We start from the raw sequence: 57,044 nt of genomic DNA on the forward strand, positions 1-57,044 counted from the left end.
ATGTAGAACACGAACCCCAGCGCGACGCCGCCGAGCGACACCAGCCCCGCACGGCGGCCCTGGCAGATCGAGCGGGAGATCAGGTAAAGCATGTTCGGGCCGGGCGTCAGGGCCATGCCGAGCGATACGAGTCCGAAAGCAATCAGGGTGGGCAAGGCCGGCACGGCAGTCTCCTTCGGGGCGATGAAGTCGGGGCGAGTGTCCAGCAATGTATTGCATGTCGGTGTCTGTCGGCATGAATAAACTGCAAGTCACGCATGAGCGCGCTTCACCCCGTCATCGCGTCGTTCCGCCGGCCCGCTACTTGCCCTTTTTCGCGCGTGCCTGCATCGCCTTTTCCGCCTTCGCGCGTTGCGCGTCGACCAGTTTCACGAATGCGTCGGCGACCGCGTTGCCGCTCGCGTTCCACGCCAGTCGCACGGAACGATGCAGCCTGGGCGACAACGCCAGCACCCGGCCGCCGAACCGGGTATAGGTGAGCGTGATGCGCGGGACGATCGACACGCCCATTCCCGCCTCCGCCATCGACAGAATGGTCCGCATCTCGACCACGTTGAACGCGGCGCGAAGCGATGCACCGTTGCGCGCGAAGTAATCCGCGATGACCGGCCCGCACCCCGCCTTCGAAAAAATGAACGGCATCGTCGCCAACCGTTTCGCCGACACGCTCTCGCGGCCGTCGAACATGCCGTCCGCCGCCACCGCGACGAAATCCTCGTCGAGCAACGGCAGGTTGTTCGCGAAAGTCTTCGTGCCGGCGACCACGCCGATGTCGGCGGTGCCGTCGTCGAGCCACCCTTCGACTTCCGCGTCCGTGCCTTCGAGCAGCACGGCCGTCACGCCCTCATGCGCCGCCTTCAACGCTTCGAGCGCGGGTACGACGAACGCGAGCGAGACGCTCGGCAGCGACGCCACCACCAGCCGACCCTCGAGCTTGCCGCGCGCCAGGCCGAACTGCTGGCGCAGCGTCTGCGCTTCCCGGACGACGTTCTGCACGTACGGCCACAGGCGTTCGCCGGCAGCGGTCAGGACGACCGGCTGGCGGTCGCGCAACAGCAGCTTGACCTCGGTGATGTCCTCCAGTTCGGTCAACGCGTGGCTGATCGCGGATTGACTGCGGCTGAGCCGATCGGCCGCGGCCGTCAGCGAGCCGAGTTCGACCACGGCAGCCAGGGCCTGCAACTGCGCAAGCGTCATCTCGCCTCCTTGTTGGGTGCATGTATTTTTCACATGATAGAGCGACGCATCATGAATTGGATTGAACCGGTGTCATGCGCTTCGATGGCGCGCCATCGCGTGACCTCGCCCGATGCCCCGCGCCGCGCTCGGGCAAGATTCAGCCTCGAATCATGTCGAACGCCGTCGCCGGACACGCGCAGGATCGCGCCGGCGCCCGCGCCCGTCCAAGCCCCGTCCGTTGCGCCTTCAGCTCCGATCGCCAAGACGCGTTAGACTGTCCCGATGGAACAATGCCGTTATTGCCAGAGAATCCGCGATGAATGGGATTGCCACGGGGACGAATGCCGCCGGGCAATCGCGAAGGCACTGCGCCGGCAGCGCGCGGGCCTGCCGATGGTGCCCGATCGCATCCGCAACGAGCTGCCGTCCGGCGCGCCCACCCAGCAGGTGATCGCGGTCCTGTCGCGCCAGCGCCTGCGGGCGCGCCGCGGCAACGAGGAACGCCGCGAGCGCAAGGAAATCGACGACGCCGACGGCGTCTGATCCGCCAACGCCCCCCGCCAGCCGCCCCACCTGCCGATGCCCCGCCACCGGGCGTTCGCCCGTGCGCGATGTCTCGCCGCCCGTCCGCCGTCAGTTTGCAATTCCCGCAACGCGGAACGGGGACGGATCGAACTCATGTTGGAATTGTTGCCTCACCGACAATGATCTTTCGCTGGAATCCACGTTTACCCTGAATCCAGCGACGCCTACGATGTAATCAATCGCTTACGACATGGTGTCGCCGGCGAACCCAATAGAACATCGGAGGTCATCATGAAATCGCTCGTTTCCGCAGTCGTCGCCGCTGTCGCCCTGTCCGCTTCGTTCGGCGCCTTCGCCCAAAGCACCGTGACCCGCGCCCAGGTGCGCAACGAACTCGTCCAGCTCGAGAACGCCGGCTACAAGCCGAGCCAGTCGAGCCCGTACTACCCGGCCGACATCCAGGCCGCGCAAGCGCGCGCACACGCTGCCGACAACAGCGGCTACGGCGCGCAGCCGGCCCCGGTCGTCCAGGGCGGCGCACCGGCGGTCAAGGTGCGCAACGCGCGCGACTCGGTCTACTTCGGCCACTAAGTCGGCCGCCGCGCGCATCGCGCGCGGTCCGCCCGGATCCAGCGAGCCCGTCCCGTGACGGGCTCGCCGCGTTTTTGCCGCGCGCCGGGCCGGCCTGCCGTCAGCGGCTGCCCTCCGCCGCCACGCGGCCGCCGTCGTCGGTGGCGATACCGCCGCCGAGCAGTTCCTGGTAACGCACGCACGCGCACTGCGCGGACGCCTTCGCCGCGTACATCGCCGCGTCGGCCTTGACCAGCAGTTCCTCGGCCGACGCGCCATCCGCCGGATATTCACTCACGCCGATGCTCGCGCCCACGGCCAGGTGCCGGTCGCCGAATTCCAGTTCCTCGGCCATCACGATCTGGATACGCGACGCGATATCGCCGATCACCGCGGGCGATCGCACGTCCGAAATCAGCACGATGAATTCGTCGCCGCCGAGCCGCGCGGCCATGTCGCCGCTGCGCAGCGCGAGGCTCAGCCGTTTCGCGACCGCGACGAGCGTGCGATCGCCGGCCGCGTGCCCGTGCTGGTCGTTGATCTGCTTGAAGCGATCGAGATCGACGAACATCACCGCCAGCCCCTCGCGCACCGCGGCCGCATGCCGGATCGCGGCATCGAGATGCTCCATGAACAACAGGCGGTTCGGCAAGCCGGTCAGCGGGTCGTGACCGGCGAGATGCGCGAGCTCCAGCTGCTTCGCGCGCAGCATCGCGACCTGCGTACGGATCTCGACGCGCATGCTGTCGAAACAGCGCGCCAGCACGCCGATCTCGTCGGCCCGCGCGACCGGCAACCGTTCGGCGGCCGGATCGTCGAACACGTGGGTCGCCGCGCGCGCGAGCATCTGCAACGGCCGCGTGATCGCGCTCGCAAACAGGATCGCGAGTATCACCGCCGCCACGCTCATCAAGAGCACCATCCGGATGATCCGCTCGCCGAGCATCCCGGCCGGCGCCAGCACGTCCGTGAGCGGACGCGCCATGCCGAGCACCACGAAGCGGTTGCCCTCGTTGTTGCCGAACGGCGTGCGCACGAACGCGAACATCTGGCCCGGTGCGGCGTCGGGCTGCGTGAGACCGTTGAGCGCCACGTTCGTGCGCGCCCCGACGAACAGCAGCCGCGTGTCGGGGAAACTGTCCTGCATCAGCACGCGGTGCCCGCGATCGAAGCCGAAGATCTGCGACGGATCGGGGTGCACGAGGAAATCGCCCCATTTGTTCGCGAGATACACCACGTAGTCTGGCGGCAGATCGCGTTCGAGCCGGTCGAACATGCGCGTCAGCTCGACGTCGACGACCAGCGCGCCGACGACCCGGCCGCCTTCGTCGACCACCGGCGTGCCCACGCGCAGGATCGGCAGCCCTTCGGCCGCATGCGAGCCGGTCTCGTGATTGATCGCGATCGGCGACAGGTAGATATGACCGGGCGCCGTCGCAAGCGTATCGAATACGTAAGGAAACTGCCCTTTTTCCTGGAATGCACTCTCCGGCAACACGACGATGCCATGCGCGTCGCGATCGACGCGGATCCGCTCGAGCCCGAAATCCCCGCGCGCGATCAGCCGGATCTGCAGGTACTCGGGGTGGTTCTTCATGAAGCTGTAATACACCTGTTCGAGCCGCGTGCGCGGCGCGCGATCGGCGCCTTCCCCGCTCGCGACGGACGCGGACGCCGGCAATTGCGCGAGCACGAGCACATCGTCGGCCACGTCGGACAGCGCGGTCGTGAAGCGCTGTCCGAGCAAGTGCGTCGACATCAGCAGGCTGTGCTGCGCTTCCTGCACGAGCATCGTCCGGTTCGCGCGGTAGGTGTAGTAGCCGGTCGTGCCGGACGCGATCACGCCGATGCATGCGAACAGCATCGACAGCTTCCACGTGAGCCCGAGCCTGATCATTTTTCGAACCGCTCCGGCCGGTCGCCCGACACGATGCGGCTCCATAGCGACTCACGCCGCGCGATGTCCTCGACCGGCTGGATCCAGACGAGGTGCTGGTGGCCGGCCTCGAGACCGGGTGGCGGTTGGAGCGTATTCGCGAGCCCCTGGCGTTCGGTCAGCAGCACGCCGATCGCCGGTTCGAGCATGTAGTTGATCCACGCGAACGCCAGTTCGCGATGCTCCGCGCCGCGCGTGACGCCCCAGCAGTCGAGCCACGCGAGCGCGCCTTCGTCCGGAATCACGTAGCCGACATCCGCACCGGCGCGACGCAGCTGTTCGACCTGCTGCGTGCCATAGTTGCCGAACATCAGCGCCGCGCGATGCTGGACGAACAGCGTGGTCGCCTCGTCCGGAAGCGTGTAATACGTGAGCAGGTTGCGCCGCAGTTCGACCAGCTTGTGCGCGACGGCAAGCGTTTGCGCGGGCGACAGGCGAAACGGGTCGGGATAGCCGAGCGCGAGCGCGGTGAACGAAAAATTATGCGGCGCGCTGTTGAAGTCGAGCACCTTGCCGCGGTAACGCGGATTCCAGAGTTCCAGCATCGAGCGCGGCGCGACCGGCACCTGCTTGCGATCGTAGATCAGTCCCATCGACGAATACGTGAACGGAATCGCATAGGTCGAGCCGTTGCGCACGAGTCCGCCGATCGTCGCGAGCTGCTGGAAATTCGGCAGTTGCCGCCGGCGGTTGGGGATCTGCGACAGGTCGATCGGCGTGAGCAGGCCGTCGCTCGCATAGCGCTGGATCTCGGCCGTGTTGGCCGCAAGCACGTCGTACGGCGGCGGCGACGCGCTGTGCATCCGTGTCCACAACGCTTCGTCGGAATCGACGAAGGTTACTTCGACGTGCACATGAAAGTGCGTCTCAAATGCATTGACGACATCGTTGTCCGCGTAGCCGGGCCACGCAAGGACACGCAGCACGTTGTCGCCGACGGTCTCGGGGGAAGCGGCGCAGGCAGGCAGGCCCTGCCAGCCCAGCGTCAGGACGACAAGCCACCGGCACGCGGCGCGGCGCGCACGGCGCGCGCCGATTCCCCTGATCAATCGGTCCTCGTCCGAATTCCCCGTATGCATTCGACTGTCCTTTTTTCGAGTCGATGCTTGATCGTGCAACAAGACCACAAAAAATTTCGCCGCGCAATTGGAACAAGCCGCACGCGCATTGCATCCGCCCATTCGGAGCGCGTCATCCATGTACGCGTTCGATTGCATGTCGCCGCACGCGCGCGAACCCGGCCACGCGAACGGAGAATCATCAGGTGAAAGGCAAGACTCGACGCGTGCCGGCTCCGCTTGCAGCCACGGCGCCACGCGGCATGTACTGCGTATGCGTTCGGAGCGTTCAGTGCATTCGATGCATTCGGCGACGCGCGTCATCCGTCGCGCCGTGTCGTCACCTCCGCCTGCATGTGCGTCGCGCCGTCGCATGCGCATCCACGCCACGCAGGCGTAAACGCCGCGATCACGCGCGACGGATGCGCACGCATCGGCATCGCCACGACAGCGCGACCGGCCGCGGCCGTCGCGCTTTCCTTTTCGTGCCGCTCGTCGGACAATGACGCGCGCCCGCCGGCGCGGCGCCGCATCGGCCCCGCGCGAGCGGCACCAAGCATGCTCCGCCCGCGCCGATGAAACGCTACGAAACCCTCGCCCAGACGATCGCCGACGAAATCCGCAACGGCAACCTCGCGGTCGGCACGCGCCTGCCGTCGCTGCGGCAGATCATCGCGCAGCATGGCGTGAGCCAGTCGACGGTGTTTCGCGCGTACTACCTGCTCGAACAGTGGGGGCTGATCCGCGCACGCGAGCGTTCCGGCTATTACGTCGCGCCGGGCGCGGGCCCGGCGGCGAACCCGCCCGCGAAACGCCGCGCGAGCCGTGCCGGCGCCACGCGCAAGGTCGACATCAGCGACCTCGTGTTCTCGGTGCTCGACGCCGCGACGCAGCCCGGCATCGTGCCGCTCGGCTCCGCATTTCCCGCGCCGCAGCTGTTTCCGCTGCCGCGCCTCGCGAAATCGCTCGCGCAGGCGACGCGGCTCGTCAGCCCGTGGAGCACGGTCGTCGACCTGCCGCCCGGCAGCGAGGCGCTGCGCCAGCAGATCGCGCGGCGCTATCTGGCAACCGGTGTCGCGCAGCCCGTCGACGAGATCGTCGTCACCAACGGCGCGCTCGAAGCGCTGAACCTGTGCCTGATGGCCGTCACGCGGCCCGGCGACGTCGTCGCGGTCGAGTCTCCCGGTTTCTATGCGGCGCTGCAGGCGATCGAGCGGCTCGACCTGCGCGCGGTCGAGATTCCCGTCGATCCACGCACGGGCCTCGATCTCGATGCGCTCGCGAACGCGCTGGACCGGCACGACATCCGCGCGTGCTGGTTCATGACCAATTTCCAGAATCCGACCGGCGTCACGCTGTCGCTCGACAAGAAGCGCGCGCTCGTCGAGCTGCTGGCCGCACGCGAGGTGCCGCTGATCGAGGACGACGTTTACGGCGAGCTGCATTTCGGCCCCGACTACCCGCTGCCCGCGCGCGCATTCGACCGGCACGGCCTCGTGATGCATTGCAGTTCGTTCTCGAAGACGCTCGCGCCCGGCTACCGGATCGGCTGGGCCGCCGCCGGCCGGTTCGCGGAGAAGGTGCAGCGGCTCAAGCTGATGACCACGCTGTCGGCGAGCATTCCCGCGCAGGCCGGCATCGCGAACTATCTGGAGCACGGCGGCTACGACCGTCACCTGCGCAAGCTGCGCGGCACCCTGCAGGCGCAGCTCGCGCGCATGGACGACGCGCTGCGGCGCTGTCTGCCGCCCGGCGTCGAGTGGGTGCGGCCGGACGGCGGTTATTTCCTGTGGCTGTCGTTTCCCGACGCGATCGACGCGATGGAACTGCACCGCCAGGCGATCGCGCGCGGCATCAGCTTCGCACCGGGGCCGCTGTTCTCGGCCGCGCACGGCTTCGAGCGCTGCGTGCGCGTGAACTTCGGCCATCCGTGGAGCCGCGACATCGAGCGCGCGATCCGCGTGCTCGGCGAGCTGGTCGCCGGGCCGGCGGTACGCAAGTCGGGCTGATCGCGCCTCGTGCGCACGCTGCGCGCGGCCCGCATCACGTCCATGCAGCGAAGCCGCGCGCGGGTTACATTGCTGGTCCCGCCGCTCCTTCACGATTGCCCATGAGCCAACTGCCCTGCCTCGATCACGACGCGTTGCTGAAACTGGCAGCCGAAGCGGCACACGTTACGCAGCCGTGCACGTGCACGAGAACCTCGCTCGCCGGCTGGACGACCCTGCCGCTGTCGCTGCAGGACACGCAACTGACCGAAGTGGCCACGCTTGCGCCGCCCGGCGAGACCGAGCCGACCTACGACGAATATCATCCGGCCGGCACGCGCTATGCGTCGGACGACGCGCCGATCGCACCGCGCCACTTTCCGTACAACCGCTGCAACGTCAGCCGCTGCGTATCATGCGGCCGGCTCTATCTGCGCTATCAGGAAGGCGGCGGCTACTTCATCGACCAGCGCATCCGCGCGCTCGATCCGGCGTTGATCGTCGACGCGCCGGCGCAAACCTGAACCCGACGCGGGGCATGCGCACCGCATGCCCCGGCACACACCGGCGCGCTCCGCCGATCTGCTGCGCCCTTTCCGCTCCGATCTGCTAAGCCGTTTCCGCTCCGATCTGCTGCGCCGATTCCGTTCCGATCTGCTGCTTGTCCCGCCGCCCCGCGTTCCCTACGCTGTCCCTGTTGCCCGACACCCGTGGCAACATCCCCTCCCGAGCGGCGCGCGCCCTTGCGCCGCCGCTCCTCTCGCGTATCACGTCATGTACCGATATACCGATTTCGACCGGGCGCTCGTGCACAGCCGCGCCGCCCAGTTCCGCGACCAGCTCGAACGCTGGCAGCACGGCACGCTGAGCGAGGATGCGTTCCGGCCGTTGCGCCTGCAGAACGGCTGGTACGTGCAGCGCCATGCGCCGATGCTGCGCGTGGCCGTGCCGTACGGCGAACTGTCGAGCACGCAGCTGCGCGTGCTCGCCCGCATCGCACGCGACTACGACGTGCCCGACGACGCCACCTACCGCGCCGCCTGCGACGCGCAGGCGCAGCTCGGCACGCTGCGCCTGCCGACCCGCAACGCGCACTTCACGACCCGCACCAACGTGCAGTTCAACTGGATTCCGCTCGCGAAGGCGGCCGACGTGATGGACCTGCTCGCGACCGTCGACATGCACGGGATCCAGACGAGCGGCAATTGCATCCGCAACATTTCGTGCGACGAGCGCGCGGGCGTCGCGCCGGACGAGATCGCCGATCCGCGCCCGTTCGCCGAGGTGATGCGCCAGTGGACGACACTGCATCCGGAATTCGCGTTCCTGCCGCGCAAGTTCAAGATCGCGATCACCGGCGCGGCCGAGGACCGTGCGGCGACCGACTGGCACGACGTCGGGCTGAAGCTCGTGCGCAACGACGCGGGCGAACTCGGCTTTCGCGTGAGCGCCGGCGGCGGCATGGGCCGCACGCCGCTGATCGCGACGCTGCTGCGCGCGTTCCTGCCGTGGCAGCAGGTGATGAACTACATCGAGGCGATCGTCCGCGTGTACAACCGCTACGGGCGGCGCGACAACAAGTACAAGGCGCGCATCAAGATCCTCGTGAAGAGCGAGGGGCAGCGCTATATCGACGACGTCGAGGAAGAATTCCGCCAGATCGTCGAGCATGACGGCGGCCCGCACACGATCCCGCAGGCCGAGTTCGACCGCATCGCGGCATCGTTCGTGCCGCCGCGCCTCGCGCCCCGCACGCTCGACCTGCAGGACGTCGAAGCGCGCACGGCCGCGCACGCCAGCCGCCATCCGGCCTTCGCGCGCTGGCTCGCGCGCAATGTCGCAGCACATCGCGACCCGGCGCTGCGCATCGTCACGTTGTCGTTCAAGCGCCGCCTGCAGGCGCCCGGCGACGCGTCGCCCGAACAGCTCGACGCACTCGCCGAACTCGCCGAGCGCTTCTCGGCCGGCGAGGCACGCGTCACGCATACGCAGAACGTGGTGCTGCCGTGGGTGCACGTCGACGACCTGTTCCTGCTGTGGGAGCATGCGCGCTCGATCGGTCTTGCCAGCGCAAACGTCGGACTCCTGACCGACATGATCGCGTGCCCGGGCGGCGATTTCTGCGCGCTCGCGAACGCGCGCTCGATCCCGATCGCCGATGCGATCGCCGAGCGGTTCCAGGATCTCGACATGCTGCACGACGTCGGCGACATCGACCTGCACATCAGCGGCTGCATCAACTCCTGCGGCCATCATCACAGCGGGCACATCGGCATCCTCGGCGTCGACAAGGACGGCGCCGAGTGGTACCAGGTGACGCTCGGCGGGTCGGACGGCTCGAGCGCGAGCGGCCCCGCGCGGCCGGGCAAGGTGATCGGCCCGTCGTTCTCGGCCGACGAGATCGTCGATGTCGTCGACGCGCTCGTGAATGTCTATCTCGACGCGCGGCTCGACGCCGACGGCCGCAGCGAACGATTCATCGACACGGTGCGCCGCATCGGCGCCGAGCCCTTCAAGGCCGCGGCCAACGACGCCCGTCACCAGGCGGAGCACGCATGATCCCGACCGACCAAAGCTCGAACGCACGCATCCGCCTGCTGACGCCGGCCGAACACGCCGACGATACGAACGCGCCGGACACCGCGACCCGCACGATCCTGACGATCGGCAACGACGAGGAGCTGCAGCCGCTCGCCGCACGCATCGCGCAGGCCGAGCGCATCGACCTGCACTTCCCGTCCTTCACCGACGGGCGCGCATACAGCCAGGCGTATCTGCTGCGCAAGCGCTTCGGCTTCGCCGGCGACCTGCGGGCGACCGGCGACGTGCTGGTCGATCAGTTGCTGTTGATGGAGCGCACCGGGTTTTCGAGCGCGGTGCTCGGCGCCGATGCCGATCTGGCCGCCGCGCGCCGGCAGCTCGACCGGTTTCCCGGCTTCTATCAGCGCGACGCGAGAACGGCGGCGCCGCGGCAGGAAGCGGCGCCGCAAGTCGAGACGCAGGCCGGGAAATGAAAACGGGCGGCCTGCAGGCTGCCCGTCCGATGAACCACAAGCGCCGCGCCCGCCGCACTGCGGGCGTCGGCGTTCAGCGCGCCGCCACCGGCTTGCCGAACGCGCCGAGGATCTTCTTCTCGAGCGCGATGTAGTCGTGGCCGAAGTGGTGGTCGCCGCCCGTCTTGATCACGTCGGCACCGCTATTCGCGAGCGCCGGACACATCGTGTCCTTCTCTTCCGCGCCGTAGAAACACTGCACAAGCTGCGGCGGCACCTTCGCGATTTCCGGCGCGACCTTCATCGCCTTGTCGCTCGCCGGCATCCCGAGCCAGCCCGTCACGCGGATCTGGAAATCCGCCGCCGGCGCGAAGCCGAGCAGCGACATCACCGCCACCTTGTCACGCAGGTCGGCCGGCAGCCGGTTGTACGCGAACGGCATCACGTCCGCGCCGAACGAGTAGCCGACCAGCGCCACGCGGTTCGCATGCCAGCGCGCCATGTAGGTGCGCATCACGCGCGCCAGGTCGCGGCTCACCTGTGCAGGCGGCTTCTCGCTCCAGAAGTAGCGCAGGCTGTCGATGCCGACCACCGCCACGCCGTCGCGCTGCAGCGCCTCGGCGATCGTCTTGTCGAGATCGCGCCAGCCGCCGTCGCCCGAGATCACGATCGCGAGGCGGTCGCTGCCGCCCTTGGCCGGCAGCTCGACGAGCGGCAGGTCCGACACGTCGAGTTCGTCGGTGCTGCTGGTGTCGTGCAGGTGCGACGTGACGAGCGACACGAGCGTCGCGGTGTCGCCGGCCGCGGCCGTTTCGACGAAACCCGGCATCGCGCGGCGCACGATCGTCGGATCGGGCGGGCACGGCTTGAAGCGCGCATCGAGCTTCGCCGCCGGCGCGACCGACGCGACACCGGCGATCGTGTTCTCCGGCGCCATCGACAGGATCTGCTTCGCGATCGCGCCGCCCTGGCCCACGCCCGCGACGATCGGCGTGTAGTAACGCGCCGATTGCGCGAGGCGTTCGAGCTGGTGGCTGACCGCTTCGGCGTCGCCGTCGAGGTGGTGACAGGTTTCCTGCTTCGCGGCGAGGTTCGCCGCATAACGCTCCGAATCCACCCCGACCGTCATCGCGCCCGCTTTCGCGAGGGCGTCGGCCGCCTGCTGGTCGGCGGCGCCCCAGCCCCGCCCGCGCGAGAACAGCACGACGAAGCCGCGCAGCGGGCCGCCCGGCTTCGTCACGGTCACGGGGCCGTAGCGGCCGCCCGACACGGTTTCCGGTTGCGCCGCGGCCTGCGCCGCGAACGCCGCGCCGGCCAGCATCATTCCCGCGCAGGCGGCTGCCGCCCGCGCGATACCCTTCTTCAACATCATGAACGCCGACCTCCAGCCAGCAGGGACAGATCCGCGAGCGTGACGAACACGCCGACCGAGCCCGAGGCCGCGAGATAGCGCGGCTCCCAGTGCGGCTCGAACTTGCTCTTGAATGCACGCAAGCCGCGGAAGTTGTAGAAGCGGCCGCCGAAGCGCCAGACCATCAGCCCGAACCGGTGCCACGGCGACGGCATCTTCGCCGCCCCCATCCCCGAGAACGGCGCGATGCCCAGGCTCAGCTTGCGGAAGCCCGCTTCCTTCAGATGCAGCGCGAGCTGCGTAAACAGATACTCCATCGCATACGGCGACGCGTCCGGCAGATGACGCATCACGCCGACCGTCGCCTCGGTGTTGAGGTCGGTCGTCATGAACGTGACGAACGCGATCGGCTTGTCGGCCTGGCGCACGAGCATCACCGATTGCGTCGCGAGATAGCCGTCGTGGAACGCGGCCACCGAGAAGCTCTTCTCGCGCGCGTCGCGGCTGTCGAGCCAGCCGTCGGAGATGTCGCGCAGCGACGGCAGCGCGGCCGGCACGTCGCGCGGCGCGATCACCTCGACCGTCAGCGCGTCCTTGTCGCCGCGACGCAGCGCATAGCGCAGGTGCGACCGGTTCGAACCCTTCAGGTCGAAGCGGTCGAGCGCGATATGCGCTTCCTCGCCGAGCTTCATCAGCGTGAGCCCTGCGTCGAGATACAGCGGCAGCGCGTTCGCGCGCACCTGGTAGAACGCCGCGCGGCCGCTGTGCGCGTGCGCCAGCGCGATGAACTTGCCGATCAGCGCCGGCCATTCCTCGCGCGGGCCGACCGGATCGTGCAGCGCGGCCCACGTGCGGCCGTTCTTCGCATACATCAGGAACGCGCGGCGCGATTCGGAGAACAGGAACGACTTGTCGCCCATCAGCGCGAGGCCCGCATCGCTGCACTCCTGCGCGCGGATGATCTGCTCCGCGTCGATCAGGTCCTGCTCGGCGGGCTTCACGAAACGCCCGGGCGCCGGCCGCAGCAGTTGCCACAGCGCGAACATCGCGACGAACACGCCGGCCGCCAGCGTCGCGCGCAGCGCCCGCGGCGCGCGCTCGTCGAACGCGAAATGCGACCACAGATCGCGCGTGTAAGGCACGTCGCGGAACGCGAAGCACAGCACCCACACGGCGAGCACGAGCACCATCGTCACCGACACGAACCAGCTCACCGTGAAGCGCTCGGCGAGCAGCGACGAATGCCGGTTGAAGCGGCGGCGGCTGACGAGCAGCAGCACCAGCAGCGTGCCGAGCACGCCGGCCTCGACGAACGCGAGGCCCTTGGCCAGCGACAGCGCGAGGCTCGCGAGCGTCAGCGCGAAAGTCATCCACCATGCACCGTCGAGCCGGCGCAGCAGCCCGCGCGCGACGAACAGCAACGCGACGCCCAGCACGCTGCAGATCACCTGCGAGCCTTCGAGCACCCACAGCGGCACGATGTTGCGCAGGATCGCGATCCGGTGCCAGAACGCGGGCGTCGCGCTCGAGATCACCAGCATCCCGCCGACCGCGAAGGTCACGAGGCTCAGGAACAGCGGCGCCAGCTGCGACACGCGCGCGGCCTGCCGCGTCACGAGCCGGCGGCGCAGCGCGCGGCCTTCGAACCCGGCCAGCAGGCCGGCCGACAGCACGAGCGGCACGCCGAAGTAGATCGCGCGATAGGCGATCAGCGCGGCGACCATCGCGTGCGCCGGCACTTCGCGGCCCAGCGTGAAGACCATCGCGGCCTCGAACACGCCGATCCCGCCCGGCGTATGGCCGATCATCCCCAGCAGCAGCGCGGCCGCGTACACGGTGATGAAAGTCGGCAAGCCGACTGGAGCGGACGGCAACAGCACCCACAGCGTCAGGCCCGCGGCCACGACGTCGAGCACCGCATAGACGACCTGGGCGACGAGGTCGCGCCGCGCCGGCACGTCGAACGCGAGCCATTTGAAGCGCGTGACGACCGGGCGCGCGGCGTTGCCGCACAGCATCGTCATGACGCCCAGCACCACGAGCAGCGCGGCGCCGCTCCACGTGAGCACGCCGGGTGCGACATGCAGCATCGCGGCGAGCGTCTGCGGCACGCAGACCATGCCGACCGCCGTCATCAGCACCAGTGCGAGCGCGAGCGTGCCGCTGGTGAAGACGGTCATCCGGCCGATCTGCGCGGGCGTGACGCCCGACACGCCGTACACGCGCGCGCGCACGGCGCCGCCCGTCAGCGCGCCGAAGCCGGTCGCATTGCCGAGCGCGGAGCCGGCGATCGCGCCGATCCACAGCGCGGCGCGCGGCACTTTCGCGGCGACGTAGCGCAGGCCGACCGCATCGCGGGCGACGAGCGCGAGATAGCTGAGGGCCGTCGCGGCCAGCGACGCGCCCCACTCGCCCGCGGACAGGTGGCGCAGTTGGCGGATCACCGACCGGTAGTCGACGGATTCGGACAGGTGCTGGAACACCACGATCAGCAGCAGGCCGATGCCGAGCGCGAGCAGCGGCGACAGCACGCGCTCATTGCGGATCAGCGTCGCGACACGGGCGATCGCTGCCGCGGCACGGCCGGGCTGGCCAGGGTGGCGGGAAGACATAGAGTGTTCAGTGGTGGTGCGTAGCTTGTCGCGGCGCGGGGTGGCCTCGCGGCGACGAATCTGGTTGTTCTGCGTGGGCGGTCGGCCTGGGACGAAGCCAGGCGGCGCCTGAATCAGAAATTACGAGTATACGGATTTTATATTACAGAATCTTTCGATCCCGTACTGAGCGGTTCGGGCGCGGCGGTCGCATCAACGACGCGTCAAATTCATGCGCAAGGTGCGCATCATACCGGGAACCGCCGGGAATTTTTCGTCGAATGAATGACTTGCGACGCTTTTGGGAGAAATTCTCCCGGCCCGGCCGAGCCCGCGAGAGCAAACCCGCGACCGGCGCGGGATTCGGGGAATGGGGACGGATTGCCGTGCCCGCCTTACGGTCCCTTAGTCGCGCCGTCATCGTGCCAGTCGGCGCCGGCCCGCTCCCGCAGTATGTCGATGAATGCGCGCAGCTTCGCCGGCACATGCTTGCGATTCACGTAATAGAGCCACATCGGCGGCAGCGTCCGGCACGCGCCCGGCAGCACCTCGACGAGCGTGCCGTCGCGCAGGTCCGCGTCGATGCGCTCGCGCATGAACGCGAACGCGATGCCGACACCCTCGCGCGCGGCATCGATCACCGCATCCGCGTCGTTCGTCACGAGCACGCCTTCCGGATCGAGATCGACGTCGTGACGCCCGTCGTGCAGCAGCCACTTGTGCAGGCGCCCGCTCTCCGAAAACCGGAACCGGATGCACGCATGGCGCGCCAGCTCGGCGATCGACGCGGGCGTGCCGTGCCGCGCCAGATAGCCGGGCGAGGCGACCAGCGCGCAGGTCAGCGCGGGCGCGATCCGCACGCCGATCATGCCGGGCTGCAGCCGGTCGGCAAGACGAATCCCCGCGTCGAAGCCCTCCTTCGCGATATCGACCAGCTCGTTCTCGTAGCGGATTTCGAGCCGGACCTTCGGATAGCGCGCGCGGAACGCGGCCAGTATGGGCGCGATCACGAGCGAACGCGCGAGCGGCAGCGCCGTGACGCGCAACAGCCCGCCCGGCTCGCTGCGCACCTCCTTCAGCGCGTCGCGCGCCTGCATGACCTGCCGGTACGCGGGCTCCGTCTGCTGCCGGTAATGCTGGCCGGCTTCGGTCAGGCTCACGCCGCGCGTGCTGCGGTTGAACAGTTTCACGTTCAGCTCGCCTTCGAGCTGGCCGATCGCAAGGCTGACGGCGGCGGGCGTCAGTCCCAGCGCGGCGGCCGCGCGCGTGAAGTTGCCGGCCGTCGCGACCGTCATGAACACGTGCAGCCCGGCCATCGGATCGCGTCTGCTCATCATTAAAAAAACTTGAAACTCCTTCGAGTGGAATGCGGATTCTCCCATATACCGGAACTGCCTACACTGGCCCTGTCGTCTTCCGCCGGAGCATCGAATGGATTCGCACAACAACCCCGCCCTGCCGCTCGCAGCCGTCCGGCAGACGATCGAAGCCGCGCTCGCGCAGGCCGCGTCGCTGCAGGTCGCCGGGGTGTCGATCGCGATCGTCGACGCCGGCGCGAACCTGCTCGCATTCATCCGCACCGACGATTGCTTTCTCGGTGCGATCGACCTCGCGCAACGCAAGGCGCTGACGGCGATCCGCTTCCGCGCATCGACCGCCGCGCTCGGCGCGATGTCCGGCGACGGCCCGCTGCGCGGGATCGAGCACAGCCACGGCGGGCTCGTCACGTTCGGCGGCGGCGAGCCGCTCGTCGACGGCGACGGGCGCTGCGTCGGCGCGATCGGCATATCGGGCGGCAGCGTCGAGCAGGACGACGCGATCGCGCGGCATTGCCGCGATCGCTTTCACGCAACCTTTCCCACCTCGAGGTAAGCACATGGCTCAGAAACGCATCCTCATCACCGGTGCTGGCAGCGGCTTCGGCCGCGAAGTCGCGCTGCGGCTCGCGCAACACGGTCACGCGGTCACGGCCGGCGTCCGCACGACCGCCGAAATCGACGCGCTGACGGACGCCGCCGCGCAGCGCGGCACGGCACTGCGCGCGGTGAAACTCGACGTGACGTCGGCCTACGACCGCGCCCGCGCGGCCGAATTCGAAGTCGACGTGCTGGTGAACAACGCGGGCGTCGGCGAGGCCGGCGCGCTGGTCGACCTGCCGGTCGAGATCGTGCGCGAGCTGTTCGACGTCAACCTGTTCGGGCCGCTCGAACTCACGCAGCAGATCGCCCGCGGCATGCTCGCGCGCGGGCACGGCAAGATCGTGTTCGTGTCGTCGATCGCGGGGTTGATCACGGGGCCGTTCACGGGCGCCTATTGCGCGTCGAAGCACGCGGTCGAATCGGTCGCCGAGGCGATGCACGCGGAACTGGCGCCGCACGGCATCCGTGTCGCGGTCGTGAACCCCGGCCCGTACAGCACCGGCTTCAACGACCGCATGATGGAAACGCCGCGGCGCTGGCGCGATCCGGCCGTCCACACGGTGACGCCCGAGCGGCTGACCTTCCCGCTCCAGCAGCACGATCCGGAGGAAATGATCGCGAAGATGGTCGATGTGATCGAAAACGACGGCGGCGCATTCCGCAACCTGCTGCCACAGTCGTCGGAAGCATTCGTGCGCGCCGAGCAGGCGCGCGCGTGGGACCGTCAACAGTGACGCAAACCGGCGGCGGCCGGCGGTTCACGCAGGAACGCCCTGCCCGCCGCCCGGCCTGTCGCGTACGACGTTCGCCGTCGATGACCTTCCCGACGGCACGAACCGTCGCGGGTCAATGCGTCGCCGAAGCCGGGCCCGCAACCGGGCGGGCCGCGTCGAGCTGCGCCGCGCGTGGTCAGTACACGTCCCGCATGTAGCGCCGCGCCTTCGAGAGCTTCGCGACGTAGTCGTTCGCGGCTTCGTCCGACATCCCGCCGTGCTCGGCGACGACCGCCTTCAGCGCGGTATCGACGTCCTTGGCCATCCGCGCGGCGTCACCGCACACGTAGAAGTGCGCGCCCTCTTCCAGCCACTTGTACAGCTCGGCGCCCTGCTCGCGCATCCGGTCCTGCACGTAGATCTTGTCGGCCTGGTCGCGCGAGAACGCGAGATCGAGCCGCGTCAGGAAGCCGCTGTCGCGCATCGCGCTCAGTTCGTCGCCGTAGTAGAAGTCGGTCTGCGCATGCTGCTCGCCGAAGAACAGCCAGTTGCGGCCGCGCGCGCCGCGCGCCTGCCGCTCGTGCAGGAAGCCGCGGAACGGCGCGACGCCGGTGCCGGGCCCGACCATCACGACCGGCACGTCGCCGTTCACCGGCGGCCGGAAATGCGCGGACTTCTGCACGAACACCGGCACGCGGCCATCGTCCGCGCGATCGGCGAGGAACGTCGACGCGACGCCTTTGCGCGCGCGGCGGCCATTGTGATAACGCACGGCCGATACCGTCAGGTGAATCTCGCCCGGGTGTGCGCTCGGGCTCGACGCGATCGAATACAGGCGCGGCTGCAGCCGCTTCAGCATCCCGACCAGCTCCGTGCCCGACAGCTCGACCGGGAATTCGTGCAGCACGTCCGCGAGCTGTTGCCCCCACAACCATTGCTTCAGGTCGGCCTTGCGATCGTCGCCGAGCAGCGCCTTCAGCGCGCCGTTCGCGCTGCGCGACGCGATGAACGCGAGCGTGTCGGGATGCGGGCGCGTGATGTCGAAGTGGCGCGCCAGCGCATCGCCGAGCCGCATGTCGCCGACGCCCGCGACCGACACGGTGGCGTCGGCCTTCAGCGCGGTGACCGACAGCAGCTCGTCGACCAGCTCCGGGCAGTTGGTCGGCCACACGCCGAGCGCGTCGCCGGTTTCGTATTCGAGATTCGCGCCTTCGGTCGACAGCGACACGTAGCGCGTGTCCTTCGCGGCGCCCGGCCGGTTGAGCCGCAGGTTCGCGACGAGCTTCGACGGCGCCGGATGCGCCTTGGTCGGCAGCAGCCCCGACGCGCTCATCCCGGCGGTCGGCACCGCATGCAGCGCCGCATCCGCTTCCTTGATCCGGGCGGCCACGCGTTCGAGCCACTGGTCGGCATCGCGCTGGAACTCGACGTCGCAATCGACGCGCGCGCACAGGCGCGCCGCGCCGAGTTCCGCGAGCCTCGCATCGAGCCGGCGGCCGTGCCCGCAGAACTGGTCGTAGTTGCGATCGCCGAACGCGAGCACCGCGAAGTGCACGCCGTCGAGGCGCGCGGCGCTGCCGGCCTGCAGCGCGTCCCAGAACTCGCTGCCGTTGTCGGGCGCGTCGCCGTCGCCGAACGTGCTCGTCATCAGCAGCACGTACTGCGCGCCGGCCAGCGACGCGACCGGATAGTCGGACATGCACGCGGTGCGGATCTCGAAGCCGGCATTCATCAGCTGCGTCGCGTAGTCCTCGGTCAGCGATTCGATGTTGCCGGTCTGCGACGCCCACAGCAGCACGACCTTCGGGCGCGTGCGCACGATCCGCACGCCGCCGGGCGCGGCGGCCTCGGCCGGCAGTGCGGGCACAGCGCCTTCCGCGGTGTGGGCCGGCACCGCTCGGCTGAACAACCCCGCCAGCATCCCGTCGAGCCAGAGCCGCACCGGCGGCGTGAGCGGCGCGCCGGCCGGCAGCACCGGCACGCCGCCGTCGCGCCGGCCGGCGCTCGCCTTCAGCCCGCTGACGAGGCCGGCCACGTACAGGCGCTCCGCGTCGGTGAGCGGCGGCGGCGCGAGATCGGCCACGCCGAGCGCGGCCGCGAAAGTGTCGAGGTCTGCCATGTCGGATTCCTGTGAAGCCGTGATCTGCACCGCCGCCGGCACGGGCCGCGCGTCGCCGGCGGCGGCATCGGGTCGCGCCGTGTCGTCGGCCGCGGGCGCGAACGCGTCCGTGTCGACGCGCGCGAGCGCGACCGCGCAATACTTCAGTTCGGGTTGCTGCGATTCCGGATCGATCGCGTCGTTCGTCACCGCGTTGATGCACAGGTCGTCGCCGTACACGTCGTTCCAGTGCATCGGCGCGAAGCAGTTGCCGCGCTGCACGCGCTCGGTCACGACGGCCGGCAGCACGGCGCGGCCGCGCGCCGAGCGAATCTCGACGCTGTCCTTCGTGGCGATGCCGAGCGCGCTCGCGTCGTCCGGATGCAGTTCGACGAACGGGCGCGGATTGAGCTTGTTCAGCATCGCGACCTTGCCCGTCTTCGTCATCGTGTGCCATTGATGCTGCAGCCGGCCGGTGTTCAGCACGATCGGGAACGTATCGTCCGGCAGCTCGGCCGGATCGACGTGCGGCCGCGCGAAAAAGCGCGCCTTGCCGGACGGCGTCGGGAACGCGAGGCGCGGCGCAGCGCCACCGTCGGCTGCCGCGCGCAGCGTCTGGCTCACGCCGTCGTTCAGGTAGCGGATCGGGTGCCGCTCGCGCGCGGCGCCCGGCGCGACCGGCCATTGCACCGGGCCCTCGCGCAGCGCCGCATGGCTCGCGCCGCGCAGGTCGTAGCCGGTCGCCGGATTCGAAAACCGCACGATCTCGTCGAACACGTCGGCCGCCGACGCATAGTCGAACGCATCGCCGAAACCCATCTCGCGCGCGACTTCCGCGACGATGCGCCAGTCCGGCAGCGCGTCGCCGGGCGGCGCAACCGCGGCGCGCATCAGCGTCATGTTGCGTTCGGAGTTGATCATCACGCCGTCGCCCTCGGCCCACAGCGCGCCGGGCAGCAGGATGTCCGCGTAGCGGTTGGTCTCGGTGTCGAGGAATGCGTCCTGCGCGATCACGAGCTCCGCGGCCTGCAGCCCCGCGATCACGTTCTGCCGGTTCGGCACCGTCGCGACCGGATTCGTGCAGATGATCCAGCACGCCTTGATGTCGCCGGCCGCCATCCGTTCGAACAGGTCGACGGTGCCGCGGCCGGCGTCCTTGCGCAGCGTGCCGGCCGGCACGCGCCACAGGTGTTCGACGAAGCGCCGGTCGTCGTCGGACAGCACCGAGCGCTGGCCCGGCAGCCCGGGCCCCATGTAGCCCATCTCGCGCCCGCCCATCGCGTTCGGCTGGCCGGTCAGCGAGAACGGCCCGCTGCCAGGCCGGCAGATCGTGCCCGTCGCGAGATGCAGGTTGCAGATCGCGTTGGTGTTCGACACGCCGTGCGTGCTCTGGTTGAGCCCCATCGTCCAGCAGCTCATCCATTCCTGCGCGTCGCCGATCCATTGCGCGGCCGTGCGGATGTCGGCTTCGGCGAGGCCAGTGATCTCGGCGACGCGTTCGGGCGTGTAGTCGGCGAGGAACGCGGGCATCGCGTCCCAGCCTTCGGTGTACGCATCGATGAACGCGGCATCGATGCGGCCGTTCGCATGCAGCAGGTGCAGCAATCCGTTCGTCAGCGCGAGATCGGTGCCCGGCCGGATCTGCAGGAACAGGTCGGCCTTGTCGGCGGTGCCGGTGCGGCGCGGATCGACGACGATCAGCTTCGCGCCGGCCTTCACGCGATCCATCATCCGCAGGAACAGGATCGGGTGGCAGTCGGCCATGTTCGCGCCGATCACGAAGAACAGGTTCGCGCGATCGAAGTCCTGGTACGACCCGGGCGGGCCGTCCGCGCCGAGCGACTGCTTGTAGCCGGTGCCCGCGCTCGCCATGCACAGGCGCGAGTTCGACTCGATGTTGTTGGTGCCGACGAAGCCCTTCGCGAGCTTGTTCACGAGGTATTGCGCCTCGATCGACATCTGCCCCGACACGTAGAACGACAGCGCGTCGGGTCCGTGCGCATCGAGCACCGCGCGCAGCCGCCGCGCGGTCTCGGCGATCGCGTCGCGGGCCGGCAGCGGCACGAGGTCGTCCTCGCGCGCGCGCCGCACGAACGCGCGGTCGAGCCGCCCCGAGCGGCGCAGCGCGACATGCGCCGACGAACCCTTCGTGCACAGCCGTCCGAAGTTGGCCGGATGGTCGGAGTCGCCCGATACCTTGACGACTTCGTCATCCTCGACGTGCAGCACCATCCCGCAGCCGACGCCGCAGTACGGGCACACACTCTTGACGGGGGTCGCGCTCATGCGTGCTCCGGGGCGTTCAGGCGGCGATCCACACGAAACCGTCCTCGACCCGCGACGGATACGCGCTCACCGATTTCTCGGGCGCTTCGAGGCATTCGCCGGTCCGCAGGTCGAAATGCTGCTTGTACAGCGGCGACGCGACGACCACGCGCTCGCCGAGGCTGCCGATCAGCCCGCGCGACATCACCGCCGCCTGCGACACCGGGTCGACGTTGTCGATCGCGAACACGCCGCCTTCCTCGGCATGCGCGACGTGAAACACGGCGACCTGCTCGCCGTTGACGAGCGCGCACACGCCGGTGTTCGGCACGATGTCGTCGAGCGGGCACACGCGGGTCCAGGACAGGGGATGACGATCGTTCATGATGGGCTCCTTGGAAAAGACGCTGGTGTCGGTCGAAGTCACACGGTTGCGGGCTCGGCGACGACGGGAATCGCAACGGGCTTGCCGCCCGCGCGCTCGGCGAGCGTGGCAGGCCGGATCTGGCCGCGCGTCTCGACGAATGCGATGGTCGTGTCCGGCGCGTCGCTGTTCACGAAGTGTCGGAAGCGCTTGCGCGTGTCCGGATCGGTGACGGCCTTCTTCCATTCGCATTCGTAGGTGTCGACCACGTTCTGCATGTCGGCTTCGAGTTCGGCCGCGATCCCGAGCTTGTCGTGCACGACGACATCGGCCAGGTAGTCGAGCCCGCCTTCGAGGTTGTCGCGCCACACGCTGGTGCGCTGCAGACGGTCGGCGGTGCGCACGTAGAACATCAGGAAGCGGTCGATGTAGCGGATCAGCGTGGCGCGGTCGAGGTCGGACGCGAGCAGCTCCGCGTGGCGCGGCTTCATCCCGCCGTTGCCGCATACGTACAGGTTCCAGCCCTTCTCGGTCGCGATGATCCCGACGTCCTTGCCCTGCGCTTCCGCGCACTCGCGCGTGCAGCCCGATACGCCGAACTTGATCTTGTGCGGTGCGCGCAGGCCCTTGTAGCGGTTCTCGAGGTCGATCGCGAGGCCGACCGAATCGTCGACGCCGTAGCGGCACCACGTCGAGCCGACGCACGACTTCACGGTACGAAGCGCCTTGCCGTACGCATGCCCCGATTCGAAGCCGGCCGCGATCAGCTCTTCCCAGATCGACGGCAGCTGCTCGACGCGCGCGCCGAACAGGTCGACGCGCTGGCCGCCGGTGATCTTCGTGTAGAGCCCGTACTTCTTCGCGACCTGGCCCACCGCGATCAGCCCTTCCGGCGTCACCTCGCCGCCCGGCATGCGCGGCACGACCGAGTACGTGCCGTCGCGCTGGATGTTCGCGAGGTAGTAGTCGTTCGAATCCTGCAGCCCCGCATGCTCCTTCTTCAGCACGAACTCGTTGAAGCACGACGCGAGGATGCCCGCCACCGCCGGCTTGCACACGTCGCAGCCGAGCCCGTGGCCGTGCTTCGCGAGCAGCGCGTCGAAGGTCGTGATGCGCTCGACGCGGATCAGGTGGAACAGCTCCTGGCGCGAATACGGGAAGTGCTCGCACAGATGGTTGTTGACCGCGAGGCCCTGCTTCTTCATCTCGGCCTTCATGATCTGCGTGACGAGCGGCACGCAGCCGCCGCACGACGTGCCCGCGCCCGTGCACGACTTCAGTGCGCCCAGGCTGGTCGAGCCGTCGGCCACCGCCGCGCAGATCTGCGACTTCGACACGTTGTTGCACGAGCAGATCTGCGCGCCTTCCGGCAATGCGTCGACGCCGAGCGCGGGCTTCGCCGCGCCGTCCGACGACGGCAGGATCAGGAATTCCGGCGACTCGGGCAGCTCGATGCGGTTCAGCATCATCTGCAGCAGCGTGCCGTATTCGGTCGCGTCGCCGACCATCACCGCGCCGTGCAGGAACTTGCCGCAGTCCGACACCACCAGCTTCTTGTAGACCTGGCGGCGCTCGTCCGCGTACTGGTAGGTGCGGCTGCCGGCCGTCGCGCCGTGCGCGTCGCCGATGCTCGCGACGTCGACGCCCATCAGCTTCAGCTTGGTGCTCATGTCGGCACCGGCGAACACGGCGTCGACCGCTTCTTCCGGGGCGCCGCCGAGCTGCTTCGCGACCACGCGCGCCATGTCGTAGCCCGGTGCGACGAGCCCGTACACCATCCCGTTCCAGGCCGCGCATTCGCCGATCGCGTAGATGTCGGCGTCGCTCGTGCGGCACGCGTCGTCGATCGCGACGCCGCCACGCGGGCCGATTTCGAGGCCGCACGCACGCGCCAGTTCGTCGCGTGCGCGGATGCCGGCCGAGAACACGATCATGTCGGCATCGAGATGCGAACCGTCGGCGAACGCCATCCGGTGCATGCCTTCTTCGCCGTCGACGATTTCAAGCGTGTTCTTGCCCGTATGCACGGTCACGCCGAGCGCCTCGATCTTCGCGCGCAGCATCCGGCCGCCGCCGTCGTCGACCTGCACCGCCATCAGCCGCGGCGCGAATTCGACGACGTGCGTGTCGAGCCCCATGTCGCGCAGCGCCTTCGCGCATTCGAGGCCGAGCAGCCCGCCGCCGATCACCACGCCGCGCCTCGCGTGCGTGCCGCACGCCTGCATCGCTTCGAGATCCTCGATCGTCCGATACACGAAGCAGCCCGCGCGATCGCGTCCCGGCACCGGCGGCACGAACGGACGCGAGCCCGTCGCGAGCACCAGCTTGTCGTACGCGAGCGTTTCGCCGGACGCGAGCGTGACCGTGTGCGCGTCGCGATCGATCGACGCGACGCACGCGTTCAGGCGCAGGTCGAACTGCGGATGCCGTTCGAAGAAACCGGGCTCGACGAGCGACAGGTCGTCGGCCGACTTGCCCGCGAAGAATTCCGACAGGTGCACGCGGTCGTACGCCGGACGCGGTTCCTCGCCGAGCACCGTGACCTGCAGCGCGCCCGCCGCGCCGGCTTGCGCGGCGACGCATTCGAGGAGCTTGTGGCCGACCATCCCGTGGCCGATGACGATGAGTTTCATGATGACGTTTCCTTCGGTCGATCAGTTCGCGGCGCCGGCGGCGGCGAGCGCGCGGTCGCGCAGCTCGGCCTCGCGTGCCTTGTGTTCCTCGCTGAAGCGCACGGCCATCGCGCACAGCGCGGTCGCGGTGACGGCGAGCCCGAGCAGGCTCAGCGTGTGCTGCACGTCGCCGACGCCCTTCAGCAGGAACGCCGCGGCCACCGCACCGACGTTGCCGCCCGCGCCGACGATCCCGGCGACGCCGCCGAGCGCCTTGCGGTCGATGAACGGCACCAGCGCATAGGTCGCGCCGCAGGCCATGTGCGTGAAGAGGCCGAAGGTCAGCATCGCGACGAGCGCCATGCCGATGCCCTGCGCATGCGAGAACCAGACCAGCCCGAGCCCTTCGCCGACGATCAGCGCGCACAGCAGCGTCGCGCGCACGTCGAGGCTGCGGCGCGCGGCGATCTTGTCCGACAGCCAGCCGCCGAGCGCGCGGGCGAACAGCGCGAGCAGCCCGAACATCCCGACCGCGAAGCCGGCGTCCTTCAGCGACAGCTTGAAGTGATCGACGTAGTACAGCGCGGCGATGTTGTGGATGAACACCTCGACGCCGAAGCACGCGCCGTACGTGACGAACAGCATCCACACGCGATAGTTGCCGCACGCGGCGAAGAAGCTCGCCCAGCCGCCCTTCTTGCCGCTGTCGACCGTCACGCCCTGCTTGCGCAGCGCGACGAAGTCGCCTTGCGGGCAGTCTTGCGTGAAGCGCCAGTACGCCCAGGCCATCGCGAGCATCGCGACGCCCGGCACGACGAGCGCGATGCGCCACGACGTGTCGTCGCCGAAGCCGAGCATCAGGCCGGCCGCGACGAGCAGCGGCATCATCGCCTGCGTCGCGCCCGCGCCCGCGTTGCCCCAGCCGGCCGTCGTCGCGTTCGCGGTGCCGACCACGTTCGGCGCGAACATCACCGACGTGTGGTACTGCGTGATCACGAAGCCCGCGCCGATCGCGCCGATGCCGAGCCGGCAGATCAGGAACGTCACATAGTCGTGCGAGAACGACACCGCGAACACCGGAATCGCGCCGAGCACGAGCAGCCCGACATACACGCGGCGCGGGCCGAAGCGGTCGCACATCGGGCCGACCAGCAGCCGCACGGCGATCGTCGCGGCCACCGCGGCGATGTTGATGTTCGCGACCTGTGCCGCGGTGAGGTGGAACTCGCGCGCAATCAGCGGCATCAGCGGCGCGCATGCGAACCACGCGAAGAAGCATACGAAGAACGCCATCCACGTCATGTGGAACGCGCGCATCGGCGCGGTGCGGAAGCTGAAGAGATCGATACGGGTAGCTTTGTCGGTCATGTCATCCGCCAAACGAAAAACGGCGTCCTGCACACCCGGTCTCGTCGAGACCCGATGTGTAGGACGCCGTTGCCCATGAAGCCCGTTGCCGGGCGCGTCGGTAATCGGTACTGCGGACGAATCGTCGTTGATTCGCCCGAGCCAGCTTACGCAAGCGCCGTGCCATATCCGCCCGAATCGCAGTTGCAGCCCCGCCGCACAAGGCTCGCCGGCCGTTGCACGCATCGCTGCACGACGCCGCGCATGATGCGTCAGGATGCAGCGAGGCACAGATACGGTGCGCTGCAGCACTGTCGCCGTGCGACATCGCGGTGCGCATGGACGGGGCCGCGATGCACGCCGATGCGGCATTGCGTGCGCCGCGGCCGCGCGGTCGCATGCGGGCCGGCGTCCGTCGTGGCGGTCGCGCCGTGTGTATCGCCGCGCTTATTGCCGCACTTGTCGCCACGTCTGTAGCCGCGCTCGCCGCCCGGTTCGATCAGGTTGGCCCGGATATTGCTGAATCCGGACCACACCGGCAACGGCGCCGGTGGGCAGTCCCCGCAAGTCGGGCCCGCCGCCGCAGGCGGGCGCAACAGATCAGGACAACGACGTCCCCCCGTGCCCGGCACGGCCGGATGTCGCGATCGCGTCGACCGCCCGCCGCCGCCGCAAGCAACAATGCGTTATCGATCGCCGCACGCACGCGGCACTGGAACACGACATGACGACTGGAAAAGTCACGCTGCTGGGCGCCGGGCCCGGCGATTCCGATCTCCTCACCCTGAAGGCCGTGAAGGCGCTGGCGGCCGCCGACGTGCTGCTGCTCGACGATCTCGTCGCGCCCGGCATCGTCGAACTCGCGCCGCACGCGCGCGTGATCCGCGTCAGCAAGCGCGGCGGTTGCCGCTCCACGCCACAGGCGTTCATCGAGAAACTGATGCGCCGCTACGCGCTGCGCGGCGCGCACGTCGTGCGCGTCAAGGGCGGCGACGCGCTGCTGTTCGGCCGCGCCGGCGAGGAACTCGCGACGCTGCGCGCCGCCGCGATTCCCGTCGACATCGTCAACGGCATCTCGTCGGGCTTCGCGGCCGCCGCGAGCCTCGGCATCTCGCTCACGCACCGCGAGCACTGCCAGGGCGTCACGTTCGTCACCGCACATCGCCAGGACCACGGCGAACCCGACTGGGCGGCGCTCGCGGCGACCGGCACCACGCTCGCGATCTACATGGGCATGAGCCGCGTCGACAGCATCGCGGCGGGCCTGCTCGCCACCTTGCCCGCGTCGACGCCGGCCGCCGCCGTGCAGTGGGCCGGCACGCCGCACGAGCGCCGCTGGACCGGCACGCTCGGCGGCCTCGCGCGCGGCGTCGCGGCAGCCGGGCTCGGCAGCCCGGCCGTGATGCTGGTCGGCGCGGCGATCGGCGAAGCCGCCGTGCAGCGCACCGATGTCGCCGGCGAGGCGCTCCTGTCGCGGGCGGCGTAGCATGGGTCACGTCACGCGGCACCGTCCGCACGCCCGTTCCGCTCACCGCGGCCGCGTTCGCGCCGGCTGCCGGGGATGCATGCGCGAGGTTCCGGGTACATCGACTTCCGCCCGCACCCCGCAACCCCCGCTCAACCCTTGTACCGAAGCCGGTCCGTCCCCGTTCGCGTCATGAGTTCGTCCGCCCCGCCCGCACGCCTGCGCGTGCTGCTCGTCACCGACACCGACAAGCCGATCGGCGAACTCGGCGACGCGCTCGCGCGCCTCGGCTACGAGATGCTCAACGACGTCGCGACGCCCGCGCGCCTGCCCGCGGCCGTCGAGGAGCAGCGCCCCGACGTCGTGATCATCGATACCGATTCGCCGTCGCGCGACACGCTCGAGCAACTGGCCGTGATGCACGCGACCGCGCCGCGCCCTGTGCTGATGTTCAGCCACGATGCCGACCAGGCGCTGATTCACGCGGCGGTCGGCGCCGGCGTCAGCGCGTATCTCGTCGAAGGGCTGTCGGCCGAGCGCCTCGCGCCGATCCTCGAAGTCGCGCTCGCGCGCTTCTCGCACGACGATGCGCTGCGCCGCCGGCTCGCCGACGTCGAGCGCGAGCTCGCCGAACGCAAGCTGATCGATCGCGCGAAGCGCCTGCTGATGGATCAGCGCAGGCTGTCCGAGCACGATGCGTATGCGTTGCTGCGCAAGCGCGCGATGGACCAGGGCCTGCGCATCGTCGACGTCGCGCGGCAACTGCTCGATGCGTCCCAACCGTCATGAATGCCATGAACCCTTCGCCTCCCGCCGCGCCGGAACGCGCGCATCTTCGTCTCGGGTTCGTCGCGCTGAGCGACGCGGCCCCGCTGATCGTCGCGCAGCAGCTGAATCTCGGCGCGCGCCACGGCCTGACGCTGGAACTGAGCCGCCAGCCGTCCTGGGCCGCCGTGCGCGACAAGCTGCTGAGCGGCGAACTCGACGCCGCGCACGCGCTGTACGGACTCGTGTGCGGGCTGCAGCTCGGCATCGGCGGCCCGCAGGCCGACATGGCCGCGCTGATGGTGCTGAACCGCAACGGCCAGGCGATCACGTTCGCCCGCGGCCTCGCCGACGCCTACCGCGCCAGCGGCGACGTCCGCGCGGCGCTCGCGACGCTCGGACGCAAGCCGCTGCTCGCGCAGACCTTCCCGACCGGCACGCATGCGATGTGGCTGAACCACTGGCTCGCGTCGCACGGCATCGATCCGCTGCGCGACGTGCGCAGCGTCGTGATTCCGCCGCCCGAGATGGTCGCGGCGCTCGCGAGCGGCGAACTCGACGGCTTCTGCGCGGGCGAGCCGTGGCACGCGGTGGCCGAAGCGTGCGGCGCCGGCCGGACCGTCGCCGTCACCAGCGAGATCTGGCCCGATCATCCGGAGAAGGTGCTCGCGGCCCGGCGCGATTTCGTCGCGCTGTATCCGGCCACCGCGCGCGCGCTGATCCGCACGCTCGTCGATGCGTGCGCGTGGCTCGACAGCGCCGCGCACCGTCGCGACGCGGCCGGCTGGCTCGCGTCACCCGATGCGCTCGGCGTACCGGCCCGGCTGATCGCGCCGCGCCTGCTCGGCGACTACGGCCCGGGGCCGTTCGCGCAGCCGCCGCTGCCGATCCGCTTCCACGACGGCGGCGCCGTGAACCGGCCGGATCCGCAGGAAGGCCGGTGGTTCCTGTTGCAATACCGCCGCTGGGGCATGCTCGACGGCACGCACGACGACGCGGCCATCGCCGCGGCGATCGCGCAGACGGCGTTGTATGATGCCGCGGTCGCCGAAGGCGGTGCGGCGGACAGGTGATCCCGGCACGGATGCCGTGGCCGCCGCGCAGCACCATGCCGCGCCCCGCGGAATGCCTGACGCGATGCGCCGGTCCGCTCCGGCTCGCCGCGCCGCATGGACGCGTTTGCATCCGCGCCGCCAGTCCGTCCCCGTTCAGAATCGATGCCGAAACGAACGCGCACGCCGCTCGACGTGCTGCTCACCGAAATCCGCGCGTGCCGCGCCTGCGAAGCCGACCTGCCGCTCGGCCCGCGCCCCGTCGTGCGCGCCCATCGCGACGCCCGCATCCTGATCGTCGGGCAGGCGCCCGGCGCCCGCGTCCATGCGAGCGGCATCCCGTGGGACGATGCCAGCGGCAAGCGGCTGCGCGACTGGCTCGGTGTCGACGCCGACACGTTCTACGACGAGACCCGCTTCGCGATCGTGCCGATGGGTTTCTGCTACCCCGGCCGCGGCGCGAGCGGCGACAACCCGCCGCGTCCTGAATGTGCGCCACTGTGGATCGACCGGCTGCTCGCCGAATTGCCGTCGATCCGGCTGACGCTGCTGATCGGCCAGTACGCGCAGCGGCATTTCCTGCGCGACACGCGCCAGGCGACGCTGACCGACACCGTGCACGCGTGGCGCGACTACGGCCCCGACATGCTGCCGCTGCCGCATCCGTCGCCGCGCAACCAGGCGTGGTTCAAGCACCATCCATGGTTCGATGCCGAGGTCGTGCCGGAACTGCGGCGGCGCGTCGCACCGCTGATCGCCGGCTGACCGAAACCGGGCGCGCCCCTGCCCCCTGTCGCGACGAACCGGAACGACATCGACTTTGTTCGGCCGCCTGATTGCGGTGTCGCCGGGCCGGATGGAGCGTGTCCCCGCCCGTCCGGCCTGCGCGGATCGGCCCGCGGATTCCGGCCGCGCCCGGTTCGCTGTACCATCGCGGCTCAACCGCGTCACCAACAGCAGAATCCTTCATGCCCTCCACCGCCCCGCCGCGCCTGTACGGGATGCCCGAACGCAGCGACCGGCTCGATTTCTACATTCGCGACCAGGCGTCGCGCCAGGCGATCACCGAGCCGCACCGGCACGCGTATTTCCAGATCCAGTTCAACCTCGGCGGCGACACCGAGCAGCGGATCGGCGGCGTCACGCGGCCGTTTCCGCGCGGCGCGCTCGCGTTCGTGCTGCCGCACCGCGAGCACCTGATTCCGCATCCGGAAGGCGCGCACTTCATTGTCATCAACTTCAGCCAGGCGTTCCTGCGCGCCGATCTCGACGTCGATCCGCTCGATCTCGAGGATGTCCCCGCGCAGCGCTTTCCGGAGCTGACGCCGTTCCGCTTCCAGGAACATCTCGACTTCATCCTGACCGGCGACGCGTTCGACGAGGCGCGGCGCCTCGCGCTGTGCATGCTCGATGCCGACCGCGTGCGCACCTTCGGCTCGACCACGTTGCTGCGCGGCTACCTGCTGCAGCTGATCGGCCTCGTCTGCACGCAGTACGCGGGCGCGCTCGACAAGCTCGCGCAGCGTGGCGCCCAGCGCGCGGGCCGGCGCGACGCCCTCGCGCGCGTGCTGCGCCACGTGCGCGCGAACCTGACCCGCGAGGACTTGACGCTCGCGGCCACCGCCGAGGCCGCGTTCCTGTCGCCGAACTACCTCGCGCACCTGGTGCGCAAGGAAACCGGCAGCACCTTCACCGATCTCGTGACCGAGCGCCGGATCGCGCTCGCGCAGTCGCTGCTCGCGCATACGAGCCGGCGCATCGCCGACATCGCGCGCTCGGTCGGCTTCCGCGACGAAGGGTATTTCGCGCGGCGCTTCCGCGCACGGGTCGGCGTGTCGCCGAAGGCGTACCGGGATGCCAACGCCGCGCTGCCGGACGCCGACGCAGCGCCGACGGCCGGCGACGCGTAGATTTGTCCGGTTAAAGCGCAGTTGCGTCGCATCCCGGCGCGCACGCGTCGGGTATCGTTCCATGCATGCCGGCCCGCGGCGCATTGCGCGGGCAACGGCATCCGTCTATTCATCGAACGAGGTCATCCGATGTCCGCATACGTCATCGACGCTTCCGAGCGTCCTTCCGTCGAAGTCGAACAGTCGTCCGCGCGCTTTCCGGTGCGCCGCGTGTTCTGCGTCGGCCGCAACTACGCCGACCACGCGCGCGAAATGGGCGCCGATCCCGACCGTGAACCGCCGTTCTTCTTCACGAAGCCGGCCGACGCGATCGTCCCCGCCGCCGGCACCGTCCCGTATCCGCCGCTGACCGGCGACCTCCATCATGAAATCGAGCTGGTCGTCGCGATCGGCAAGGACGGCCGGTCGATCGACCCGGCCGATGCGCTATCGCACGTGTGGGGCTACGGCGTCGGCGTCGACCTCACGCGCCGCGACCTGCAGGCCGAAGCGAAGAAGCTGAGCCGGCCGTGGGACTGGGCGAAGGGCTTCGACGCGTCGGGCCCCGTGACCGCGCTGCGCGCGGCGACCGCGACCGGCCATCCGGCAAGCGGCCGGATCTGGCTCGCGGTCAATGGCGAAACACGCCAGCAAGGCGATCTCGCCGACATGATCTGGGCCGTGCCGGACGTGATCGCGTACGTGTCGCGCTCGGTCGAGCTGAAGGCCGGCGACCTGATCTTCACCGGCACGCCGGCCGGCGTCGGCGCGCTGCAGCCGGGCGACCGCGTGACGGGTGGCGTCGACGGCATCGCGACGTTCGAGTTCGTGATGGGGGCGAAGCCGTAAGGCATCGTGCGGGCGCATGCGATGCGCAGTCGGTCCGACGGCTGTCGGGTCGGGTCGTATCGCTCCTTGTCGATCCGGGCAGCGATCGCATCGCGCCGGATCGGCGTGCCGGTCCTGTCGCGTCGATCACGCGCGCCGTTCGCGGGCGTCGAAGATTCGTACGCACATCGCGGTCGCCAGCGCGATCGTCGTGGACTGGTCGCCATCGCGCAGCCCAGCGACCCGAGCGTGAAGATGCCGAGGCTCGTCAGCATGATCGGCCTCCGCCCGAACCGGTCCGACAGCGGCCCCATCACGAACTCGAGCGACGCGGCAACCGCCGCGTAGCCGCCGAGCGACAGCGCGACGAGCGCATAGTCGGCGCGCAGGTCGCGCGCGATCGCCGGCAGCGACGGCAGGAACAGGCTCAACGGCAGCACCGAGAACGCGCACAGCAGGATCAGCGTTGCGTGTCGCGGTGCAGCCGGCTCGGAAGCGATCGGCAGGTTTGGATGCAAGCGGGTGCCCACCCCGCACGCGTCGCGTGGACGTGCGCAATGCAAAAGACGTTCTTCGTGGATTTCCGGGGAGGTCGGTTGTCGACCCTGAACGGCCCTTCAGATTTATCCAAAGCGGCCAATCGTTGTGACCTGCAGCGGGATTTTGTAGCCACGCTCGATGAGTATCTTGGCCTCGGCGCGACTGCGGAATCATGCCCGATTAAATTGCTTCTCCCGCAGCGTGCCGTTGGAACCTTCAACGGAGTCGTTCTGCCAAGGGCGGCAAGAACGGACACAGCGTGTACGATCTGGTCTTCAAGAAAACCATCCAAGGAGAGAGGAATGAATCCGGAACAGGCCCGAGCCGAAGAAACGCAGGCGATGGAGCGCATGGTGGCCGCCACGCTGCGCGTGCAGAGTACGTTCGCCTCGATGCAGAAGCAATTTCCGCCGCAAGGCAGCGGCGAGCCTTCGCCGTTCGCGCTGCAAACCTTTGATGCCGCCCTGCAGGAACTTGAAGACGCACAGGCCGCGTTCGATGCGCTGCTGAACGATCTGATCGACGGTAACCGCTAAAGACCACGCCCTTATCTGCACCGATTGTCGACGATCTAAAAAGCTGTGTCGAACGTCCGATTGTGGCGGTGGACTGCGACGGCGGCAAGACGTCAAGAAATGTTTTCAGCTGCGTTTCTGAACGACGCACCCCAACCATCGGATCTGACGCCGAATGTCCCTTCCTGGCCGATGCCCGTCAGGTACGGCAGGCACCGATCAATGGTGGCACCGGGGTGACATGAGCGCATGATTAATCAATATTTGTGCACCGTCACGCCATTGGTCTGGATTAGCGCCCACATAGACTCGGACCGCTCGCAGCTCGTCGTTCGTTGAACGCAGCCCAGATTCGTCACAGACGAGCCCCAGTGTCCGCCCGTACTCTGCGCTTCCATGAACGTAGCCGGTGACGTAGGCGGCGAGTTGGGTAGTAGAAGATGCTTTTTCGCCAAGTGCTTGATCCAGACCGCGCATCAGTTCGTCAACCGTCAGGGCAAAACAACCCTGCGTCACAATCAGGCCTATGGCAAGCACGCATACCAATTTTCTATACATCTCCGACATCCCATGTTCGAATCAATCCAGACGCCGCGTCAGTTGATCATGCATCGTTGATCGGCAAAGCATTGATCGTCTACGATCCGGGCACCCATGGCCCAACGACTGACCGAAACTCGCGGCGGTTATGAACGCTTGTCAATCAATCGGATTGGTTGGCTACGCAGTCGCGAAGCGTCTGCGAAAGCTCAACGCTGTAGCCAGGCGGCTCAATGAACGTCCGCGAAAGACACTAGACTTCGATACACCGATCGAGAAATTTCATCAATTCGTTGCATCGACGGGTTGAATCCGCAGCCGAACACTGCCCAACTAGCCGTCAATTCATAAAGCAGTCGATCGAAGAACATCTCTGAAGACGGCACCGACCGCGGTCGAGTTCCGCCTTCGCAAAACCGGTCCCCCACTAGGACTCACTGGCGCAGCCCGAACATGCCGTGCCACAGAGCGCTGAAAAAGTCCGTATGCGCGTGTTCGTCACTCCTTCGCGCGTCGCTCTTTGGCGCCTGCGCCGATGCCGCCTCCCCCTCGTCGCGTTGCGGCATCTGCTCATCACGCTGCCCGTCCCGCGATGCGTCCGGCTGGCGAGACGCATGCAGCTCGACCACGCTGCCGGCAATGCGCTCGGCGAGTTGAACATCGCAATCACGGCCGAGCAGAACACCGAAGACGACGTCGCGATTGTGCCCTTGCTCGGCGAAGCGCATCGCCAATGCCACGAACCGCGCATATTCCGCTTCGCGCTCTGCCTTCAGGCGTTCCTCTTCTTCGCGAAGCCGTGCATGACGGAGCATTTCCTCTGCGTAAACGGTGTCATAGACGCGGCGCAGCTTCGGGTCCGAGAGAATCGCGTATGCTTCCTTGATCTCCTGAAATCGCGCATGCGCGTCCGCTTCGCACCCGACGTTGCGGTCGGGATGCGCTTTCATCGCTGCTTTCCGGTAGCCGCGCTTGATTTCCTCGTCGGTGGCGTTCTCGCGCACACCGAGCAATTCATACATTGTCGTCATGGTGCGTCGGGATGAAAGTCGGATCGCATTGATCGTAGCATGTCGCCGCGGCGCCCATCCGTCGGGTTGAGCATTCACCAGGTTCTGAACACCCTGAGTACAGGTCAGGGGCGCTTTGGCAGATGACGAGATCCGAATCATTCTCGCCGGAACGGCCGTTTGCCGACTGGAGCGATCGCTCGATTGTCCGAATGAGCATGCAGGCTAACGGCGCTTCATGCGCCGTAATCTACCGAAGCAGCGCCGAGTCATGCAGCAATCGTTCACCCCGACGGCCAAAGTCAGTGGCCGCCTTCGAGCGGCTATCGAAACACAGCCCCCACCCAGGTTCGTCGCAGTCGACGAGCCAATCCGTTCAACTCTGCCTCTTCGTGAAGCGCTCCCGCTTTGTATCGCCATGCTGGAACAACGGTGCGTACTCGTGCAATTCTCGTGGCGAGATGTCGAAGGCGCGACGGAATGCACGAGTAAAGCTTGATGCATCATTGAAGCCCAACCCCGAGGCAACGTCCTGTACCTCCACATGGGGAAAGCGCACCAGTTCATCGGCCGCCATTCGCAGCCTGCGGTTGCGGATATAAGCGGCGAGACCCCCTTCATGCTCGAATATGCGGTACACGCTGGCGCGTGAGAGATTAAGCGACGCCAACACGCTGTCGGGCGACAGATTCGGATCATGCAGATTTGCCTCGACGTGCCGCCGCACTTGCCCGTATACAGCAGCGCGGACCGCCGCGCGGGCATTGCCGGCAAGACCCGCCTGGCGGCAGAAGGCCGCAACGATCAACTCTACCGCCGTGAGCAAGGACCGATGCGCTTCGTCCTTGCTCAGTCCGACGATGGTCTTATTGAGCGCCACCACATGCTCGATCAGCATGCGCGTCAGCGGATCGGTGGCGTGAATCCAGCGGCCATGCAGCGAGGCCGCATCGGGGAATGACTTTTCCACCAGTGCGCGTGGCACAAACAGGAGAAGTATCCGGCTATGAAAACTCCGGATCGTGCACGGCTGATCCATGTCCAGGGCGAGGATACTTGGCACGTGCGGCACGTGCGGCGCGTCGGACCGTGGTTTGCCGCCCAGGAACTGCCCCGGCGACCCTTCAAGGTATATGCTGAACGACACATCCCGCACGCTCTCGGTCGAAACCCGACCCAACGATCGCACGGCCAGGTTCGGCCCCGTGCGAAAGTCGAAGATGCTCAGATTCTCGATCGTGTAACGGGACATCGATGCATCGAACGTATCCTCGGCTTGCTTCGACGAAGGCAATATGTCGTAGACGGGACTCATGCGCTCTTGCCAGGCCAGCAAGCTTCGACGGGCGTCGCCTTGAACGCTGAAACTGCTGTGCACGATGCCGGGCGCGAGCACCGGCCGCTCCGGCGGCAACAACAGGCGGGCTGGCGGTATCGCAGTGTGTAGTGGGTCGTCGTTCAATGCGGCGCTCTTCGCTGATTTTCGTCCGGCTTTGATCTGCCCAGCACTCCTGAACGCCATATTGATCCAATCGCTTGCCCGGAACGCGCTAGTGCAGCATGGGAAGCATACCAGTACGTGCTTTGCCGTAGCACACGGCGCGTCCCCTCCCGCTTCTTCAGCATCACGCAATCGTTTGCGAATCGCGATTTCACCACCTGCGCGAAGGCGAGCCTGATCGCTCGTGCTTCCGGCAATTCGACCGGGCCCAGCGCATCCGATAGAAGTTCCGATTTTTTGAGACGGAGTGTCAAGCCGACCCGACCGCCCTTTCTAGAATTCTCGGGGCCGCATGTCCGCGGGTGCTTGCCTGTTTCAGGCGGCCACAGGCTGTCGAATCCGGCCACGCGATCGTTGTCGAAGGCCGCCTGTAAGGCATGCGTCAACGGCTTCGAGTTGCAGAGCCCGAAGCGGGCCGCTGCCGGTCAACAACATCCTTGGGGAATCACCGATGGAATCGGAGCACTCCACCATGTCGCGCTCGCGGATGCCCACCGCAGGGGCGGCGACGCGAGTCGACATTGTGCTGTCCAACGGATTTGCACTGCACGACGTCGCGGCGATCATCGAGATTTTTCATAAAGCAAGTGCGCTGACGACAGCTCGTCCGTCCGGCGAGGCGCGCTATGACGTATCGCTGGTGTCCGCTGCCGGCGGCAGAATTGCCGCCTCTTCATCGGTCTTCGTCTGGACGGAAAGCATCGATTCGCGGCGGCGCGTGGAAGGCAAGCAGATCATGTTCGTCGCCGGTGGAGCGGCTGCTGATCCGGCCTGTCGCGACAAGCGGCTGATTGATTGGCTGCGCCGCCAGCATCCGCTATGCGAAACCGTTCATCCGATCGCAAACGGAAAGCTTCTTCTGGATGCGGCCGGTCTTCCGAGCGGATTTCGTGCCGCCAACGACACGCCCGACATGCATGCCGCCAGATCGCCGGGCGGCGAGCCTGATGCCATTCGCATTGCGTTGCGCGTGGTCGAAGACGATTTGGGCGGCGAGCTCGCGCGGCAAGTGTCCGGGTCTCTGGCGATGCCGGCGCCTGCACCGTCGGATGCGTTCGTTGCGGCGAGCCACGCGCCACGTGTGAGCGAGCAGATCACGGCATCCGCGCGCTGGCTGGAGGCGAACGTCGACCGGCCCGTCTCGATCGATGCCGCGGCGCAAGTCGCGGCCATGAGCGAGCGCAACTTCCTGAGAAGGTTCAAGAGCGAGATCGGCATGACGCCATCCGACTACCTGCAACGCGCGCGCTTGAACATGAGCTGCAGGATGCTGGTGGAATCGAGCTTGCCGGTCGACAAGGTCGCGCGTCGCTGCGGCATCAACAGTGGCGCCCAACTGGCGAGGCTGTTCCGGAAATACCTGTCGACAACGCCGACTGAATATCGCATGCGTAACGATGCGACTGCTGGCATGGCGTGAGTGCAACGTACATCGGCCGACGTGCGCTCGATTCCGGTGCCACGCGTTGCGCGTCGTCGCGATCAGGGGCGCCCATGAAGCGCGTCGCAACCTGTTCGCCGTTTCCGGTCAAGCCGTCGCATGCGCTGCATCGTCCACATGACGAATCGACGGAGCGCCGCCGCTCTTGCCCGCGCCCCCGTCAACACCCTACCGCGCCCGCACCGACACGAACTTGCGTGCGTTCTCGCGCTGAATCAGCACGGCGATCACGCCGCCTTTCGCTTCGAGCGCCTGCACGTCGTCCGGCGTTTCGAGCAGCGTGTCGTTGAGTTCGAGCACGACGTCGCCGGGCCGGATGCCCGCATTCGCGGCCGGCCCGTGCACCGCATCCACCATCATCCCGACCGCGAGCCCGGTCGAACGCCGTTCGGCGTCGCTCAGCGGATGCATCGTCAGCCCGAGCCGATCGCCGGAGTCTGCCGGCCGCGCGGCGGCCATCGCCACGCCGGCGGCACCGGCCGCGCCGACCGTGCCCGCGCTGCCCGCACTGCTGCCCGTCGCGGCCGCGTTGTCGATCGCGTCGCCGGCCCCCGCTCCCGCTCCCGTGACCGTCAGCATCATCGGCGTGCGGTTGCGGATCAGCCGCAGCGGCGCCTTTCCACCGGGCGGCAACGCGGCGGCCAGGTCGTTCAGCTCGGCCGACCGTCCGATCGGCTTGCCGCCGAACTTCACGATCACGTCACCGGGCTTCACGCCGGCCGCGGCGGCGGGCGAACCGGCATCGACGCCGTTGACGAGCGCGCCCGCCGGACGCGGCAGGCCGAACGCCGCGGCCAGCCCGACGCCGACATCCTGCACGTCGACGCCCAGCGCATTGCCGGACGACGTGCGCTGCGCCGCCTGCGCATTGGCCCGCATCTGCGCCTGCACCTGCGCACGCACCTTGACGGCGAGCGCGATCGGAATCGCGAACGTCGTGCTCGCATAGCGGTCGGCGTCCGTATAGACCTGCACCGCGATGCCGATCACGTCGCCCGCGCGATTGAACACGGGGCCGCCCGAGTTGTCGGGGTTCACCGCGATATCGGTCTGGAAGAACGGAAACGCGCTGCCGTCCGGCAGCGCATGCGACGTCGCGCTGACGATGCCGGCCGTGACCGTGTTGCCCGAGCCGTCCGGCGCGCCGATCGTCATCACCGGTTCGCCGGCACGCACCCGCGACGAATCGCCGATATGCACGACCGGCAGCTTTGTCGCGTCGATGTGCAGCACGGCGACGTCGCTCTGCGGATCGACGGTCACCACCGTCGCCTTCAACTCTCGACGATCGGCCAGTCGCACCGTCACGTCGGTCGCATCGGCGACGACATGCGCGGAAGTCAGGATCACGCCGTCGGCGCCGACGATGAAGCCCGAGCCGATGCCCGCGATCGCGCGCGGCGACGTGTCAGGCGCAGGCGCCTGCGCGCCTTGCGCGGGCGGCAGCGGCGCGCCGCGGCGGAAGAACGCGGAAAGCGGATCGTCGGGATCGAGGTACACGAAGGACGGCCCGCCGGCCTGCTGGTCGGTCGCCGCGGTCATGATGGTCACGATCGCCGGCCCGTAGCGGTCGACGATCGCCGAGAAGTCGACCGGCATCGAGTAAGACCGCGCGGCGGGCCTGTTCTTCATCACCGGTGGCGTGGCGGGCGGCGCGACGGTCCCGGCAGCGGCCGGCGGCGACGCCAAAACCAGGGCGAATACGCCCCCGATCAACGCGGTGCGAAGCACGGCGCGAGCAAGCGTCTGGCGAACCACGGTGCACCTCCCCCGGGCAGTCGCAGCGACGACCCGCACGAGACGCGCGGACGCCCGACAAGCACCGGTACACCCCTCCATTTATAGTCCACGCCACCTCCGGAACATACGAATCGAAACCCGCATGCCGGGTGGTCGGGCAGCGGCGGAACCGCGACAGCGTTCGTTCCGGACAAAGTTCGCGGTTCGTCAATCGGAACATTCCCCCGACGCGGCGGCGAGGCGCGACGCAATGCGTCCCGCGCTACCAGGCCAGCGCCAGAAAATTGCGCACCACCGCCGACGGATCGTCGCGCCGCGACGCAATCGCGAGCCTCGCGCGCAGGCCGTTGCCCGCGACCGGCCGATACACGACGCCCGCGACCTGCACCTGCGTGATCGCCTTCGGCACGATCGACACGCCGAGCCCGGCCGCGACGAGCGTCACCGCCGAAGCGATTTGCGGCGCGGGCTGCGCCATGCGCGGCTGGAAGCCGGCGGCATTGCACGCGGCGACGATGTCGTCGAACAGCGCGCTGCCCGCTTCGCGCGGCACCTGCACGAACGCCTCGTCGGCCAGCTCCGCCAGATCGATCCGACGCCGCTGCGCGAGCCGATGCGCGACCGGCAGCGCGATGAACATCGGCTCCTCGTCCCAGTCCGCTGCCACCAGCGTGTCCGCGATGCGGCGCTCCGGACGCACGATCGCGACGTCGAGCCGCCCGGCCGCCAGCGCGTCGAGCAGCACGCCGGAGGTCGCCTCCTGCAACGTCAGATCCGTGTCGGGAAACGCCTCGCGAAAGCGGCGAATCAGGTCCGCCACTTTCGAATTGAAGGCCGCCGTCCCGGTGAACCCGACCCGCAATTGCCCGATCTCCCCGCGCGCCGCCCGTCTTGCCGCCCGCGCCGCGCGCTCCGCGTCGTCGAGCACGCGCCGTGCCTCCTCCGCGAATACCTCTCCCGCCACGGTCAGTTCGGCGCCGCGCGCGGTCCGCTTGAACAACGCCACGCCGAGTTCGTTCTCGAGCGCCTTGATCTGCTGGCTCAGCGGCGGCTGTCCCATGCCGAGCGTTTCCGCGGCCTTCGTGAAGTTGGACGTGGCCGCCACGGCCAGAAAGTATCGGAGATGCCGAAGTTCCATGCGTTGATGTGATCCCGGGGTAGATGGAGGCGGCTTTCAAGCCAGTCGCAAAACGTATCGCTACGGTTCATTTCATATATTGGACATATACATGAGCGTGCGCAAGAATTCGGGCATTCCCTGACCCATCGGGCACCTGTCATGTCCACTCCCGCAATGTCACCCGCCACGAATCGCGCCGCGAACGCCGCGCCGGACGCGCTGCCTATCGGTGTGTCGCCGCGCTCGGCTGCCTACAAGCGCATCGCCCTGGCGCTGTTCCTCGCCGGCTTTTCCACCTTCTCGCTGCTGTACTGCGTGCAGCCGCTGCTGCCCGCGTTCGCACGCGAGTTCAACATCGGCGCGGCGTCGAGCTCGCTGTCCCTGTCGCTGTCGACCGGGCTGCTGGCGGTCTCCATCCTGTGCGCGGGCGCGCTGTCCGAACGCGTCGGACGACGCGGGCTGATGTTCGCGTCGATGACGCTGGCCGCGCTGTTCAACCTGCTCGCCGCGATTTCGCCGAACTGGAACCTGCTGCTGCTCTGGCGCGCGCTCGAAGGGTTCGCGCTCGGCGGCGTTCCGGCGGTGGCGATGGCCTATCTCGCCGAGGAAATCGCCGCCGACGGGCTGGGCCTGGCGATGGGACTCTACGTCGGCGGCACCGCGTTCGGCGGCATGATCGGGCGGATCGGGATGAGCGCGCTCGAAGAGTATTTCTCGTGGCGCACCGCGATGCTGACGATCGGCGTGGTCGACCTCGTCGCGGCGGTCGCGTTCGTGATGCTGCTGCCGCAGTCGCGACGCTTCGTGAAGCGCACCGACCTGACGCTGCGTCACCATCTGCGGCTGTGGAACGCGCAGCTGCATCACGCGCGGCTGCCGTTCGTGTTCGCGATCGGCTTCCTCGTGATGGGCGCGTTCGTGACCGTCTACAACTACGCCGGGTTCCGGCTGACGGCCGCGCCGTTCAACCTGAGCGCGACCGCCTGCGGGCTGATCTTCGGCGCCTACCTGTTCGGGATGGTGTCTTCGTCGAGCGCCGGTGCGCTCGCCGATCGTCTCGGGCGCGCGCCCGTCCTCGTCAGCGGCATGCTCGTGTTCGCGGCCGGCCTCGCGCTGACACTGTCGCATTCGCTCGTCGCGATCATCGTCGGGATCGTGCTGATCACGATCGGCTTCTTCGTCGCGCATGCGGTCGCGAGCGGCTGGGTCGGGCATCTCGCCGGTTCCGCGAAGGGGCACGCCGCGTCGCTCTACCTGCTGGCCTATTACCTTGGGTCGAGCGTGCTGGGCTCCATCGGCGGCTCGTTCTGGCAACACGGTGCGTGGAGCGCGGTCGTCGCGTATGTCGCGGTGCTGCTCGTGCTCGGCCTGGCGGCGGCGCACCGGATCATTCGCGCGGAACGCGTGCGGTAAGCGCCTCCACGACATGCGCCGCCACCAAATGCATCGCGTCAGCGCACGCGCGCATGGAACTTCGCGATCGCCTTCCACATCAGCACCGGATTCGAGTACATCGGAAAATGCCCGCAATCCGGTATTTCCGACAGAACGACACCGTGCGCCTCGATCGCGCTCAGGTACGACAGCGACGCGTTCTGCGCGCCGTACATGAACATCCGGGGAAACGGCAGGCCGAGGAATTTGCGCATCAGGTCGCCGTTGTCGGACAGGTCGACCATCGAGCGGAAGATCGCCCCGACCGCTTCGGCCCGCACCTTGTGACGCAGGCTCGCCGAGTACAGCGCGCTCGCGTAGGCCGGCGCGCGACGGGTGCGGTCGATGAAATCGTCGAAGAACCGCTCGGCGCTGTCGCGCGGATGGTCGACGATCTGCCGGCTCAGGAAACAATCCTCGGGCGCGATGTTCCCCTCGATGTCGACGAAGCTCAGCACGCGCCGCGGATACAGATGTGCGAGCATCAACGACGTCAGCCCGCCCATCGAATGGCCGACGAGATGGAATCGATCGAAGCCCAGGCGGTCGATCACGTTCAGCGCCGTCTCGACGAGAAACGGAATCGATATCTTCGACAGATCCGCGCAATGCGTTTCACCGCAGCCCGGCGCATCGTATGCAACGAAAGGCCGGCCGTCGAATTCGCGATGGCGCACGATGTCCGCGTAATCCTCCTTGGTCGAGCCGAAGCCGTGGAGAAACACGACGGGCGCGTGCTCGCCGCCGCGATGAATGGCCGACACATCCAGGTCGGTGCTGTCGACGGCGAAGGACAACCGCGACTGGGAAAACTCATCGCTCATCTAATCGAATTCCGGGTAACGATGGTATAGCGCCCGCCCCGGTGCGACAGGGTCGACCGGGGAGGAATGACAGACGCCGGGCAACGACGCTCAGGCCGTCAGCATCCGGCAGAAATCCTGGATCGCGGTGCACGCACGCTGCAACGACTTGTCGTCGAGCGCGTAAGCGATCCGGATGTACGGGCCGAGCCCGAAAGCGCTCCCGTGCACGGTGGCCACGCCGGCTTCGTCGAGCAACGCATTCACCACATCCTCGTCGCTCGCCAGTTGCACGCCCGCACGGGTCGTCTTGCCGATCACCCCCTCGCACGACGCGAACGCATAGAACGCGCCCTGCGGAACATCGCAGCGCAAACCCGGCGCCTGGTTCAGTTGTTCGACGACCAGATCACGCCGTCGCTGGAACGCGACGCGGGAATGCGCGATGAAATCCTGCGGCCCCGTCAGCGCGGCCAGCGCCGCGTGCTGCGAGATCGTCGACGCGCCGGACGTCTGCTGCCCTTGCAACTTCTCCATCGCATCGATCAGCCAGCGCGGCCCGGTACCGAAACCGATGCGCCAGCCCGTCATCGCATAGGCCTTCGACACACCGTTCATCGTCAGCACGCGTTCGCGCAGCCGCGGCTCGACCTGGGCGATCGTGAAGAATTCGATGCCATCGAAAATCAGGTGCTCGTAGATATCGTCGGACAGCACCAGCACGTGCGGATGCGCGAGCAGCACCTCGGCGAGCGCCTTCAGCTCCGCACGGCTATACACCGCGCCGGTCGGGTTCGACGGCGAGTTCAGGATCAGCCATCGCGTGCGCGGCGTGATCGCCGCCAGCAGCGCGTCCGGTGTGAGCTTGAAGCCGCTTTCCGCGCCGCATGCGACAGTGATGGAGCGACCGCCGCACAGCTGCACGATCTCCGGATAGCTGACCCAGTACGGTGCCGGGACGATGACTTCGTCGCCCTCGTTCAGCGTCGCGGCCAGCGCATTGAAGATCACCTGCTTGCCGCCGCTGCACACGAGCGTGTCGCGCCAGTCCACGTCGAGGCTGTTCTCGCGCCGGAACTTCTCGGCAATCGCCTCGCGCAGCGCACGCAGCCCTGCCACCTGCGTGTAGCGCGTGTGGCCCGCGCGGATCGCGGCGATGCCCGCTTCCCGCACGTGTTCCGGCGTGTCGAAATCCGGCTCGCCGGCGCTCAGCGAAATCACCGCGGCACCGCTCGCGCGCCGGGCGGCCACACGATCCATCACCTTGTAGGTCGCCGACGGACGCGCGGCTGCGAGGAAGCGGTTCAGCGTATCGATCGGTGCGCTCATTGAGCGTTCCTCCAGTTCGTCAGACCCATCAGTTCGAGCGTGCTGCGCCCTGCGCGCAATGCGTCCATCATTTGCGCTTCCTTGTCAGCACGCGCCTGCCCTTGGGCCAGCGTCGTCTCGACATATGCAACTGGTATCACCAGCACGCCGTCGTCGTCGGCCACGACCAGATCGCCGGCGGCTACAGGCGTTCCCGCGAAGCTGATCGACTGTCCGACCGACGGCGCGCTCGCCTTGATCGTGCCGCGCATGGAAATGCCGCGCGTGAATACCGGAAAGCGCCGTGCGGTCAGCGCCGCGATATCGCGCACGCCACCGTCGATGACCAGCCCGGCCACGCCGGCCGCCTCGGCGGCGACAGTCAGCACCTCGCCCCAGTAACCGGCGACGAAGCCGCCCGTCGAGATGACGAGCACGCTGCCGCGCGACACCTGCTCCATCGCGATATGAATCGAAAGGTTGTCGCCCGGCGAACATTCGAGCGGAAAGGCAGGACCGGCGACCGACGCGCCGGGCCACACCGTGCGGATCGCCGGATCGACGGCGCCGGTGGACAGGCCCGAGGCCTCGAACAACGTGGAGGTGCCGAGTTTGCGCGCCTGCTCCAGCAGCGCCGGCTCATAAGTCTGGGTCGGGTTCATTGTTCAGGCCTTGCTTTGCAGTGTGTGATAGCCCAGCGCCGCTCGCGCTTCGCCAAGCGTCTTGCCCTGTGCGATCTGTTCGCGGATATGCGATTCGACTTCTTCGATCCGGCGAGCAACCTGTGCGACTTCGCGCGCTCGACCGCGGGGCACGATCACGGCGCCGTTCGCATCCGCGACGACGATGTCGCGCGCCGCCACGCGCACGGTGCCAATTGCGACCGTCGTATTCACCGACTCGACCTGCACACGGTCCTTGCCAGTCCGCATGAAGCGCCCTGCCGTGAACAGCGGATAGTTGTGGCCCAGCGCCTTGTTCACGTCGCGGCACACGCCGTCGATCACGGTGCCGGCAATGCCACGCTGCCCGGCGTACTGGGTCATGATGTCGCCCCATACCGTGCAGTCGGTCCGGCCGTCGTTGTCGATCACGACCACGTCGCCTTGCGCGACATCGTCGATGAAGTCGCCGACGGTGCCGGGCGGCACGCTCGCGGGTACGTACTTGACCGTGAAGGCGGGACCGACGACGACCTTCGTGTAGTTGGCCAACGGCATGATGCCGAGCGCCTGTCCGTGCAGCCCGAGCTTGTCCATCGCATCGGAAACGCCGGGCGTATCGAGCCCTTCGAACAGCGCGACCAGTTCCTGGTCTTCCGCCGCAGCCTTGTTGGGATTCGTCATATCAAAACTCCGCTAGAAGGATGAGCGGTCAGCGCACCGCGATGGCTTCGAATTCCTTGTCGTGCATCACGTCCGCGACCGGGCGGCCGGCACGCACGGCGGCGACCATCCCGTCCTGTCGCTTCGCGATACGCTCGCCGAGATCGAGCACGTCCTCGATGCACCGCGCCGGTATGAACACCGTGCCGCATCGGTCGGCGATCACGTAATCGTCCTGATGAACAGTCACACCGGCCATCTGCACCGGTGTGCCGGAATCGATCTGGATCACGCGGTTGCGCGCGCTGATCATCGTGATGCCGCGTCCGTACACCGGATAGCCGATCGATTCGCTTCCGTCGATGTCGCGGCTCAGGCCGTCGATCACCGAGCCGCGAATGCGCTTCGCGGTCGCCGCGTTCGCGAGAATGTCGCCCCAGCAGGAAATTCCGTCCGCGCCGCCGGCGATCACCAGCACGCGATCGTCGGTGGCGATCGCGTCGACGACCGGCGAGATCAGGTGCACGGTCGGTTTGGCATCGGCTTTCGGACCGAGCTGAATGGTGCTGGCACGCCCGACGATCTTCGGGCAGTTCCACAGTGGACGCAGGCCGACCGTTGCGCCAGGCATGCCGAGAAAGTCGAGCGCGTCGGATACGGTATTGGTGTCGAGCGACGCAAGGCGCTCGAGCAAGGAAGGCTGGTTCATCATGCTGTTTCCCGTTGACAAGTGCAGCCATCGTCGCTTCGGCAGCGTGACAAGTAAATTTCGTATTTCATATCTGCGTGATACGATTTCCGGAATACGAAAAACCTCACGTCGCGCGCGGCCGGCAACCACCATGTCGAGCCGCGCCGCCCTCCCCGCGGCATTTTCCGCGCTGCTTCACTCCGGGCATACCCGCCATGAGCAACACCATCGACTACCGGCTGATTCGGCAACTCTGGATGTTTCTCGCCGTCGCCGAGGAGCAGCATTTCGGGCGCGCGGCGAAGCGGCTGAACATGTCGCAACCGCCGTTGACCGAGCAGATCAAGGTACTGGAGCAGTCGCTCAGGATCCAGTTGTTCTACCGCTCGCGGCAGGGAACCCAACTGAGCCCGGCGGGCGCCGCGATCCTGCCGGCCGTCCGGCAATTCGCCGGCCAGGCCGAGCGGCTGCAGCGTGTCGTGCGCGAGGTCGCGGCCGGCCAGTCGGGCGTGCTGCACGTCGGCGCGATCACGTCCGCGATGCTCGACACGGTGCCGCCGCTACTGGACGCGCTCAAGCGCGCGCATCCGAACCTGACCGTGTTCGTCAACGAGATCGACAGCGTCGACGCGATTCCGGCGCTGGAGGCCGGCGAGCTTGATCTCGCCTTTGCACGCGTCGATGGCGAGGTAGCGAACGGTATCGCGACGATGCCGATGGCCGAGGACCGGCTCGCTGTCGCGTTGCCGAAGAAGCATCCGCTGGCGGCCATACCAAGGGTGCGGCTGCGCGCGTTGATGGACCAACCGCTGATCATGTCGTCGCGACAGGTCAGCCCCGTCTACTTCGACATGTTGACGTCCGTCTGCCGCACGCATGGGCTGACACCGCGCGTGATTCACGAGGTGCGTTCGGTGACGTCGCAGATTGCGTACGTCGGCTGCGGTCAGGGCGTGGCGCTGGTGCCTGCGTCGACCCGCAAGCTCGCGCCGGAGAACGTCGTCGTGCGGCCGTTGAAGGAAAAGGTCATGGTCGTGACGGCGGCCGCTGTCTGGAATACGAACCGGCATCATCCGATGGTCGATGCCGTGCTCGACATGCTGAAAAAGTAACGACGCGCGACAATCGTGCCGCTTCCCGGGCGGCGTCACCCGCGCGCCGGGTCACTCGCCCGCGACCCGATGCGCGATCGTCGACAGCGTCCGCAGCATCGGCGCGAACGCATCGGCCGACGTATTGCCGAACCCGAGCACGAGCCCGTTGGCCGGCGACGTCGCGTGAATCGAGAACCCCGACAGCGGGAACGGCCCGATCCCGTGCGCGCGCGCCGCTTCGACGATCGCGCGGTCGCGATAACGGGCCGGCAGCCGCAACGCCAGATGCAGCCCGCACGGCCCGCCCTCGACCTGATGCGGCACGGTGAACGCGTCGTCCAGCGCGGCGAGCAGCGAGCGCCGCCGGTCGCGATACAGCCGTCGCATCCGCCCGAGATGGCGCCCGTACTCCCCCGTCTCGATGAAATCGGCGAGCGCGAGCTGCACGTGGCGCGTCCCGCCGCGCAGCATCTCCGGCAACGCCGGCCGCACCGCGGCGAGCAGCGCGTCGGGCAGCACGAGAAAGCCGATCCGCAACGCCGGAAACATCGTCTTGCTGAACGAGCCGAGATAGACGACCGGCGAATCGGCCGCGAGCCCGTGCAACGCGCCGATCGGCTCGCCGGTATGCCGAAACTCGCTGTCGTAATCGTCCTCGATGATCCATGCGCGATGCCGGCGTGCGGCGTCGATCAGCGCGAGCCGGCGCGAGATCGACAGCACCGCGCCGGTCGGGAACTGGTTCGACGGCGTGGTGTAGACGAGCCGGGGCGTCCGTTCGCGCCAGTCCGTGTCGGCCGCGCGCAGCCCCTCCGCGTCGACCGGCATCGGCACGACGTCGAGATCGGCCGCCTGCATCGCGGTGCGCGCGCCGCGATAGCCGGGCTCCTCGACCCAGACCGTGTCGCCGGGGTTCGTCAGCAACTGCGCGCACAGCGCGATCGCGCCCTGCGCGCCTTCGGTGATCACGATCTGCTCCGGATCGCAGCGCACGCCGCGCGTCACGGCCAGGTGGCGCGCGATCGACTCGCGCAGCGCGCGTTCGCCGAGCGGGTCGCCATACGCGAGCAGGTCGCGGCCGGCGCGGCGCAGCGCGCGATCGATCGCATGCCGCCATGCATCCACCGGGAAATGCGACAGCGCGGGCACGCCCGGCCGGAAGCCTTCCGACTCGCCGGCGCCGATCAGGCTCGGGCGAATCCGGCCGAGCCGCTGCGCGACGGCCGGCGGTGCGACCCGCCGGCGCGGCCGGCCGCGACAGGCCGACCACGCGCGTTCCGCGGCGATCGGATTGCAGGAAGCCTTCGGCGACGAGCTGCTCGTAGACGGCCGCCGTCGTGTTGCGCGACACGCCGAGCGTCTCGGCCAGCGCGCGCGTGCCGGGCAGCCGCGTGCCGGCCGGCATCGCGCCGCCGAGAATCGCGTCGCGCACGCGGCGCAGCAACTGCCGCTGCAACGAAGGCGCGCCGGCCGTGCGCGCGAGCGGCGCGTCGAGCGGCAACAGCGGTGCGTCGCCGGAAGGAAAGGCAGTCGTCATCGGGATATCGCAGTGTGGAAGCCTCGGGGCATGGCGCGTCGAGCGCGGCGCCGGCATGGCACCGGCGTGGCGCGTTCGTGGCGCGTTCGTGGCACCTCGGCAGCACCTTCGTGGCACCATAAATTTGCTGTCGGCTGGCGCTTCTCATGGTACCTCGCCGGGACTACGATCGTCTGCATGCCGGCATGTCGCCGGCCGCCAACCGAAGCGAGATCGACCTTGTCCATGCTTACCAACGACTTCCAGCAGCCCATCGGCCACCCCGTTCCCGACTGGTCCGCGCGCCCTCGCCCGGAGCGCATCGTGCTCGAGGGCCGCTACTGCCGCCTCGAACCGCTCGACGCCGACCGCCATGCCGCCGACCTGTACGCCGCGTACGCGCAGGCGCCGGACGGCAGCGACTGGACCTATCTCGCGCACGGGCCGTACGCCGACGAGTCGAGCTACCGCGACTACGCGCGCGGCGCGGCGGCCAGCGCCGATCCGCTGCACTACACGGTGATCGACCGCGCGACGAACCGCGCCGTCGGCACGCTCGCGCTGATGCGCATCGACCCGGCCAACGGCGTGATCGAGGTCGGTTCCGTCACCTTCTCGCCGCTACTGAAGCGCACGCCGATTTCGACCGAAGCGCAGTACCTGCTGATGAAGTACGCGTTCGACACGCTCGGCTACCGGCGCTACGAATGGAAGTGCGACGACCTCAACGAACCGTCGCGCAAGGCGGCCGCGCGGCTCGGCTTCCGTTACGAAGGCACGTTCCGGCAGGCGATCATCTACAAGGGCCGCAACCGCGACACGGCATGGTTCTCGATCGTCGACGGCGAATGGCCGAACGTGCGCGCCGCGTTCGAAGCCTGGCTCGCGCCGGAGAACTTCGACGCCAGCGGTACGCAGCGCGAGACGCTCGTCGCGATCCGCCACGCGCGGGCGCGTGCGCGCGATGCGGCCGGCCGCGCGAACGACGCAACGCGCGTCACGGTCCGGCCGCTCGTGGCCGCCGACGAAGCCGCGTGGCGCCCGCTGTGGCAGGGTTACCAGACTTTCTACGAGACCGCGCTGAGCGACGCCGTGTTCGCGACGACATGGGCGCGCCTGATGGATCCCGCCGAACCGATGTTCGCGCTCGGCGCCTTCGACGCGTCGGGTACGCTGGTCGGCATCGTGCACGCGATCTATCACCGCTCGTGCTGGACCGAAGGGCCGTACTGCTATCTGCAGGACCTGTTCACGGCGGCGGACGCCCGCGGGCAAGGCGCGGGCGGCGCACTGATCGAAGCCGTGTACGAGCGGGCCCGCGAAGCCGGCGCAAGCCGCGTGTACTGGCTCACGCACGAAACCAACACGACCGCCCGCGCGCTGTACGACAAGCTCGCGAACAACGCGGGGTTCATCCAGTACCGGAAGGATCTCAAGTAACGCGAGAGTGCAACCGGTCGCTCAGCCCGGGGCATCGACCGGATCCGTCGCCTCGCCGCGGGCTGGTGCCGCGCGACACGCGGCGCCAGCCGCAGGCGGCACCGACGCGGGGTGGATCATCTCGTCGCCGTTGACCGGCACCGGCCGCCGCACCGGCCGGTACACCGGTTCGCCCGGCTCGATCGCCTGCCCGGAGATCGCGCAGCGGCCCGCCTGCAACGCGACGCGCAAGCGCCAGCGTTGCTCGCCGTAATGGCAGCGCCCGCTTTCGCTCCAGCGCACCAGCAAGCCGTCGTCGCCCGCCTCCAGAACCGACACGAACAGTTGCGGCCGCAACGGTGAAACGCCCGGTGCGACAGGCTCCGGAGTCGGCGCGCGATCGGCACGCTCCTGTGGCCGCGCCATCCCGACGTCTGCCGGTAACGGCATCGCGTCCCGCTCTTCGGCTACCAGCATGTGGTACGACACGTACTCGCAGATCAGGCATTCGATAACGTTTGGCATGCTTGACGACATTCCGTGAAGATTTGAGACGAGCCGCGCTCGGCCCTTCGCACGGCAGCAACGACCGATTCGGTCATGCACCCCGCCTCCGGTGCAACCACCATGCACGCATGGCGATCGGACATTGCCGCAGATGATACAAATTGAAGTTAACTTCAAGTAAAGGGGAAACATGCGCAACGATGCGTTTCGCTGATCGCCACAATGGACCGCAACGACCGCGGCTACGGCTATGGCTATGGCGACCCCGACCGAACCGCGCGTCTCGCGTTTCGTCTCAAACGGCTGAGACGAATGTCCCGGCGTCTCACCTACCGCGCCCCGTCGCAATCGCAGCAAATTTCGCATGTGATTCGCTCGGTTCCGGCTGATGTCAACGCAAGGCGGCCTGCTGCATCGCACACCGCCCGCCCGACGCCTTCGCCACCCGAGCGCCGATTCAAGCTGGCCCCGTTCCTGCATGTCGGTCGCTCGCGCAATCGCGCGACGGACGAACCGGTCCTTGGCCGCGCGTCCGACGACAACCTGACGGAGACAGCAACGTGAGTACACCGGCATCGAACCCCGCTCCCAGCATGAAGGCCGCCGTCTGGCATGGCCGCCACGACATCCGCGTCGAAGAAGTTCCCGTTCCGGCGCATCCGCCGGCCGGCTGGGTCCAGATCCGCGTGCACTGGTGCGGGATCTGCGGCTCCGACCTGCACGAGTACGTCGCCGGGCCCGTGTTCATTCCCGTCGACGCGCCGCATCCGCTGACGGGCCTGAAGGGCCAGTGCATCCTCGGCCACGAGTTCAGCGGCGAGATCGCGGCGCTCGGCGCGGGCGTGACGGGCTTCGCGGTCGGCGAGCGCGTGACGGCCGACGCGTGCCAGCATTGCGGCACCTGCTGGTATTGCCGGCACGGGCTGTACAACATCTGCGAGAACCTCGCGTTCACCGGGCTGATGAACAACGGCGCGTTCGCCGAATTCGTGAACGTGCCGGCCGAGCTGCTGTACAAGCTGCCCGACAACTTCCCGACGGAGGCTGGCGCGCTGATCGAGCCGCTCGCGGTCGGGCTGCATGCGGTGAAGAAGGCCGGCAACATCGTCGGCCAGACCGTCGTCGTGGTCGGCGCCGGCACGATCGGCCTGTGCACGATCATGTGCGCGAAAGCCGCGGGCGCCGGACGCGTGATCGCGCTGGAAATGTCGGCCGCGCGCAAGCAGAAGGCGCTGGAGGTCGGCGCGACGGTCGTGATCGATCCGAAGGCGTCCGACGCGGTCGCGGAAGTCAAGGCGCTCACGGGCGGCTACGGCGCCGACGTGTCGTTCGAGTGCATCGGGCACACGGCCACCGCGCAGCTCGCGATCGACGTGATCCGCAAGGCCGGCAAGTCGGTGATGGTCGGCATCTTCGAGGAGCCGACCTCGTTCAACTTCTTCGACATCGTGTCGACCGAGAAGGAAGTGATCGGCTCGCTCGCGTACAACGGCGAATTCGCGGACGTGATCCGCTTCATCGCGGACGGCCGCATCGACGTGCAGCCGCTGATCACCGGCCGGATCACGCTCGGCGACATCGTCACGCACGGCTTCGAGGAGCTGGTCAACCACAAGGACCGGAACGTGAAGATCATCGTCCAGCCCGCGGCCGCCTGACGAACCGTTGACAGGACGATGACGGCCGCGCGGCGGCCGGAAGCGGCGCCGAATGGTCCCGGGGCAGCCCTGGCGCGCCCCGCCGCCCGGTCGCCGCGTGTTTCCGCCCGTTTTCGGTGCGTGCACAACCGCGCCGGGTGCGGCGCGCGGGGTCGGACTTCGATATACTCGAAGCGACATCACCGCCCCGCGCGCCACCCGCGCGCTCGCTTCCGTGAAACCACGAGCCGGCCTGATCCTCGAACTCTTCGTCAACCTGCTGCTGCCCTGGGTCGCATACCGGGTCGCGCATCCGTATTTCGGCGAAACCGGCGCGCTGTACGCGTCGGCGATTCCGCCCATCGTCTGGTCCGTCGTCGAATTCATCCGCTCGCGCCGCATCGATGCGGTGGCCGCCATCGTGCTGCTCGGTATCGCGCTGTCGATCGCCGGCATGGCGCTCGGCGGCAGCGCGCGCACGCTGCTGATGCGCGAATCGCTCGCGTCCGGCACGATCGGCGTCGTGTTCCTGCTGTCGTTGTTCCGCGATCGTCCGCTGATCTTCTATCTCGCGCGCGCGACGGTGGCCCGCGAGATGGCCGGCGGCGCCGCGCGTTTCGAGACGGTCTGGGCCGAGCAGCCGGGGCTGCGCCAGATGCTCCGCCTGATGACCTTCGTGTGGGGCGCCTGCATGACGCTGGAGATGCTGCTGCGCCTGTGGATGGTCGTCACCTGGCCGGTCGAGCGCGTGCTCGTCGTGTCGCCGATCATGGGCTACACGGTGTTCGGCACGCTGCTGCTGTGGACCTTCTGGTACCGGCGGCGGATGCGCGAGCGCAATAGCGTCGACATCCCGACCCGCGACGGCGTCACCGAGATCGCCGGCCGCTGAGCGTCCGCCCCGCGCGGCCGGCCCGGCGGCCGTCACGGCCGCTGGGGTATGATGCGCGGCTCTCGTTCGCCCCCTGCATCGCCCCATGTCTCTCTCGCTTCTCCCGTGTGCCACGATCTGGCTCGCACTGTTCGCGGCCGCCGCGTTCGCGTGGCAACGCCCGCTGCATGGCCTGAGCATCGCCGTTGCCGCGCTCGGCTATGCCGGCGCGCTGGCGTTCGGCAAGCTCGAACCGATCGTGCTCGCGCCGCTCGCGCTGCTCGCGGCCGCCGCCTGGGGCGTCGCGCCGGGCCGCCCGCTCGCGGTGCGGGTCGTCGCGCACGTCGTGTTTGCCGCGCTCGCGATCACGCTGAGCCTGCACCTGCTTCCCGGCTTCCACAATCCGCGCGTGATCGAGCCGACGCGTTTCACGCCGGATGCCGTGCCGTTCACGATGTACCTGAATTTCGACAAGCCGCTCGTCGGCCTGTGGCTGCTGTGGGCGCTGCCGTGGGTGGCGCCGGACGTCGCCCCGGCACGCGCGCTGCGCACCGGCGCCGTGGCGGCCGTCGCGACGGCGGCGGCCTGCCTGGCCGGCGCGCTCGCGTTCGGCATGGTCGGCTGGGCGCCGAAATGGCCGGCGTCGGGCTGGATGTGGCTCGTCAACAACGTGCTGCTCGTCACGCTCGCCGAGGAAGCGCTGTTCCGCGGCTACGTGCAAGGCGGGCTCACGCGCGTGCTCGGCCGGTTCGGCTGGGGGCCGTGGGCCGCGCTCGCGATCGGCGCGGGGCTGTTCGGCGCCGCGCACGCGGCCGGCGGCTGGCCCTGGATCGTGCTCGGCACGGTGGCCGGCATCGGCTACGGCCTCGCATGGCGGCGCGGCGGCCTGCTCGCATCCGCGCTCGCGCATGCGGGGCTGAACGTGATCCACTTCGCGCTGTTCACCTACCCGATGCTCGCCGCCGCACGCTGAACGCTGCACGCGGCGGCATCCCGCCGGTTTCGCGCGGTCGAACTCAGTTGAAGCCGGCTACCGCGTGCGGCACGTAAGGGCCTTCGAGCGTCGCGATTTCATCGTCCGTCAGCTTCAGCTGCAGCGCGCCGAGCGCATCGTCCAGATGATGCGGCTTCGAGATGCCGACGATCGGCGCGGTGACGCCGCGCTTGTGCGCGACCCATGCGAGCGCGACCTGCGCACGCGGCACGTTGCGTGCGGCGGCGATCGCCGCGACGGCCTCGACGACCGCGCGATCGGCACCGGCCGTCGCGTCGTACATCCGCTGACCGACCTCGTCGCTCTGCTGCCGGCCGGACGACTCGTCCCAGTTGCGCGTCAGCCGGCCGCGCGCGAGCGGGCTCCACGGAATCACCGCGATGCCTTCGGCCTCGCACAGCGGCAGCATTTCCCGTTCTTCCTCGCGATACAGCAGGTTCAGGTGGTTCTGCATGCTGACGAAGCGGGTCCAGCCGTTCTGCTTCGACGTATACAGCGCCTTCGCGAACTGCCACGCGAACATCGACGACGCACCGATGTAGCGCGCCTTGCCGGCCTTCACGACGTCGTGCAGCGCCTCGAGCGTCTCCTCGATCGGCGTGCCGTAGTCCCAGCGATGGATCTGGTACAGGTCGACGTAGTCGGTGCCGAGCCGCTTCAGGCTCTGGTCGATGTCCGTCATGATCGCCTTGCGCGACAATCCCGCGCCGTTCGGCCCCGGGCGCATCCGGTAGAACACCTTGGTCGCGATCACGACGTCGTCGCGCTTCGCGAAGTCGCGCAACGCACGGCCGACGATCTCCTCGGACGTGCCGTCCGAATACATGTTCGCGGTATCGAAGAAGTTGATGCCGGCCTCGATCGCGCGCTGGATGATCGGGCGGCTTTCCGCTTCCGGCAGCGTCCACGGGTGGGTGCCGCGCGACGGCTCGCCGAACGTCATGCAGCCCAGCACCAGCTTCGACACGTCCATCCCGGTCGACCCGAATTTCACGTATTCCATCGCTCGCCTCGTCATTGAAGTGGGGTTGCGGCCGGATGCGCGGCCCGGTTCGGTGCACCGGGTACGAACGCCGTGCGCTGCATCGGCCAGACGTCGCATGGTATCGCGCAGCGCGCGAACGCGTAGTCGACGCGACGGCCTGCTGCGGCCGGGTCGCCCAGGAACGCCGACGCGCCGGAACCGCAGCCCAATCCCACTCGAAGGCTTCGACGGCGCACACCGACGCGCCACGCAGCATCCATGATCAGAATGCGCGGCGTGGCGCCGCGCCGGTTGCCGCGTCGACGAACGAACGGATTGCTCGCGAACGACGAACGGCTTACTTGATCTGGTCGGCGAGCGGCTGCAGGAATTCGGAGAAGCCGGTCAGCATGATCTGCACGCCGATGCACAGCAGCAGGAATGCCGACACGCGCTTCGCGACCTTGGTGCCTTCGGTGCCGAGATAGCGGGAGAGCAGCGCGGCACGGCTGTAGGTCAGCCAGATCACGACCGCGACGAGCGCCGACACCGCGATCGACACGATGCTCGACAGCATGAATTCCGACAGCTTGTGCGTGCGGTTCGCGTTCAGTGCGATCGCGGTGGCGATCGAGCCGGGGCCGACGGTCAGCGGCACGGTCAGCGGGAAGAACGCGCGGGTCATGATCGCGTTCGCATCGATCGGCTTGATCGGCGTATCGCCGCCGCCCGCCGGCCCGTCCGGCTCGTTCAGCATCTGCCAGCCCGCGACGGCGACCGCGAAGCCGCCGCCGATCCGCAGCGCTTCCATCGAGATCCCGAAGAAATGCAGCACCGGCGTGCCGGCGAAGAACGCGACCAGCAACACGATGAACGCGTTGAACGCCACCTTCTTCGCGAGCAGGTTGCGCTCGTGCTCGGTCAGCGCCTCGGTGCGTTCGAGAAACAGGAACGCGATGCCGATCGGATTGATGATGCCGATCAGGCCGGTAAAGCCGAACAGGATCTCGGAGATAAGGCGATTGACGATCATCGGGTGCGAAGAAGCGGTCGGGGCTGGGCCGGCGGCGCGCCGGGGGTCACGCATTGTAGAGCAAGCGCCCGCGCGCGAGACGCAAATCGCGCCCCGGGCCCGGCGGGCCGCGCCGCCGCCTTACTCGGCGCCCGGCTCCCAGGCCGGCGGCCGCTTCGCGAAGAACGCGGCGAAGCCCTCCTTCGCTTCCGGCGTCGCCCGCACGCGGGAGATCGTCTGCGCGGTGAACGCCGTGCGTTCATCCGACGGCGGGTACTCGCCGATCGCGTCGAAAAAGCGCTTGATCTCCATCAGCGCGTTCGGGCCGTTGCGGCTCAGCTCGGCGAGCGTCTTGTCGAGTGCGGCGTCGAGCGCGTCGAGCGGCACGGCCTGGTGGATCAGCCCGATCGCGACGGCTTCGGCGGCCGCGAGTTGCGTCGCGGTCAGCGCGAGCCGGCGCGCCTGGCGCTGGCCGACCGCCTCGACCAGATACGGGCCGATCACCGACGGCAGGATCCCGAAGCGGGCCTCGCTGACCGAAAAGCGCGCGTGATCGCTCGCGATCACGATGTCGCAGGCCGCGCACAGGCCGACGCCGCCGCCGAACGCGTGGCCCTGCACGCGCGCGACCGTCGGCTTCGGGCACTGCCGGATCGCCCGCATCATCGCGGCGAACCGCTCGGCGTCGCGCAGGTTCGCGGCCGCGTCGTTCGCGCTCGCGCGCTGCATCCACTGCAGGTCGGCGCCCGCGCAGAACGCGCGACCGTCCGAGCGCAGCACGATCGCGCGCACGTCGTCGCGCCGGCCGAGCGTCGTGAACGCGTCGGTCAGCTCGGCGATCATCGTCTCGTCGAACGCGTTGAGCACGTCGCCGCGCTGCAGCGCGACAGTCGCGATGCCGCGCGCATCGACGCCAACGGCCAGGGTTTTCAATCCATCCATCGAACAGGTTTCCTCGGGGTAGAAACGGGCAACTGCGAAATTCAGGCGGCCTGCCGGCGGTCGATCACGCGCCGGGCCTTGCCGGTCGCGCTCGCGGGAATGCCGCCCGCGGCGAGCACCGTCACGCCGGCCGACACGCCGATCATCGTCTTGATCCGGTGCTGCAGCTCGCGCGCGATCGCCGTGCGCTCGGCGTCGGTCACGCACGCGACGGCCTCGGAGCGCAGCTCGACCGCGAGATCGAGCCGGTCCATGTGGCCGTCGCGCGAAAGCGTGATCTGGAACTGCCCCGACAGCTTCGACTGCGCGACGACGATTTCCTCGATCTGGCTCGGGAACACGTTCACGCCGCGCACGATCAGCATGTCGTCGGAGCGGCCCGTGATCTTCGCGAGCCGGCGCATCGTGCGCGCGGTCGGCGGCAGCAGCGCGGTGAGGTCGCGCGTGCGATAGCGGATCACCGGCATCGCCTCCTTCGTCAGCGACGTGAACACGAGCTCGCCCTCGCTGCCGTCCGGCAGCACCTCGCCGGTCACGGGGTCGATGATCTCCGGATAGAAATGGTCTTCCCAGATCACCGGGCCGTCCTTCGTCTCGACGCATTCGCACGCG

At 68.4% G+C, this 57,044-nt stretch carries 49 protein-coding genes and 2 pseudogenes (2 of these 51 running past the window's edge); 23 read left to right on the plus strand and 28 right to left on the minus strand.

From position 1 onward, the window contains the following. A protein-coding gene (locus tag U4012_RS02445) for a LysE family translocator (protein WP_321795859.1) crosses the window boundary here: on the minus strand, window positions 1-164 show its 5' portion. Its footprint begins 469 nt before the window's first position; the window shows 164 of its 633 coding nt (coding positions 1-164); its start codon is at window positions 162-164; the stop codon falls past the left edge of the window. A gap of 136 nt (window positions 165-300) precedes the next feature. Beyond that, window positions 301-1,197, minus strand: a complete 897-nt coding sequence (locus U4012_RS02450) for a LysR family transcriptional regulator (protein ID WP_321795861.1) — start codon at window positions 1,195-1,197, stop codon at window positions 301-303. 264 nt (window positions 1,198-1,461) lie between these two features. Between U4012_RS02450 and U4012_RS02455 the strand changes: the two genes are divergently transcribed. Next, entirely contained in the window at window positions 1,462-1,722 is a 261-nt protein-coding gene (locus tag U4012_RS02455; RefSeq protein WP_006760082.1) for a hypothetical protein, read from the plus strand. Window positions 1,723-1,995: 273 nt separating this feature from the next. Continuing rightward, window positions 1,996-2,295, plus strand: coding sequence for a DUF4148 domain-containing protein (locus U4012_RS02460; RefSeq protein ID WP_124484654.1), 300 nt, complete (start codon window positions 1,996-1,998; stop codon window positions 2,293-2,295). Between the two features lie 100 nt (window positions 2,296-2,395). Here U4012_RS02460 and U4012_RS02465 read toward each other — a convergent pair whose 3' ends face one another. Both U4012_RS02465 and U4012_RS02470 read right to left on the minus strand, forming a co-directional pair. After that, window positions 2,396-4,171, minus strand: coding sequence for a sensor domain-containing diguanylate cyclase (locus U4012_RS02465; RefSeq protein WP_124484653.1), 1,776 nt, complete (start codon window positions 4,169-4,171; stop codon window positions 2,396-2,398). Continuing rightward, window positions 4,168-5,289, minus strand: coding sequence for an extracellular solute-binding protein (locus tag U4012_RS02470; RefSeq protein WP_044845699.1), 1,122 nt, complete (start codon window positions 5,287-5,289; stop codon window positions 4,168-4,170). The genes U4012_RS02465 and U4012_RS02470 overlap by 4 nt, the downstream gene beginning before the upstream one ends. 554 nt (window positions 5,290-5,843) lie before the next feature. On the opposite strand from U4012_RS02470, the gene U4012_RS02475 reads away from it, so the two are divergent. The 4 genes from U4012_RS02475 to U4012_RS02490 all read left to right on the plus strand — a co-directional run bounded on the left by U4012_RS02475 (window position 5,844) and on the right by U4012_RS02490 (window position 10,270). Further along, the gene (locus tag U4012_RS02475) at window positions 5,844-7,277 is read left to right on the plus strand and encodes a PLP-dependent aminotransferase family protein (protein ID WP_321795867.1); all 1,434 of its coding nucleotides are present in this window, start codon (window positions 5,844-5,846) and stop codon (window positions 7,275-7,277) included. Window positions 7,278-7,378: 101 nt separating this feature from the next. Continuing rightward, window positions 7,379-7,780 (plus strand): hypothetical protein, encoded by a 402-nt coding sequence (locus U4012_RS02480; RefSeq protein WP_321795869.1) that lies wholly within the window; start codon window positions 7,379-7,381, stop codon window positions 7,778-7,780. A 250-nt stretch (window positions 7,781-8,030) separates the two neighbouring features. Continuing rightward, window positions 8,031-9,815 carry a nitrite/sulfite reductase gene (locus tag U4012_RS02485; RefSeq protein WP_321795871.1) on the plus strand — a complete coding sequence of 595 codons (1,785 nt, stop codon included), beginning with the start codon at window positions 8,031-8,033 and terminating at the stop codon, window positions 9,813-9,815. Then, complete coding sequence (locus tag U4012_RS02490) at window positions 9,812-10,270, plus strand: DUF934 domain-containing protein (protein WP_321795873.1); 459 nt, start codon at window positions 9,812-9,814, stop codon at window positions 10,268-10,270. Before U4012_RS02485 ends, U4012_RS02490 begins: the two co-directional genes overlap by 4 nt. Window positions 10,271-10,343: 73 nt before the next feature. On the opposite strand, the gene U4012_RS02495 is transcribed toward U4012_RS02490, so the two are convergent. The 3 genes from U4012_RS02495 to U4012_RS02505 form a co-directional block, all read right to left on the minus strand. Then, window positions 10,344-11,621 carry a virulence factor family protein gene (locus U4012_RS02495; protein ID WP_044845704.1) on the minus strand — a complete coding sequence of 426 codons (1,278 nt, stop codon included), beginning with the start codon at window positions 11,619-11,621 and terminating at the stop codon, window positions 10,344-10,346. Beyond that, window positions 11,618-14,212, minus strand: a complete 2,595-nt coding sequence (gene mprF, locus U4012_RS02500) for a bifunctional lysylphosphatidylglycerol flippase/synthetase MprF (protein WP_321795876.1) — start codon at window positions 14,210-14,212, stop codon at window positions 11,618-11,620. Before mprF ends, U4012_RS02495 begins: the two co-directional genes overlap by 4 nt. 374 nt (window positions 14,213-14,586) lie before the next feature. Continuing rightward, the gene (locus U4012_RS02505) at window positions 14,587-15,525 is read right to left on the minus strand and encodes a LysR family transcriptional regulator (RefSeq protein WP_321796011.1); all 939 of its coding nucleotides are present in this window, start codon (window positions 15,523-15,525) and stop codon (window positions 14,587-14,589) included. Between the two features lie 97 nt (window positions 15,526-15,622). Between U4012_RS02505 and U4012_RS02510 the strand changes: the two genes are divergently transcribed. Both U4012_RS02510 and U4012_RS02515 read left to right on the plus strand, forming a co-directional pair. Beyond that, entirely contained in the window at window positions 15,623-16,063 is a 441-nt protein-coding gene (locus tag U4012_RS02510) for a heme-binding protein (RefSeq protein ID WP_321795878.1), read from the plus strand. 4 nt (window positions 16,064-16,067) lie between these two features. Beyond that, entirely contained in the window at window positions 16,068-16,844 is a 777-nt protein-coding gene (locus U4012_RS02515) for an SDR family oxidoreductase (RefSeq protein WP_321795880.1), read from the plus strand. Window positions 16,845-17,019: 175 nt separating this feature from the next. Here the strand turns inward: U4012_RS02515 and U4012_RS02520 are convergent, their stop codons facing one another. From U4012_RS02520 to U4012_RS02535, 4 genes are read right to left on the minus strand one after another with little or no spacing between them, the layout of a single operon-like run. Next, complete coding sequence (locus U4012_RS02520) at window positions 17,020-21,207, minus strand: bifunctional nitrate reductase/sulfite reductase flavoprotein subunit alpha (protein ID WP_321795882.1); 4,188 nt, start codon at window positions 21,205-21,207, stop codon at window positions 17,020-17,022. Between the two features lie 16 nt (window positions 21,208-21,223). Next, window positions 21,224-21,571, minus strand: a complete 348-nt coding sequence (gene nirD, locus U4012_RS02525; RefSeq protein ID WP_044843338.1) for a nitrite reductase small subunit NirD — start codon at window positions 21,569-21,571, stop codon at window positions 21,224-21,226. 38 nt (window positions 21,572-21,609) lie between these two features. Next, complete coding sequence (gene nirB / locus U4012_RS02530) at window positions 21,610-24,183, minus strand: nitrite reductase large subunit NirB (protein WP_321795886.1); 2,574 nt, start codon at window positions 24,181-24,183, stop codon at window positions 21,610-21,612. Window positions 24,184-24,204: 21 nt separating this feature from the next. Beyond that, window positions 24,205-25,530: an MFS transporter gene (locus U4012_RS02535; protein WP_321795888.1), complete on the minus strand. Its 1,326-nt coding sequence runs from the start codon at window positions 25,528-25,530 to the stop codon at window positions 24,205-24,207. Between the two features lie 703 nt (window positions 25,531-26,233). On the opposite strand from U4012_RS02535, the gene cobA reads away from it, so the two are divergent. From cobA to U4012_RS02565, 6 genes are all read left to right on the plus strand, one after another. Beyond that, window positions 26,234-26,995, plus strand: coding sequence for a uroporphyrinogen-III C-methyltransferase (cobA, locus tag U4012_RS02540; RefSeq protein ID WP_321795890.1), 762 nt, complete (start codon window positions 26,234-26,236; stop codon window positions 26,993-26,995). A 171-nt stretch (window positions 26,996-27,166) separates the two neighbouring features. Next, window positions 27,167-27,763 carry an ANTAR domain-containing response regulator gene (locus U4012_RS02545; RefSeq protein WP_124645930.1) on the plus strand — a complete coding sequence of 199 codons (597 nt, stop codon included), beginning with the start codon at window positions 27,167-27,169 and terminating at the stop codon, window positions 27,761-27,763. A 5-nt stretch (window positions 27,764-27,768) separates the two neighbouring features. Further along, on the plus strand, window positions 27,769-28,812 hold the full coding sequence (locus U4012_RS02550) for a CmpA/NrtA family ABC transporter substrate-binding protein (protein ID WP_124522048.1): 1,044 nt from the start codon (window positions 27,769-27,771) through the stop codon (window positions 28,810-28,812). A gap of 144 nt (window positions 28,813-28,956) precedes the next feature. Then, window positions 28,957-29,556, plus strand: a complete 600-nt coding sequence (locus tag U4012_RS02555) for a uracil-DNA glycosylase family protein (protein ID WP_321795896.1) — start codon at window positions 28,957-28,959, stop codon at window positions 29,554-29,556. A 203-nt stretch (window positions 29,557-29,759) separates the two neighbouring features. Continuing rightward, the gene (locus U4012_RS02560) at window positions 29,760-30,701 is read left to right on the plus strand and encodes a helix-turn-helix transcriptional regulator (protein ID WP_044843331.1); all 942 of its coding nucleotides are present in this window, start codon (window positions 29,760-29,762) and stop codon (window positions 30,699-30,701) included. 129 nt (window positions 30,702-30,830) lie between these two features. Beyond that, a complete protein-coding gene (locus U4012_RS02565; RefSeq protein WP_044843330.1) occupies window positions 30,831-31,529 on the plus strand; it encodes a fumarylacetoacetate hydrolase family protein in 699 nt (232 codons plus the stop codon). A 188-nt stretch (window positions 31,530-31,717) separates the two neighbouring features. Here the strand turns inward: U4012_RS02565 and U4012_RS02570 are convergent. Further along, a pseudogene (locus tag U4012_RS02570) lies at window positions 31,718-32,026 on the minus strand (MFS transporter); the annotation flags it as partial. A gap of 324 nt (window positions 32,027-32,350) precedes the next feature. On the opposite strand from U4012_RS02570, the gene U4012_RS02575 reads away from it, so the two are divergent. Further along, the gene (locus U4012_RS02575; protein WP_011549124.1) at window positions 32,351-32,584 is read left to right on the plus strand and encodes a hypothetical protein; all 234 of its coding nucleotides are present in this window, start codon (window positions 32,351-32,353) and stop codon (window positions 32,582-32,584) included. Window positions 32,585-32,782: 198 nt separating this feature from the next. Here the strand turns inward: U4012_RS02575 and U4012_RS02580 are convergent, their stop codons facing one another. From U4012_RS02580 to U4012_RS02590, 3 genes are all read right to left on the minus strand, one after another. Further along, window positions 32,783-33,130 (minus strand): hypothetical protein, encoded by a 348-nt coding sequence (locus tag U4012_RS02580; RefSeq protein WP_321795901.1) that lies wholly within the window; start codon window positions 33,128-33,130, stop codon window positions 32,783-32,785. 407 nt (window positions 33,131-33,537) lie between these two features. Further along, window positions 33,538-34,134 carry a J domain-containing protein gene (locus U4012_RS02585; protein WP_321795904.1) on the minus strand — a complete coding sequence of 199 codons (597 nt, stop codon included), beginning with the start codon at window positions 34,132-34,134 and terminating at the stop codon, window positions 33,538-33,540. 355 nt (window positions 34,135-34,489) lie between these two features. Next, a complete protein-coding gene (locus tag U4012_RS02590; protein ID WP_321795906.1) occupies window positions 34,490-35,575 on the minus strand; it encodes a helix-turn-helix domain-containing protein in 1,086 nt (361 codons plus the stop codon). Between the two features lie 490 nt (window positions 35,576-36,065). Here U4012_RS02590 and U4012_RS02595 point away from each other — a divergent pair, with 490 nt between their 5' ends. Then, on the plus strand, window positions 36,066-37,034 hold the full coding sequence (locus U4012_RS02595) for a GlxA family transcriptional regulator (RefSeq protein ID WP_321795908.1): 969 nt from the start codon (window positions 36,066-36,068) through the stop codon (window positions 37,032-37,034). A gap of 189 nt (window positions 37,035-37,223) precedes the next feature. Here U4012_RS02595 and U4012_RS02600 read toward each other — a convergent pair whose 3' ends face one another. Then, the gene (locus U4012_RS02600) at window positions 37,224-38,813 is read right to left on the minus strand and encodes a trypsin-like peptidase domain-containing protein (protein ID WP_321795910.1); all 1,590 of its coding nucleotides are present in this window, start codon (window positions 38,811-38,813) and stop codon (window positions 37,224-37,226) included. 244 nt (window positions 38,814-39,057) lie between these two features. Further along, window positions 39,058-39,933: a LysR family transcriptional regulator gene (locus U4012_RS02605; protein ID WP_321795912.1), complete on the minus strand. Its 876-nt coding sequence runs from the start codon at window positions 39,931-39,933 to the stop codon at window positions 39,058-39,060. Between the two features lie 141 nt (window positions 39,934-40,074). Between U4012_RS02605 and U4012_RS02610 the strand changes: the two genes are divergently transcribed. Continuing rightward, the gene (locus U4012_RS02610; protein ID WP_321795914.1) at window positions 40,075-41,328 is read left to right on the plus strand and encodes an MFS transporter; all 1,254 of its coding nucleotides are present in this window, start codon (window positions 40,075-40,077) and stop codon (window positions 41,326-41,328) included. A gap of 38 nt (window positions 41,329-41,366) precedes the next feature. Here U4012_RS02610 and U4012_RS02615 read toward each other — a convergent pair whose 3' ends face one another. From U4012_RS02615 to U4012_RS02635, 5 genes are all read right to left on the minus strand, one after another. Then, window positions 41,367-42,173 (minus strand): alpha/beta hydrolase, encoded by an 807-nt coding sequence (locus U4012_RS02615; RefSeq protein ID WP_321795916.1) that lies wholly within the window; start codon window positions 42,171-42,173, stop codon window positions 41,367-41,369. Between the two features lie 90 nt (window positions 42,174-42,263). Continuing rightward, window positions 42,264-43,481 (minus strand): pyridoxal phosphate-dependent aminotransferase, encoded by a 1,218-nt coding sequence (locus tag U4012_RS02620; protein ID WP_321795918.1) that lies wholly within the window; start codon window positions 43,479-43,481, stop codon window positions 42,264-42,266. Next, window positions 43,478-44,122 carry an RraA family protein gene (locus tag U4012_RS02625; RefSeq protein ID WP_044843319.1) on the minus strand — a complete coding sequence of 215 codons (645 nt, stop codon included), beginning with the start codon at window positions 44,120-44,122 and terminating at the stop codon, window positions 43,478-43,480. The genes U4012_RS02620 and U4012_RS02625 overlap by 4 nt, the downstream gene beginning before the upstream one ends. A gap of 3 nt (window positions 44,123-44,125) precedes the next feature. Continuing rightward, the gene (locus U4012_RS02630; protein ID WP_321795921.1) at window positions 44,126-44,806 is read right to left on the minus strand and encodes an RraA family protein; all 681 of its coding nucleotides are present in this window, start codon (window positions 44,804-44,806) and stop codon (window positions 44,126-44,128) included. Between the two features lie 28 nt (window positions 44,807-44,834). Next, window positions 44,835-45,494, minus strand: coding sequence for an RraA family protein (locus U4012_RS02635; RefSeq protein WP_044843347.1), 660 nt, complete (start codon window positions 45,492-45,494; stop codon window positions 44,835-44,837). Window positions 45,495-45,691: 197 nt separating this feature from the next. Here U4012_RS02635 and U4012_RS02640 point away from each other — a divergent pair, with 197 nt between their 5' ends. Next, window positions 45,692-46,588, plus strand: coding sequence for a LysR substrate-binding domain-containing protein (locus tag U4012_RS02640; RefSeq protein ID WP_321795924.1), 897 nt, complete (start codon window positions 45,692-45,694; stop codon window positions 46,586-46,588). A gap of 51 nt (window positions 46,589-46,639) precedes the next feature. Here the strand turns inward: U4012_RS02640 and U4012_RS02645 are convergent. Beyond that, a pseudogene (locus tag U4012_RS02645) lies at window positions 46,640-48,107 on the minus strand (PLP-dependent aminotransferase family protein). A 177-nt stretch (window positions 48,108-48,284) separates the two neighbouring features. Here U4012_RS02645 and U4012_RS02650 point away from each other — a divergent pair. After that, window positions 48,285-49,526 (plus strand): GNAT family N-acetyltransferase, encoded by a 1,242-nt coding sequence (locus tag U4012_RS02650; protein ID WP_415750346.1) that lies wholly within the window; start codon window positions 48,285-48,287, stop codon window positions 49,524-49,526. A 21-nt stretch (window positions 49,527-49,547) separates the two neighbouring features. Here U4012_RS02650 and U4012_RS02655 read toward each other — a convergent pair whose 3' ends face one another. Next, complete coding sequence (locus U4012_RS02655; protein ID WP_257773736.1) at window positions 49,548-50,030, minus strand: DUF3331 domain-containing protein; 483 nt, start codon at window positions 50,028-50,030, stop codon at window positions 49,548-49,550. A gap of 204 nt (window positions 50,031-50,234) precedes the next feature. Between U4012_RS02655 and U4012_RS02660 the strand changes: the two genes are divergently transcribed. From U4012_RS02660 to U4012_RS02675, 4 genes are all read left to right on the plus strand, one after another. After that, window positions 50,235-50,576, plus strand: a complete 342-nt coding sequence (locus U4012_RS02660) for a hypothetical protein (protein ID WP_321795930.1) — start codon at window positions 50,235-50,237, stop codon at window positions 50,574-50,576. 29 nt (window positions 50,577-50,605) lie between these two features. Then, on the plus strand, window positions 50,606-51,670 hold the full coding sequence (locus U4012_RS02665; protein ID WP_044843313.1) for a 2,3-butanediol dehydrogenase: 1,065 nt from the start codon (window positions 50,606-50,608) through the stop codon (window positions 51,668-51,670). 214 nt (window positions 51,671-51,884) lie between these two features. Continuing rightward, window positions 51,885-52,541 carry a VC0807 family protein gene (locus U4012_RS02670; RefSeq protein WP_321795932.1) on the plus strand — a complete coding sequence of 219 codons (657 nt, stop codon included), beginning with the start codon at window positions 51,885-51,887 and terminating at the stop codon, window positions 52,539-52,541. 85 nt (window positions 52,542-52,626) lie between these two features. Then, on the plus strand, window positions 52,627-53,493 hold the full coding sequence (locus U4012_RS02675; protein ID WP_321795934.1) for a CPBP family intramembrane glutamic endopeptidase: 867 nt from the start codon (window positions 52,627-52,629) through the stop codon (window positions 53,491-53,493). Between the two features lie 43 nt (window positions 53,494-53,536). Here the strand turns inward: U4012_RS02675 and U4012_RS02680 are convergent, their stop codons facing one another. The 4 genes from U4012_RS02680 to paaK all read right to left on the minus strand — a co-directional run. After that, entirely contained in the window at window positions 53,537-54,517 is a 981-nt protein-coding gene (locus U4012_RS02680) for an aldo/keto reductase (RefSeq protein WP_044843310.1), read from the minus strand. Between the two features lie 319 nt (window positions 54,518-54,836). Further along, window positions 54,837-55,511, minus strand: a complete 675-nt coding sequence (locus U4012_RS02685; protein WP_321795937.1) for a MarC family protein — start codon at window positions 55,509-55,511, stop codon at window positions 54,837-54,839. A gap of 120 nt (window positions 55,512-55,631) precedes the next feature. After that, on the minus strand, window positions 55,632-56,432 hold the full coding sequence (locus U4012_RS02690; RefSeq protein ID WP_321795939.1) for an enoyl-CoA hydratase-related protein: 801 nt from the start codon (window positions 56,430-56,432) through the stop codon (window positions 55,632-55,634). Window positions 56,433-56,473: 41 nt separating this feature from the next. Then, window positions 56,474-57,044 carry the final stretch of a phenylacetate--CoA ligase PaaK gene (paaK, locus tag U4012_RS02695; RefSeq protein WP_321795941.1) on the minus strand. Its footprint extends 752 nt past the window's final position, so 571 of the gene's 1,323 nt are visible here — the last part of the coding sequence; its start codon lies beyond the right edge, outside the window; the stop codon is at window positions 56,474-56,476.

The organism is Burkholderia sp. BCC1988, assembly GCF_905339895.1.
GTDB lineage: Bacteria > Pseudomonadota > Gammaproteobacteria > Burkholderiales > Burkholderiaceae > Burkholderia.

What these genes read in the sequence shown, in the direction of transcription:
- U4012_RS02450 (WP_321795861.1), bottom strand. Translation starts at nt 1,197, where the DNA reads ATGACGCTTGCGCAGTTGCAGGCCCTGGCTGCCGTGGTCGAACTCGGC.
- U4012_RS02455 (WP_006760082.1), top strand. Translation starts at nt 1,462, where the DNA reads ATGGAACAATGCCGTTATTGCCAGAGAATCCGCGATGAATGGGATTGC.
- U4012_RS02460 (WP_124484654.1), top strand. Translation starts at nt 1,996, where the DNA reads ATGAAATCGCTCGTTTCCGCAGTCGTCGCCGCTGTCGCCCTGTCCGCT.
- U4012_RS02465 (WP_124484653.1), bottom strand. Translation starts at nt 4,171, where the DNA reads ATGATCAGGCTCGGGCTCACGTGGAAGCTGTCGATGCTGTTCGCATGC.
- U4012_RS02470 (WP_044845699.1), bottom strand. Translation starts at nt 5,289, where the DNA reads ATGCATACGGGGAATTCGGACGAGGACCGATTGATCAGGGGAATCGGC.
- U4012_RS02475 (WP_321795867.1), top strand. Translation starts at nt 5,844, where the DNA reads ATGAAACGCTACGAAACCCTCGCCCAGACGATCGCCGACGAAATCCGC.
- U4012_RS02480 (WP_321795869.1), top strand. Translation starts at nt 7,379, where the DNA reads ATGAGCCAACTGCCCTGCCTCGATCACGACGCGTTGCTGAAACTGGCA.
- U4012_RS02485 (WP_321795871.1), top strand. Translation starts at nt 8,031, where the DNA reads ATGTACCGATATACCGATTTCGACCGGGCGCTCGTGCACAGCCGCGCC.
- U4012_RS02490 (WP_321795873.1), top strand. Translation starts at nt 9,812, where the DNA reads ATGATCCCGACCGACCAAAGCTCGAACGCACGCATCCGCCTGCTGACG.
- U4012_RS02495 (WP_044845704.1), bottom strand. Translation starts at nt 11,621, where the DNA reads ATGATGTTGAAGAAGGGTATCGCGCGGGCGGCAGCCGCCTGCGCGGGA.
- mprF (WP_321795876.1), bottom strand. Translation starts at nt 14,212, where the DNA reads ATGTCTTCCCGCCACCCTGGCCAGCCCGGCCGTGCCGCGGCAGCGATC.
- U4012_RS02505 (WP_321796011.1), bottom strand. Translation starts at nt 15,525, where the DNA reads ATGAGCAGACGCGATCCGATGGCCGGGCTGCACGTGTTCATGACGGTC.
- U4012_RS02510 (WP_321795878.1), top strand. Translation starts at nt 15,623, where the DNA reads ATGGATTCGCACAACAACCCCGCCCTGCCGCTCGCAGCCGTCCGGCAG.
- U4012_RS02515 (WP_321795880.1), top strand. Translation starts at nt 16,068, where the DNA reads ATGGCTCAGAAACGCATCCTCATCACCGGTGCTGGCAGCGGCTTCGGC.
- U4012_RS02520 (WP_321795882.1), bottom strand. Translation starts at nt 21,207, where the DNA reads ATGAGCGCGACCCCCGTCAAGAGTGTGTGCCCGTACTGCGGCGTCGGC.
- nirD (WP_044843338.1), bottom strand. Translation starts at nt 21,571, where the DNA reads ATGAACGATCGTCATCCCCTGTCCTGGACCCGCGTGTGCCCGCTCGAC.
- nirB (WP_321795886.1), bottom strand. Translation starts at nt 24,183, where the DNA reads ATGAAACTCATCGTCATCGGCCACGGGATGGTCGGCCACAAGCTCCTC.
- U4012_RS02535 (WP_321795888.1), bottom strand. Translation starts at nt 25,530, where the DNA reads ATGACCGACAAAGCTACCCGTATCGATCTCTTCAGCTTCCGCACCGCG.
- cobA (WP_321795890.1), top strand. Translation starts at nt 26,234, where the DNA reads ATGACGACTGGAAAAGTCACGCTGCTGGGCGCCGGGCCCGGCGATTCC.
- U4012_RS02545 (WP_124645930.1), top strand. Translation starts at nt 27,167, where the DNA reads ATGAGTTCGTCCGCCCCGCCCGCACGCCTGCGCGTGCTGCTCGTCACC.
- U4012_RS02550 (WP_124522048.1), top strand. Translation starts at nt 27,769, where the DNA reads ATGAACCCTTCGCCTCCCGCCGCGCCGGAACGCGCGCATCTTCGTCTC.
- U4012_RS02555 (WP_321795896.1), top strand. Translation starts at nt 28,957, where the DNA reads ATGCCGAAACGAACGCGCACGCCGCTCGACGTGCTGCTCACCGAAATC.
- U4012_RS02560 (WP_044843331.1), top strand. Translation starts at nt 29,760, where the DNA reads ATGCCCTCCACCGCCCCGCCGCGCCTGTACGGGATGCCCGAACGCAGC.
- U4012_RS02565 (WP_044843330.1), top strand. Translation starts at nt 30,831, where the DNA reads ATGTCCGCATACGTCATCGACGCTTCCGAGCGTCCTTCCGTCGAAGTC.
- U4012_RS02575 (WP_011549124.1), top strand. Translation starts at nt 32,351, where the DNA reads ATGAATCCGGAACAGGCCCGAGCCGAAGAAACGCAGGCGATGGAGCGC.
- U4012_RS02580 (WP_321795901.1), bottom strand. Translation starts at nt 33,130, where the DNA reads ATGTCGGAGATGTATAGAAAATTGGTATGCGTGCTTGCCATAGGCCTG.
- U4012_RS02585 (WP_321795904.1), bottom strand. Translation starts at nt 34,134, where the DNA reads ATGACGACAATGTATGAATTGCTCGGTGTGCGCGAGAACGCCACCGAC.
- U4012_RS02595 (WP_321795908.1), top strand. Translation starts at nt 36,066, where the DNA reads ATGGAATCGGAGCACTCCACCATGTCGCGCTCGCGGATGCCCACCGCA.
- U4012_RS02605 (WP_321795912.1), bottom strand. Translation starts at nt 39,933, where the DNA reads ATGGAACTTCGGCATCTCCGATACTTTCTGGCCGTGGCGGCCACGTCC.
- U4012_RS02610 (WP_321795914.1), top strand. Translation starts at nt 40,075, where the DNA reads ATGTCCACTCCCGCAATGTCACCCGCCACGAATCGCGCCGCGAACGCC.
- U4012_RS02615 (WP_321795916.1), bottom strand. Translation starts at nt 42,173, where the DNA reads ATGAGCGATGAGTTTTCCCAGTCGCGGTTGTCCTTCGCCGTCGACAGC.
- U4012_RS02620 (WP_321795918.1), bottom strand. Translation starts at nt 43,481, where the DNA reads ATGAGCGCACCGATCGATACGCTGAACCGCTTCCTCGCAGCCGCGCGT.
- U4012_RS02625 (WP_044843319.1), bottom strand. Translation starts at nt 44,122, where the DNA reads ATGAACCCGACCCAGACTTATGAGCCGGCGCTGCTGGAGCAGGCGCGC.
- U4012_RS02630 (WP_321795921.1), bottom strand. Translation starts at nt 44,806, where the DNA reads ATGACGAATCCCAACAAGGCTGCGGCGGAAGACCAGGAACTGGTCGCG.
- U4012_RS02635 (WP_044843347.1), bottom strand. Translation starts at nt 45,494, where the DNA reads ATGAACCAGCCTTCCTTGCTCGAGCGCCTTGCGTCGCTCGACACCAAT.
- U4012_RS02640 (WP_321795924.1), top strand. Translation starts at nt 45,692, where the DNA reads ATGAGCAACACCATCGACTACCGGCTGATTCGGCAACTCTGGATGTTT.
- U4012_RS02650 (WP_415750346.1), top strand. Translation starts at nt 48,285, where the DNA reads ATGCCGGCATGTCGCCGGCCGCCAACCGAAGCGAGATCGACCTTGTCC.
- U4012_RS02655 (WP_257773736.1), bottom strand. Translation starts at nt 50,030, where the DNA reads ATGCCAAACGTTATCGAATGCCTGATCTGCGAGTACGTGTCGTACCAC.
- U4012_RS02660 (WP_321795930.1), top strand. Translation starts at nt 50,235, where the DNA reads ATGGACCGCAACGACCGCGGCTACGGCTATGGCTATGGCGACCCCGAC.
- U4012_RS02665 (WP_044843313.1), top strand. Translation starts at nt 50,606, where the DNA reads ATGAAGGCCGCCGTCTGGCATGGCCGCCACGACATCCGCGTCGAAGAA.
- U4012_RS02675 (WP_321795934.1), top strand. Translation starts at nt 52,627, where the DNA reads ATGTCTCTCTCGCTTCTCCCGTGTGCCACGATCTGGCTCGCACTGTTC.
- U4012_RS02680 (WP_044843310.1), bottom strand. Translation starts at nt 54,517, where the DNA reads ATGGAATACGTGAAATTCGGGTCGACCGGGATGGACGTGTCGAAGCTG.
- U4012_RS02685 (WP_321795937.1), bottom strand. Translation starts at nt 55,511, where the DNA reads ATGATCGTCAATCGCCTTATCTCCGAGATCCTGTTCGGCTTTACCGGC.
- U4012_RS02690 (WP_321795939.1), bottom strand. Translation starts at nt 56,432, where the DNA reads ATGGATGGATTGAAAACCCTGGCCGTTGGCGTCGATGCGCGCGGCATC.